We start from the raw sequence: 57,671 nt of genomic DNA, 5'->3' as shown, positions 1-57,671 counted from the left end.
TTGCTCCTAAAAAAAATTATTCTCTTAAATTATTAAAAAAATGGAATTGGGAAAATTTTGATTCTCCAGATGTATTATTAGAGGAAATTAGCAACAAGCCACACTACGCATAACAGCGGCTAATCGCTTCGCTTCGGCACTTGCGGCCTCGCTCGGTCTGCGACACATAGGCTTCTGGCACTCCTCTTGCTCGCGCAAGCGTCGTTCCAGTCCCTAACGTCCCGTTACCGGGACTCAGGGCCAGCCTACGTCGATTAGCCTAGTTCGTTATACGAAATGCCCTAAAATCTTATTTTAAACCCACACATAAAGTAGGAAAACGAATGCCCTGGATTCCAATCTATTTAGATAAAGAAGATTTAAAGTTTATAATTAATTTATTAAACGATGATTCTGAAATTGCATTTATTGTTAATAACGGATTTAATAAACGGAATAAATGGATTGCGAAAGATAAAATTGATGATTATGGATTGAATAGTTATTGTTTATGGCATATACCAAGTGGACCTCTCCCATTATTGACTGAAGAATCAGATAATATAGAATTCATACTTAACCCTTTTGATGGATGGGAAGAAAAACGAACTGGCGATGATTCAACTAGTCCATATTTTGGCCCAGGACATGTTGGAATAATTCAATTCAATAATAAAACTAACATTGATAATAATAAAATTGGACTTTCCTCATTTGAATGGATTGGTAATCATTATAGAATTATTGGTTTTCCTGCTAATATCTCAACGGAAATTTGGTGGAAAAAATTTAGGAAACAAGTCAGCAAATTCTCTACCAAAATTGGACGAAAAGATGAATTTAAACCAGAAATATTCTGCTTTAGTGGCGCTTTAAGAAAAATAAAAGATGGTATGCATAGATCAGAAAATCCTTAAAACTCAGGGCACTTCGTATAACAGCGGGGAAACGCTTCACTTCGGCACTAACGGCCTCGTTCGGGCTACGCCACATTCCCTTTCTGTCACTCGTTTGCATTCGCAAACTACGTGCCAGTCCCTAACGTCCCTTTCGGGACTCAGGGTCAGGGAACGTCGTCTCCCCTAGTTCGTTAATTGCAATTAGTTGATCTTCAGAAGAAAACGCGCAAATTTTTTAAGAGGGTGTTGTCGATTAACGCTTTGGAAGAGAACAATTAAAGATTTCCTCTCCATTAAAGTGCAGTTAAAGATTTTTGCTTTTTAACATTTAAGAGAAATTTGCGCTGGATTGTAGGACCCTTTCGACTTTTATCTTATTCTATAATAACTAACTGCAATTAACAGCGCCTTAACGCTCGCTCAGGCTCTTTTCCACTTCGCCTCAGATTTCTGAAAAAATCTGGATCTCGTGGGGCCCTCGCTCGGCCTAAAGGCACATTCCGTGTAACGCTAACGCCTCCTAGGAGGCTCAGCTACACGGAACGTCGTTAAGGCTGATTCGTTATACGACATGCCATAAAATCATATTAAAAAAGGAACAAAGTATGGAAATAGAAAATTTATCTCTAATAATAGATCGCGTTCAACTATTCTATGAATCTGCATGGCTTAAACTAATCGTATCATTTTCAGCGCTACTTGGTTTTCTTGGAATAATAGTACCAATTGCCGTAAATTGGTTTCAAAAGAAATCATTCAAATTAGATGAAATAAATTTCGAAATTCGGCTAGAAAAAAAAATTGAAACATTAAAACAAACATTAATTAGCGAAATACAAGAAGAAATAAAAACATTAGAAAAAACGATCGAAACAACTATCACAGCTAAGTTAGAAATTTATGAAAAAAAAATTAATAGTGCTACTGGCGGTTTATACCACTTAGAAGGAAATGTTAATAACACATTTCCTCAATTAGCTCTTGAAAGTTATCTTTCAGCTATAAAATGTTATCTAGAATCAGATTACGAAGCAAATCTTTATACCGTTTTAGAGTTAGCAGAAGGTAAACTTGATCTACTTTTCAAAGAAGATTTTGAAAACAATACAGATCTTGAGCCATTTTGTTTAGAAATTCTAGAATCATTGAAAAAGCAAAATGATTCAGGTAAATTTACTCGTAGAATCAATTTTTTTAAAGATAAATTTACAAAGGCTAAAAATAGACCTAAAAATCAATAATGCTCTAAATATGGCACGTCGTATAACAGCGGGGAAACGCTGCGCTTCGGCACTGCCGGCCTCGCTTGGCCTGTGGCACATTCCCTTTCTGTCACTCGCTCGCATGCGCAAGCTACGTGCCAGTCCCTAACGTCCCGTTCGGGACTCAGGGTCAGGGAACGTCGTCTCCCCTAGTTCGTTATACGACATCACCAAAAATTTTACCCAAAGAATAAAATAACTATTGACAATAGTGACGCAATACGTTAGTATTTGATTGTGATCATAGGTTTTGCCGACAAGAAAACTGAAAAAGTTTGGAAAGGTGAGTTTTCTAAAGATTTACCAACTGAAGTTCAGAACCAAGGCAGAAAAAAACTTAGGATGATTAATAATGCTCATAATATTGAAGACTTAAAAATTCCTCCAGGAAATAAGTTAGAGATTCTAAAAGGTGACAGAAAAGGCCAGCATAGTATACGAATTAATGATCAATGGCGTATCTGTTTTATTTGGGACGGAAATAACGCTTCTTTAGTAGAAATTGTTGATTACCATTAATAAGGAGATTATATGAAACGTTTAGCAAACATACATCCTGGACAAATTCTATCGGAAGAGTTTCTTACTCCATTGAATATTACTGCCTATCGCCTTGCGAAGGAAACTGGTATTCCACAAACAAGAATCAGTCAAATTCTACTTTACAAGAGATCGATTTCTGCTGATACCGCAATACGATTATCTAAATTTTTTGGAACTACTCCACAATTCTGGCTTGGTTTACAAAATGATTATGATCTGGAAGAAGAAATGTTAAAAAAACAAAAAGAATTTAACGGTATTCACAATTACAAAGATCTAGCAAAAGCTTCTTAATTCTTTTTATTACCTCGGTGACGTCGTATAACAGCGCCTTCACGCTACGCTTCGGCACAAGGCCTCGCTCGGCCTGCGGCAAATTGCCCTCCTGTCACTCGCTTGCAAACGCAAGCTACGTGCCAGTCCCTAACGTCCCGTTCCGGGACTCAGGGTCGGACAACTTCGGGAAGGCTAGTTCGTTAATTGCAATTAGTTGATCTTCAGAAGAAAACGCGCAAATTTTTTAAGAGGGTGTTGTCGATTAACGCTTTGGAAGAGAACAATTAAAGATTTCCTCTCCATTAAAGTGCAGTTAAAGATTTTTGCTTTTTAAGATTTAAGAGAAATTTGCGCTGGATTGTAGGACCCTTTCGACTTTTATCTTATTCTATACTAACTAACTGCAATTAACAGCGCCTTAACGCTCACTCGGGCTCTTTTCCACTTCGCCTCAGATTTCTGATGAAATCTAGGCTTTGTGGGGCCCTCGCTCGGCCTAAAGGCACATTCCGTGTAACGCTAACGCCTCCTAGGAGGCTCAGCTACACGGAACGTCGTTAAGGCTGATTCGTTAATTGCAATTAGTTGATCTACAGAAGAAAACGCGCAAATTTTTTTAAGAGGGTGTTGTCGATTTACGCTTTGGAAGAGAACAATTAAAGCTCTTCTCTCCATTAATGTGCAGTTGAAGATTTTCGCTTTTTAAGATTTAAGAGAAATTTGCGCTGGCTTGTAGGACCCTTTCGACTTATATCTTATTCTATACTAACTAACTGCAATTAACAGCGCCTTAACGCTCACTCGGGCTCTTTTCCACTTCGCCTCAGATTTCTGAAAAAATCTGGATCTCGTGGGGCCCTCGCTCGGCCTAAAGGCACATTCCGTGTTACGCTAACGCCTCCTAGGAGGCTCAGCTACACGGAACGTCGTTAAGGCTGATTCGTTATCTGCAATGCCTCACTAATGCGATTTATTACACAATTAATGAAATATTTTAATATTTCTAAGTAATTAATAGTTAGAGGTAAAAGAATGAGTAAATGGGCAGATTATTTAATTTCAAAGGTTTGTTATACATCAGATAAATCATCTATTAAAGAAGTGGAAGTACGTCAGGATTTAGGAGATAAAGTAAGTAGTACGATTGAAAAGTTTACCAGGATTCAAGTAATTAATAAAATCGAAAGTAATTATAGCTTTATTACGATAATCGCCAAAGATGGGAACTGGAGTAAGGGGGCAAATGTAGAAATAGTAAAAATAGAAGGAGAAAAATATATTCGCACCGATAAAAATAATACTAAAAAAGATAATCTCGATAATCTCCCTACATATATCTGCTAACATAAATAAGTATCTTATTACAATTTTAAATTAGTTATATCAAGGATAAATAATCAATGTCAATAGAAGTAATGTCAGTTGCTGCTCAATGCTATTTTGTCGTAAAAATGCAAGATCCAGAGAACTCTGAATCAGAACAAACATTAAATGCAATTCTCAAACATTTAAACCCAACTGGGAAAATTGAAGAACAAATAGAAGCTGAATTGATATCCAACAAATATATTGCAGACGGTAAATTTACAGAAAAAGCCTATAGTGATTTTAATTCATTAAAGAAAAGATATACGACATGGAAACCAAGCTTTTCTGCTCAAACACTCTATGAAGCTATCAGCAACAAAGGTTCAACAGATATTCAGAACTTATTCAAAAGCTTCAATTTTAATAATCCAGACATTCAAGCAGATCTCTTATTTAGCATTAGAAATTATATACTAACAAACAAACTCGGACTAAACATTCAAGGTGTTTTCAAAATCAACTCGTGACTATGAGGCACTGCAGATAACAGCGCGGAAACGCTGCGCTTCGGCACTTACGGCCTCGCTTGGGCTGTGCCACATTCCCCTTCTGGCACTCGCTTGCATGCGCAAGCTACGTGACCAGTCCCTAACGTCCCGTTCGGGACTCAGGGTCGGGGAACGTCGTCTCCGCTAATTCGTTATGCGAAATGGTCAAACTTTGTTCTCATAAAATATAAATTATAAAATTAGGAAATAACGTGGAAGAAAACGGACAAAAAACGAAATTAACTAATGAAAATATAGATAAGAATTCACAACATCCAATAGTTAATTCGATAAATCATGCACTTCATAGTTATCGAGATATTGAAGCTATTTCTCGTTTATTATATCGAGCTTTAATTGTAATGCAGCAGAATATGTGGGATGCCTCTCTTATTGAATTAAAAAAAGCATCAACGATAAAAGATCCCGATGGAATAGAATATTTTTCCAATGAAATGCCTGCTAGTTCAGATGAGGCACTTCTATTAATAGAGAGGCTAAAAGAATCTAATCTTCCATCTACTCTACTAACAAGTCTATTTCTTGGTTTGTTCTCTTCATTCGATGCATTTACTGGAAATCTACTAAAATCAATTTATCAAAAAAAACCTGAGCTATTGGATACCTTAAATATTGAAGTTCCACTATCTGAAATTTTGAAATATGAATCATTTGAAGATTTAAAAGAGAGTGTCCTCAATCAAGAAATTGAAAAATTTCGAAGAAAAAGCTATGTCGAACAATTTGAACATTTAGAAAGGCAATTCGGTATTAACCTAAAAAAATTTCAGAATTGGAGCCATTTTGTTGAAATGGGTCAAAGGAGAAATTTAATAACTCATTGCGAAGGTATTGTATCCAAACAATACATAAAAATATGTAATGAAAATAAATTCGAACTAGATTCCGAAATTATAGAAGGTAAAAAATTAAATATTGATTACGAATATTTTACCATAGCCTGTTCTTTAATTTACGAAGTTTCTTTAAAACTAGGGCAAACACTTTGGCGAAAAATATTCCCAGATGAAAACGATGAAGCAAACGAACATTTATCTCAGCCTATCTATGAGTCATTACGATTTGAAAGATATGACAGGGCAATACTCCTTTCCGAATTTGCAATTTCAGTTGAAAATAAAATAAAGGATTTAGATCGAAGAATAAGAGTAATAAATTATGGGATAGCATTAAAATTCTCAGGAAATACAGAAAAATGTTTAGAAATTTTAGACAAAGAAGACTGGTCTGCTTGCGCATTGGACTTTCGATTAGCAGTATCCGTTTTAAAAAATAATTTTGAAGAAGCCTGCAAAATTATGCTTCAAATAGGTGAAACAGGCGAATTAATTAAGAAACAATCATATCATGTCTGGCCTTTATTTAGAGAATTTAGAAAATCAAATATGTTTTTTGAATCTTATAAAACTGTCTATGGCAACTCATTTAGTGAAGACGTTTCAGAAGAAGTCAACAAAACAGAGAAACCAAAATCATTCGAAGAACCAGAAAATCAACTTGATACAGGTGCAGGTGAGAATTTACCCCCGTTCGAACTAATAAAACATTTTATCGGTTAACAAATGACCACATCGCATAACAGCGCGGAAACGCTGCGCTTCGGCACTTGCGGCCTCGCTTGGCCTGTGGCACATTCCCCTTCTGGCACTCGCTTGCATACGCAAGCGAGTGACCAGTCCCTAACGTCCCGCTGGGACTCAGGGTCGGGGAACGTCGTCTCCGCTAATTCGTTAATTGCAATTAGTTGATCTACAGAAGAAAACGCGCAAATTTTTTTAAGAGGGTATTGTCGATGAACGCTTTGGAAGAGAACAATTAAAGCTTTCCTCTCCATTAATGTGCAGTTACAGAATATTGCTTTGTAAGATTTAAGAGAAAATTTGCGCTGGAATGTAGGACCCTTTCGACTTATATATTATTCTATACTAACTAACTGCAATTAACAGCGCCTTAACGCTCGCTCAGGCTCTTTTCCACTTCGCCTCAGATTTCTGAAAAAATCTGGATCTCGTGGGGCCCTCGCTCGGCCTAAAGGCACATTCCGTGTTACGCTAACGCCTCCTCTAGAGGCTCAGCTACACGGAACGTCGTTAAGGCTGATTCGTTATGCGAAATGATTTAAAATTCACCCTAATAAGAAAAATCCAATTAATTGAAATTAATTAGAGCTAATCAAATACCAAAAAAAAATATAAAGTAATTAATAACAAAGCTATGGAAAATAATCTGGATGAAGAATTGAAATCCCTTATAAAATCAATATCCGATCTACCTAAAAAATTTGACGAAAATATAATTAATGCCATTAAAAATTCGATAAATTCAGAACTAAGTTATAGCGATAAAAAAAAAATTGCACAGGGAGTGATTGAAATTTCATATAAAATATATCAAACAAAGCGATATATTTCAAAACCATTGAAAGATATCTTTTACATTGAATTTCAAAAATTAAAGACAGTAGATGTATCAAATGATGAAATCCTTCGATCTTACTTCGAGTCGATTGTAATTATACTTTTAAATTTAGTTCCGAAAAAAGTAGATTCCGGCCTATACAAACTTATAAAAGAAACTGATCATAAAAATAATAAAATTATAATTATTAAATCAGTTTGGAAATCTTTCAATGAAAATGCCCGAGGCTCTCTCTCAGATCAATTAGACCTTGGATATAATATTTATAGCTTTCGCCAATAAATCACTTCGCATAACAGCGACTTACCGCTACGCTTCGGGACAAGCCCTCGCTCGGCCTACGGCAAATTCCCCTTCTGGCATTCGCCTTGCTTACGCAAGCTACATGCCAGTCCCTAACGTCCCGTTGGGACTCAGGGTCGGGAAACTTCGATAAGTCTATTCGTTAATTGCAATTAGTTGATCTACAGAAGAAAACGCGCAAATTTTTTTAAGAGGGTGTTGTCGATTAACGCTTTGGAAGAGAACAATTTAAGCTTTCCTCTCCATTAAAGTGCAATTAAAGATTTTTACTTTTTAAGATTTAAGAGAAATTTGCGCTGGATTGTAGGACCCTTTCGACTTTTATCTTATTCTATACTAACTAACTGCAATTAACAGCGCCTTAACGCTCACTCGGGCGCTTTTCCACTGCGCCTGCGATTCCTGATGAAATCTAGGCTTTGTGGGGCCCTCGCTCGGCCTAAAGGCACATTCCGTGTTACGCTAACGCCTCCTAAGAGGCTCAGCTACACGGAACGTCGTTAAGGCTAGTTCGTTATACGCCATATCAAAAATCTGAAATTAAATATTAAGAATTAATCAAATCAATATTAACCATGCAAAATGAGAAAGAAAATTATCCTATTCATAATGCTTATCGTCTTAATTCTAAAAATAAGCAATTTATCATTAAAAAGCATCTTATTTTACTGATCTATATTCTTCTCTTAACAATTTTCACATTCAATTTATTTTCATGCTATCAGTATAAATTCAATTCTATTGTCAAAGTTAAAATTGATAAGAGATTTGAAGAAAATTCAAATATTAACGTAATCTTCGGTGATGGCTTTTTAATAAGAAACGGTTACAACCAAGGAATGAAAGGAATTTATTCTGAATTAAAAAATTGTAACTTATCTTCCATTACAATAAAATACCAGTTTTTAAAATATAAATTTCTAAATTACAAATCTGAAGATAAATTCCCTCTAAACGAAAGAAAAATTGATTTGAATTTGATGATTGATAATTTTGAAGATAATTATGAAGAAAATTCAGAAGCAGAATTAATTGCGTATTCTGAACATAGAAATGATTTACTATTTCGAATTCAATTTAACATGATTAGATCAATTGCTCCTCTATACAAAACTTTTTACTACCATGATCCTGGTATCGAAACCGGTTCGAATCTTGGAAAAGAAATATGTAAATTGATTCAGGAAAATGATAAAAAAATTAAAAAATGAATGTAATTTATTCCATTTAGAATAAAACTACAAAAATTTTATATTTAATAGTTTAATCGTAATTTTCATAAAGTATAACATAAGGATTTTTCAATAAATTTTGATACGTCGCATAACAGTATGTTACCGCTACGCTTCGGCACAAGGCCTCGCTCGGGCTACGCCAAATTCCCCTTCTGGCATTCGCCTTGCTTACGCAAGCTGCATGCCAGTCCCTAACGTCCCGTCGGGACTCAGGGTCGGGGAACTTCGGTAACACTAGTTCGTTAATTGCAATTAGTTAATCTACAGAAGAAAACGCGCAAATTTTTTATGAGGGTGTTGTCGATTAACGCTTTGGAAGAGAACAATTAATGCTCTTCTCTCCATTAAAGTGCAGTTAAAGATTTTTGCTTTTTAAGATTTAAGAGAAATTTGCGCTGGATTGTAGGACCCTTTCGATTTATATCTTATTCTATACTAACTAACTGCAATTAACAGCGCCTTAACGCTCACTCGGGCTCTTTTCCACTGCGCCTGCGATTCCTGATGAAATCTAGGCTTTGTGGGGCCCTCGCTCGGCCTAAAGGCACATTCCGTGTTACGCTAACGCCTCCTCTAGAGGCTCAGCTACACGGAACGTCGTTAAGGCTGATTCGTTATGCGACATGAAATAAAACAATGAATGAACTAAATGAAATTTTAGACTTTTTAAGAAAAGTTACGAGAACTAAGTTAAATGTCCCAAAATCTTTTCTAAACGGAGAAGAATTTGAAAATTTTACAAGAGAAGTATTATTTCCAAAGGATGTTTATGAACTATTACATAAAACTCATAATTATGAACAAAATTCAGAAGACTTTGTCGAAGATTCATTACTACCTGACTTTAAATTTCGAAATCGTGACCTAAATATCGAATTCTACTTAGAATGTAAGTATCGTAATATTACAAAAATACAAAACAAAATAGATGAAATAGTAAAAATACACGAATCGAAAAAAAGAGCGAATGAGGAAGACAATATATTAGAAAAAAATATTAAAAAAATTGGTACAATCGAAATATTGTCTTCAAATCAGTTTAACAGATTACTAGAATTAAACACAAAACAAAGAGTATTAATCTGTATAGGAATATATTACGAAAAACACAAAAAATATTTATCCATACATTTTACCAATTGAACATATGTTAACAAATTATATTCACATATATGACCTAGAAAATTATATTGTTCCAAACAATTTCACAGTAATACCAGACAGGATATTTGATTTCTATATTGATAAAAGTTCAATCTGTATATCTTGCAAAAAACAAATGGAAAAAAGACCTTTTCAACCTTTATGCAGGAACTGTCATATTAATTGGCAAAAAAATAGAATATTCAAAGCTGAAATGAATTACTGTCATAGCTGTGGGAAAAACCATAAAAGTTCAGTAGCAAGACCAGATTGTTTGGATTGCTACAAAAAGAATGTTAGTATAACATTTGACATCTAAATTTCACGTCGCATAACAGCGACTAACCGCTTCACTTCGGGACTTACGCCCTCGTTCGGTCTACGACACATAGGCTTTTGTCACTTCTCTTGCTTGCGCAAGCGTCGTGCCAATCCCTAACGTCCCATTCGGGACTCAGGGCCAGCCTACGTCGGTTAGTCTAGTTCGTTATGCGCAAAAGCTTAAATATATTTTAAAACAAAATGAAAAATCTAATTAAATTAATATTTCTTTTTCTAATCTTTTCTTATCCAGTATTACCCGAAAGCTTCGTTCAGAAACAACAGAGATTTAGAACTGAATCAAAATATTCTACGTTTATTGGAACTAATTATCTCTCTAATCCATCATTGGGCGCATTTCTTAGTTTAACTTACACCCTGAATAGTTCCTTTGAAATCGGTGGATCTATACAATTTTCAAAATCAAATGATTTTGATGAAATTGGTGTATTACCAATAGCAGGTTACAAATCTTATACAAAAAATAATGAAAATTCGGGACAATTATTTTTTAATTATTTTTTTCTTGATTCACCTTTCTTTTTAAATTTATCTATTGGATACTTACCAAACGTTACTTCAGGACTTAAATTCATGTTCTATGAAAGTAAACCAAACTTAGAACCTGTTATTAATTTTAATAAATTAGAATTTTCACTAGAACCAGCTTTCTATATTTCTCCTGGATTAGGTTATAAATTAATCTTTGATGCCGACTATTTCTTTTACTTCTCCATAGGTTCTATGTATTTTAAAAAAAGAGAAGTTTCAAGAAACTATAGTGCGTTAGGATCTAGTTATCAGAACGTGAATCAAGAAATTCTAATTTATTCACAAACTGATCATTTCAGAGATCAAATAATGAATTCAGTCTTTAAAAATTTTGATACTAGAATCGAAACATTTAGTGAATTTGGTTTTGGCTTTATTTTCAAGTAAGCTTCAGCGCATAACAGCACCTTAACGCTTCGCTTCGGGACTTACGCCCTCGCTCGGTCTGCGACACATAGGCTTCTGGCACTCCCCTTGCCTGCGCAAGTGTCGTGGCCAGTCCCTAACGTCCCATTCGGGACTCAGGGTCAGCCTACGTCGTTAAGGCTAGTTCGTTAATTGCAATTAGTTGATCTACAGAAAAAAACGCGCAAATTTTTTAAGAAGGTGTTGTCGATTAACGCTTTGAAAGAGAACAATAAATGCTTTCCTCTCAATTAACGTGCTGTTAAAGATTTTTGCTTTTTAAGATTTAAGAGAAATTTGTGCTGTATTGTAGGACCCTTTCGACTTATATCTTATTCCATACTAACTAACTGCAATTAACAGCGCCTTAACGCTCACTCGGGCACTTTTCCACTGCGCCTTTGATTTCTGATGAAATCAAGGCTTTGTGGGGCCCTCCCTCGGCCTGAAGGCACATTCCGTGTTACGCTAACGCCTCTATGAGGCTCAGCGACACGGAACGTCGTTAAGGCTGATTCGTTATGCGCCATAAGTTAAATGATAATACTTGATACAAATATACTATTAAACATAGGTAAACCTGAAGGATCTAATCTCATCAACTCAATCCAATTCTCCTCAGATTCCTTAGAAAAAAAAACCTTAGCTACAAACTTAGTTTGTTTTAATGAATTAGCAGTTCAATTAGGCACGATACCTGCTCGAAATTTAATTTCAAAATTTAATATATCTATTATTGATTCAGTACCTAACAAAATTCAATTTCCTACTACGGAAATAATCAAATCAATATTTGAATCTGATGATAAAACGGAAAAAATACAAAACGTTTTTCGGAGTAAAAATGAATCACTGATATCAAAAGCTTTCTCTATATTGATACAGATACTGTATTTTACACTAGCATATTCGGCTGGTATTACAGAAATCGATGAGAAAAATGAAACAGAACTCGACTTCAAAAATTTCCATTATCTAATGGACATCATTCAAAATTTGATTCCTAAATTCTCAGATGAAATAACTTCAGCTTATTTTTACCCAAATAATACCGGAAGAATAAAATTCGTTAACGAATCTTTTGAAAACCTAACCCAAGCTTATTATAAAATTATTGATTATTTCGCTAAATGTGTATCAGAACAATTAGATCTCTCCGAATATTTAAAGAAATTTCAAAACGACGATCAAATAGATGAAAAATTTCACTATCCTAAAAAAGCAATTAATTTTATTAAACAAAATCGCGCAGATATTACCAATTTTTTAATGACTAGAATGGAAGATACGAGTTATCTATTATCATACAGATATAAAGTTGAACTCGCACTGGATTATTATACATCTGGAAGGAAAATCAAAATAAATGATATAGCAGACTCACTATTACTTATTTATCTACCTGAACATTACATTTTAACCTTCGACAAAAAACTTCTTAAATTCATAAAGCAATTCAATGAAGAAAATTTCAATTTTTGCATGAATGTTAAAGAATCAACTTACGGCGCATAACAGCAACTAACCGCTTCGCTTCGGGACTTGCGCCCTCGCTCGGTCTGCGACACATAGGCTTCTGGCACTCCTCTTGCTTACGCAAGCGTCGTTCCAGTCCCTAACGTCCCGTTCCGGGACTCAGGGCCAGCCTACGTCGGTTAGTCTAGTTCGTTATATGCAATTGTTTAAAAATTAATAAGGAACCATATGAGATATAGTTTAAATAATAAAGATTTAGAAATATTCAATTACCCAAAAATATTAGATGTAATCGAATCATTCGAAAAAGATATCGAAAGGCTCCAAGAATTTCTATTAAAAAAGGAATTCACTGAAACTTCGGATATTTTTTTAAATGATTATTTTTTAGGGAAAACAAAAATCACAAAAATTGCTTACTTTATAAAATCCGAAGTTGCCAACCAATTAAGTAGTATATTTTCCTCAACAAATCATGAAAACTTGATTTTAAAAATCAGTGATCACAAAATTCGGTATGGTCGAATTAGGATGGAAGTAGTTGGATCTAAAATTTTTAAAAATATTACCAATATTTTAAATTCAATTTTCTTCCCAAATTTTGAAGAAATAAATAAAAATAGATTAACTTATGATGAGTATGATCTATTACTACTTGATTTACGAAAATTAATACAATATATAACAATTTTAAAGACAGAAATTTTTGACTTTTATATAAATAATACTGACCAAATACTAAGTTCTTCAAATAATATAGACTTTGAAGCTGAAAAATATATTCTCAATGGTCTAGATTTTGTTAAGAAAATATTAGAACAAAAAAATATATCTGAAAAATATTCTAAATTTTTAAATCAGAAATTACTAGAAATTGAACAAGAACTTTCTATACCAAAACAACAGCGGTCAACTTCAAAAATAAGAAATTATATAGTTGAAATAATGCTAGTTATTGCCTCATTAACATCTTTTGTCGCAGATGCCAAACCAGCTTTTGAAAATTTAAAAGAAGCACTATCGATAATTAATCAAGAGACTGTTAAAAATATCCAAAACGATGTAAAGAATGAAGAGAAGGAAAAGAAAGAAAATACCAATATTGAGATTCAAAATTTTCCGATTATTTAAACAACTGCATATAACAGCGACTTACCGCTTCGATTCGGCACAAGGCCTCGCTCGGCCTGCGGCAAATCCTCCTCCTGGCATTCGCCTTGCTTACGCAAGCTGCATGCCAGTCCCTAACGTCCCGGCGGGACTCAGGGTCGGAGGACTTCGGTAAGTCTAGTTCGTTAATTGCAATTAGTTGATCTACAGAAGAAAACGCGCAAATTTTTTAAGAGGGTGTTGTCGATTAACGCTTTGTAAGAGAACAATTTAAGCTTTCCTCTCCATTAAAGTGCAATTAAAGATTTTTGCTTTTTAAGATTTATGAGAAATTTGCGCTGGATTGTAGGATCCTTTCGACTTTTATCTTATTCTATACTAACTAACTGCAATTAACAGCGCCTTAACGCTCACTCGGGCGCTTTTCCACTTCGCCTCAGATTTCTGAAAAAATCTGGATCTCGTGGGGCCCTCGCTCGGCCTAAAGGCACATTCCGTGTTACGCTAACGCCTCCTAGGAGGCTCAGCTACACGGAACGTCGTTAAGGCTGATTCGTTATGCGACATTATAAACAAAAACAATTCAAAGAATTAAAATGAACATACTTGATGAAATAAAAAATTCAATTAATTCGGTTATAGCAGAAAGAAGCGTAAGTCCACTTTTTGGAACTTTTCTTATTTCTTGGCTAAGCTGGAACTGGAAGATAATATATGCTCTATTTGGTACAGGAAAATATCTTGATTTTGAAGATCGCTTAGAATTTATTGAAACATATTATTCTGATAATTCATATTTATTTGTTTATCCTATCATTTCAACAATACTTCTTTTAATCCTTTATCCATTACTTTCAATTACTGCATATTGGATATGGCTACATTTTGATATATTAAAAAAGAAAATTCGGAATAATGCTGAAAGAAGTGAATTATTAACTTTAGATGAATCAATAAAAATTCGAATTGAATTACAAAAATCAAAAGAATTAACAGCTAATCTTGTAATTGAAAAAGATAGAGAAATCGATCAATTAAAGAAACAATTAGAAATTCAAATTTCAGAAAATATCAAAATTTCCCAAATCAAAGAAGAAAAAGAAAAAAAAGCCAATTCAAAAGAAAAAGCATCAATTAGCGAAAAAATTAAATCAAACAAGAAATTGACAGATGCACTAAATGGAATTTTTGAATGTTATAAGAAAGGTATACCATACAAGGAATTAAAATCGAACATTAGCGACAATTCTTTAGCTTTCTTTACAGCAAATCGAGTAATATCAGAATTAAACGGAGATATTCATCTGCTGTATCTAGGAGAAGAATTGTATAAAGATTATCTAAACAATTTATTCGAATAAAATAACGTCGCATAACAGCGACTTACCGCTTCGCTTCGGGACTAGCCCTCGCTCGGCCTGCGGCAAATTCCCTTTCTGGCATTCGCCTTGCGTTCGCAAGCTACATGCCAGTCCCTAACGTCCCGTTCCGGGACTCAGGGTCAGGGAACTTCGGTAAGTCTAGTTCGTTATGCGACATTTGAATTTTTTTTTTAAAAAAACAATAGACTCAAAATATAAAAAAACAGGAAATAAGTCATGAAATTTCTATTACTTTTACCAATAGTATTCTTTTTCAATTGTAGCAAATTACAAGATTGCAGATCTAACAATTCTTGCCCAATTTTTTATCCAGAAAACAGTGAATTCAAATATGATCTTAATGGAAATAAGATTAATGATTATGGAATAGATCGAAACGAAAAAATTACCGTATTAACTTCAAAAGATGGAATTCAGGAAAAAATAATAAAAAATGATCTTGAATTAGTAAAAATTCTTTATGAAGACAAGGAGTTCCTTTATCCTTCAAAAAAAATACCCATTGGAAAACTTATACGAATTGCAAATGAAAAAGGTATACAAATTAAAGAAAACCCTGATTTAAAGTCTAAAACCATAGGAGAAATGTCTTTTAACTCAACCGTTGAAATTCTGAGTGAACAAGCTAGAGAAAATAACAAAATCGGTGAATTCTATAAAATAAAATCTCCAAAGAATAATAAAAATATTGGCTGGGTATTAATCTCTGATTTAACAGATGGTGATTACGAAGCTAGCTTATATAAGAAAACTATCTCAGAAATATTAGGTCATCTGACTATTGAATTAACTGATTCCTCTGATAGCAATAGCTTCATCATAACCTCCAATCCGAATGAACTAGAAAAACCAAATTGTATAATTAAAGGAAATGAATGTTTTGCTACAACGTATATAAACGAAGAATACAACGATAATAAACCTGCAAATTTATCTTATCTAATTAATCTTACGCAAAATAAACCCTATGGTTCTCCTCCAGATTACATTTGTAGTATGGATCATTCACAACTTGTAAGATATTTTCCTTTACCTAAGAAAGACTTATTTAAAGGAGAAATTGGTTGCGATGAATCTAATTTTTAGCTCTCCAAACGTCGCATAACAGCACCTTAACGCTTCGCTTCGGGACTTACGCCCTCGCTCGGTCTGCGACACATAGGCTTTTGGCACTCCCCTTGCATCCGCAAGTGTCGTTCCAGTCCCTAACGTCCCGTTCGGGACTCAGGGTCAGCCTACGTCGTTAAGGCTAGTTCGTTATGCGACATGGTATAAAATTTTAGAAGAAATGAATAAAAAATATATATCGATAATAATATTATTTCTAATCTTAAACTGTAAAAATCATGAACGATTAAAATCCGAAAAAGAAGAATTTGCAATTGTTACTGCGTCAATTCTAAATTCTAGAAAAAATCCTGATCTTAAATCGGATATAGTTGGAAAATACCCTTTTGGTTCTCCAATCTTAATTAATTATAAGGATTCTTTTGAAGATACTGTTGATGGTGAAAAAGGAAAATGGATTAAAGAGAAAGTAACTAATGGATATATATTTAGTAAATATTTCGAAATAGCTTCTGGAAGTCTTCACAAACTTAGAGGTGTTGTCGATATTTGCAATTTTCCTTGTGGTGGTAGCTGCTTTATTCCACCTGGAGATCTGTATTTAGTCGGTGATTTTTATATTGAAATAGATGATCACATGGATTATCAACCAGAAGATAGAACTCCATGCTCAACTATAAGAATTGGTAAGTGGAAGCAAGACAAGAATGAATTTCAATTTTCCTCGGCAATCAAATATGCCGGCTATAATGGAAAAAATAACCATTGTAGGATTACATTCTTAAGCAATTTAGAAAGAATCGGTGATAAAATCGTTTTGGATCACCTGAAAAAACCTTTCAACTTAAAAAGAATGTCCGATTCAAAAGGAACTTATTACATTATAAATAATAAAACGATATATGATCGTTCCAAATATCATGAATATTGTTCCGAACAATCTTCACATGACAAAGTAATTGAAGTTTTCGATTCATATTATATTGATGAAAAAATCGACAAAAATAACATTTTCTCCAATTATTCAAATAAGTTTAATGAAAAAATAAGTGAATAATTTGAATTATACCACGTCGCATAACAGCGACTTACCGCTTCGCTTCGGGACAAGCCCTCGCTCGGCCTGCGGCAAATCCTCCTCCTGGCATTCGCCTTGCTTACGCAAGCTACATGCCAGTCCCTAACGTCCCGCTGGGACTCAGGGTCGGAGGACTTCGGTAAGTCTAGTTCGTTAGCCGAAATAGCGATCACAATAGAATTGTTTAAATTGAAAACTCGTTCTTTCCGATATTTTTCATGGTTTAAAGAACACTTATGAAATTGTGTAAGTTTGTATTGTCTATTTTGATAATTTGTACATCTCAGTTATATGGAGAAACAAATTCTGATTATAATATTAGAAAAAATAGAGACTATACTTCTATTACTGTACCCGCTGAAAATAAAAATATTATACTTTATATAAATATTTATAAATCAGGGGACTATGCGTTCGGTCTTCAAGAAAATATGAATAAAAAAGTAGAAGTAAAATATGTAATAGATTCTAATAATCGAAGCTTTTCTCCTGTTGCCCAGTATTTCAATAAAGACGGCACTTCAAAGGTCATTGATTTTGGAGATTTATTAGAATCGAGATGTATTTGGGGAAATTGTAAGAATGGGTCGGGGCTAGTTTCGAATATGGCAATTTTTAGTCTTGGAAATTTTGTAAATCAATCTCTTGATGGCTTGGGAATCCAAGAAAACTTAGATTCAACGCTTACAATTGGAAACTGGAAAGGTGGTGCTTTAAATAAATTTTGTATGCTTATTGATGTTCGAAACAAATTCATTATTATTATAAAATCGGATGCTCAGGGATTGATTAAAATCTCAGAGAAAGTAAATTTATAAACAATTTTTCCTTAAAGGATTCGCTACTTCGGCTAACATACGCTAACCACTTCGCTTCGGGTCTTCGCCCTCGCTCGGCCTTCGGCACATAGGCTTTTGGCACTCCTCTTGCTTACGCAAGCGTCTTGCCAATCCCTAACGCCTCCTCCAGAGGCTCAGGGCCAGCCTACGTCGGTTAGCTAGTTCGTTATACGCAAGCACGTTTAAAATTTAAATAAATAAATAAATTAAAAAGATTTGATTGATTATGAATAAGAAACAAAGAAGAACAGTCGGATCAATTATTAAAGTTCCTGTAGATAACTTTTACATATATGGCCTTATTCTTCATGAAACAGATATTGTATTTTTTGACTCAAAATCATTCGGTGATTTAAGTGTTAATGAAATTGTCGAGTTACCAATTTTATTTCGAGTAGCTGCTAATAATGATGCCGTGCTAGACGGTAGATGGACAAAAATCGGAAAGATTACTTTACCAGTAAAGTTCTCCGAGCCTGTCCCAAGATTCATTCAAAATGAACTAAATCCGGATAAATTTGAAATATATCTTGGTGGTCATATTCGTCCTGCAAAAAAAGAAGAATGTAAGAAGTTAGATAGATGTGCAGTATGGAGTGTAAAACATATTGAAGATAGAATTCGCGATCACTACAACAATATTCCTAATGTTTGGGTTGAACAAATGAAATTAAAATAATTTTTAGTTTTTATTCAGAAGAAAGGTTTTTAAAAAATAAAAATATTATTATTTGTAAAGAAAACCCTATTTATATACAAACGTGCCAGCGTATAACAGCGACTAACCGCTTCGCTTCGGGACTTGCGCCCTCGCTCGGTCTGCGACACATAGGCTTCTGGCACTCCCCTTGCCTGCGCAAGTGTCGTGGCCAGTCCCTAACGTCCCGTTCGGGACTCAGGGTCAGCCTACGTCGGTTAGTCTAGTTCGTTATGCGAAATGCACTAAAATAAATTTTAGGAGAAATTTAATGAATGTTGAAAATTCACCAAAGGTCAATATTTTGATTAGAAGATGGGCATCCAATTGGATTGATTTTCTATTTATATTTGGCATAATGTATTTTACACAGTTGTTGATTGGAAAAAAACTTTATGAAATAATATCTCCAATATTATTACTCATAATTATATTATATTTTCCAGTTTTAGAAGGATTACTTGGTTATACACCAGGAAAATTTCTTTTTAAATTAAGAATTGTAGATTCAAATCTTAAACCTCCAGGAGTTATTCCTGCAAGTATCAGAACTCTCTTACGAATTTTTGAAAATAATCCTGTCTTCCTTGGTGGGATACCCGCAGGTATTGTATATTTATTCTCTCGAAATAGACGTAGAATCGGCGATATACTTGCGAGAACTTTTGTTTTAACCACGGATGAAATTACTGAGATAAAGAGTAAACATGACGAGAATGAAAATGCAGAATTAACTTCAAAAGAACAACTTTTAATATGGGTTGGATTTGCATTGTCTTTTTCTGCCGTTACCTTATCCTCTCTACTTCTATATCTGGAAGGTAATTCTCTAATAATCTATACGATAGTTCCATTTATTCAACTTTATCCAATAGGAATTATAACTGGTCTATTTTTTATTATTACTAAATTCGTATTTAAAAAAGAAAATCTAATTTACTCCTTTTTATTTAGTACAATAATAATTTTAATCTATGGAATCTTAAATTTATTAAAAAAATACTTGTATACATAGTGCACTTCGCATAACAGCGGGGAAACGCTGCGCTTCGGCACTACGGCCTCGCTTGGTCTACGACACATTCCCTTTCTGTCACTCGTTTGCATCCGCAAACTCCGTGCCAGTCCCTAACGTCCCGTTCCGGGACTCAGGGTCAGGGAACGTCGTCTCCCCTAGTTCGTTAGCCGACATTATCAAAATTTAAACTAAAAAAAGGAAAAACATGAGTTTAAGCAAAATTTACCAGGACCTAATTATTTCAAAGAATGACTTAGATAAGATAACGTTTGAAGAACATAAACCGCAACAAAATCAAATGCGAATTTCAAATATATCGAACCTAAGAAGCGCATTTAATCGTCTACGAGAATTTGAAAATGGATTACATAAAATAATTACAAATATCGAAAGTCAATACTCGCATATTGTTATGTATTCCGAAAAATCATTTGTTAGCACAATAAATCTAGGAACTGAATTTCGTAATGCAGTCATTAATTTAAAAAATCACTTACAGACCTCGATAAGTCTACTCTCAAATTATGTAGAAACTTACGAAGAACCAGATAGTCTATTTGTAATAAGTTATCCAGATAAAATCACTATAGATGAATATATAGATCTACTCAATAGATCAAAAAGAGCCTTTCTAGAACTTCAAAAGGCAACTGAGGAAAATGCTGAATTAACAGTAGACTCTGCTCAAAAAGGATCTCTTCTACTAATAATATTTACAACAGCTAGTCTTTCTGTAGTTATAGGAAGAGTTATGCAACTTGTTATCAGGTGGAGAAAAGAAAAGAGAGAACAAGAAAAGCATCTAAAACAAATGGAAAGATATCAACTTGAAACTGATAATGTAAAAAAATTAAGTGAAATTTATATTGGTGCTCAGGAAAAGATTCTTACGAAACTATGTGAAGAATTTTTAACCGATTATAAAACATTGAAACCCGAGAATCTAATAGCAATTAAACAATCAGTAAAAGATTTTGACGAGTTAATAGAAAGAAAAGTACGAATCCTACCACTTCCTCAGCCTTCAAAAATTTCTAATGAATTCCCAAGTGTCGAAGTTTATGATAATCCAGACTTAATTGACTCAGTAAAACAAATCATTGATACAAATACCGAATCTGAATAAGTGATAACGTCGGCTAACAGCGACTAACCGCTTCACTTCGGGACTTACGCCCTCGTTCGGTCTACGACACATAGGCTTTTGTCACTTCTCTTGCTTACGCAAGCGTCGTGCCAATCCCTAACGTCCCCTCCAGGGACTCAGGGCCAGCCTACGTCGGCTAGTCTAGTTCGTTATACGCTATTATGAAAAAATATATGAAGAAAATAAAAAACAATGGATATTTGATAACTGCATTAATAGTAATGGCACTACCAGCAATTCTTTATTATCAAAAATTTTCCAATAAATTTGAATTTATAAGAGATGAAGAAATCTGGGGACAATTTGGCGATTTTTACGGAGGTCTATTAAATCCGTTACTAACTTTCATAACTTTCTTATTTGTTATCAAATCCTTCAACTTTCAAAGGAATGAAGCTCAAGAACTCAAAGAATCAAGAGAAAAAGATCGAAACGAGACACTCAAAATCAATTTCGATAATACTTTTTTCAATTACTTAAATCAGCTTAATAATCTGATTTCTGCTTTTGAACGAAATGTTATAGATAGAAGTAAAGGCAGTGAGGTTGATATAATTAGGTCTCCTGGAAGAGAAATTTTATTTTCCGCAATACAGATATCAATTTCCGAATTCGAAAAATCACCATCAAACCCAGAAAAATCATTATTTACTGAAGGAATTTTAAAAATATATTCAAAATCAATTTATAATTTATTAAAATTAATTTTAAATTCAACTTTCTTAAACAATGAAGAAAAGGAAAAATATTTAGATATTTTAAAAGCTCAACTTGTTTCTTCTGAAATAAATTACTTAAGACATGTAGTTCAATATCTTGATAAAGAATTATATGAAAAATTGAATGCAATTACTTTTTTTGAAGATTCCCTAAACTTCAAGAAAAAACTAGAAAATTCATAACAGCGTATAACAGCGACTTACCGCTTCGCTTCGGGACAAGCCCTCGCTCGGCCTGCGGCAAATTCCCTTTCTGGCATTCGCCTTGCTTACGCAAGCTGCATGCCAGTCCCTAACGTCCCGTTTCCGGGACTCAGGGTCAGGGAACTTCGGTAAGTCTAGTTCGTTATGCGCAACGAGTTAAATTATTCCATCATTATCAAAAAAATTTGATTCTTCCTATAATTTTTCGAAATTTATAAAAATCCTTAGAATAAAAAATGTTCTTTCAAAACTCAATAAGTTAGTTAGTAACTTAATCACAACAATAGAATGTTAATTATCTAGTCCAGCAAATCGAAATTGAAAAATTATATTTATTTTCTCGCAGCAATTACTTTTTTTGTTTTATACAAATATGAATTAATTGAAACAAATTTTAAAGTTTATTATTTCTATTTCGCTCTTTCGATATTTGCAATATACTCTCTTATCATTGAAATCAACTCAGATTTCATTCCTAATTCAAAAAAGAAATCAAAATACAAGAATATCAATGATGTAGATCTAATCAAAAACTTATGCGAATCAAATTTTGAAAATATTATTAAAAATAGAATTCTAAATCAAAATTTTTTAATAAATAAAGAAATAAAGATATTATTTCCAATAACGAATACTTCCAAGAGTGTAATATCTAATTTGCCACAATATATAACTCTCGAATCATTTAAAGTTTTTAAAATCGACGCATCGAAGAACAATCTTATTAATAGAGTTTTTGCAGAGGTGTATTTTTCCTTTTTTACTGAATATAATCCGCAGATAACTATCCCTGATGATAAAATTTGGAAATTGGAACATTGGGTCTTTGAAATTAATTCAGAAAATATCTGGCAAATTGTTAATACTGATCTTGAAGCTTCACTTAAATTCAATTTAAAAAGTATAATTCAAAAAATAACTCGCAGCGCATAACATTGTGGAAACGCTGCGCTTCGGCACTCACGGCCTCGCTTGGGCTGCGCCACATTCCCTTTCTGTCACTCGTTTGCATCCGCAAACTCCGTGCCAGTCCCTAACGTCCCGTTCCGGGACTCAGGGTCAGGGAACGTCGTCTCCACTAGTTCTTAATTGCAATGTCCAAAAAATGATTTAGAATATTCCGTTCAAATTTTCGCTGATTCTGGGATTTCAGGTTCTTTGTCATGCTTTGAGAAAGCCGTGTTTGATTTTGTAGGCTTCTTGGAAGAGATTTTATTAATGTTTCTATTTTGTTCTCGTCTTTCTCATTATTCTTTTGCTTTGTTTACTTTTATCACAGTTCTGTTTTACTTTGCTCTGTTTGGGATATTTCAGCGAAAATTAATCTAAGAGAATGAGTCGATTTTAATTATTTCTCACAAAATTTTTGGCTTTAATTCTTTCTTAATTTAATCTTTTCTATACCTTGGACACTGCAATTAACATACGCTAACCGCTGCGCTTCGGGCATTACGCCCTCGCTTGGCCTACGGCACATAGGCTTTCTGTCACTCGTTTGCTTTCGCAAACTACGTGCCAGTCCCTAACGCCTCTAAGAGGCTGAGGGTCAGCCTACGTCGGTTAGCTAGTTCGTTAATTGCAATTAGTTGATCTTCAGAAGAAAACGCGCAAATTTTTTAAGAGGGTGTTGTCGATTAACGCTTTGGAAGAGAACAATTAATGCTCTTCTCTCCATTAAAGTAGAGTTAAAGATTTTTGCTTTGTAAGATTTAAGAGAAAATTTGCGCTGGAATGTAGGACCCTTTCGACTGAACTCTATTTCTATATTAACTAACTGCAATTAACAGCGCCTTAACGCTCACTCGGGCGCTTTTCCACTTCGCCTCAGATTTCTGATGAAATCTAGGCTTTGTGGAGCCCTCCCTCGGCCTAAAGGCACATTCCGTGTTACGCTAACGCCTCTATGAGGCTCAGCTACACGGAACGTCGTTAAGGCTGATTCGTTATACGCCATTATAAAAAATCTTCAGGAAAATATGAAAAATAAAAAAGTACTAATTATAACCGCGTTCCTAATTTTAAATCTCTGCATCTATGCAGAAGAAGAAACAGAGAATAAGCAAAAAGAAAGAAAATCGAACCAAATTTATTTAAGAAGAAATAATGGATATGTAGCACCAAATGAACTAAACATTTATAATAGCATTTTTCCGTTTGCTTTGGCTTCTGAATTACCTTCCATTCAGTATAATACTTTTGGATTCAATAAATTCTTAGGTGATTCAAAGTTTAGTATTGAAGGTAATTTCTACGAATTTAAAAAAACTAATACTACATTCGATAGAATTAATCCTACTACTGGATTTTATAGCAAGGGTAATCTTGGAACTTTTTACAGATCTGAACAAAATCTTTTTCTAAACTATCATTTAATAGAAAATAGAATAATACTCAATGTTGGTCTCCAGAGATTGCAAAGCAATCTTAGCGATGGAACTTATGGTTTCAATAATTATAATTTCTCTCAAAACTTCAAGGGAATTGCAGCTGGATTCTTACTTGAATCTCCGAGATTTTATGGATTCTATATTGCTTCTGGATATAGATATTCTGTTTTAAATGGTATTTCTAATATAAATTATTCAATTGTAACTTCTGCAAGAAGAGCGGAAACTTTAGATATTCAAGATAATCCTGCTACCAAATATTTACTTCGCGAAATTAAACTCGTTCTTGGTTATGAATTAAATGATTCTATTCTTTTATCACTTGGATACATTGATCAATTTGCTAATATAAAACTTAATAGAAGCAATATCATTGCCACTGACCTATATTTCAACTTACTTGTTAGATCCGCTATTGAAGTCAACGCAAGAAGTGAATATTCAGGCACAACTTTTGCCTCAATTACTTATAAATTTTAAAACGGCGTATAACAGCGACTTACCGCTTCGCTTCGGCACTAGGCCTCGCTCGGCCTGCGGCAAATTGTCCTCCTGGCATTCGCCTTGCTTACGCAAGCTACATGCCAGTCCCTAACGTCCCGTTTCCGGGACTCAGGGTCGGACAACTTCGGTAAGTCTAGTTCGTTAATTGCAATTAGTTGATCTACAGAAGAAAACGCGCAAATTTTTTAAGAGGGTGTTGTCGATTAACGCTTTGGAAGAGAACAATTAAAGCTCTTCTCTCCATTAAAGTGCAGTTAAAGATTTTTGCTTTTTAAGATTTATGAGAAATTTGCGCTGGATTGTAGAACCCTTTCGACTTTTATCTTATTCTATACTAACTAACTGCAATTAACAGCGCCTTAACGCTCACTCGGGCTCTTTTCCACTTCGCCTCAGATTTCTGAAAAAATCTGGATCTCGTGGGGCCCTCGCTCGGCCTAAAGGCACATTCCGTGTTACGCTAACGCCTCCTAGGAGGCTCAGCTACACGGAACGTCGTTAAGGCTGATTCGTTATGCGTAATGACATGAAAAATATATTTACTTTATTAAGGATTTCTTTAGTCTCAATTTCGGCAATAAATTGTGAAGGTCTTTTTATGAAAAAAACATTGCTAGAAACAAAACTTTCCTTTTGGGAACAAATAAATAAATCCTCTAGAAAAATCGAAAAATTATTTCATTCAGAACAATCATCTCAAGCATATGAGGAGATTTCAAAAATTATATCAAAACATTTTCCTGATATTTTCTTTAACATAAGCTATATTTCCAAATCAAAAGAAATTACAATCGCATTTTCTCCAGAAGGAGAAAAAACAAAACAAATCATTATAGAATATATATTGGAAGAGGCTGATATTCCTAAGGATTGGAAATTCTATGGTTTTAAACAACCTTCGAATTTAGAGGGAAATGCCATAAGAATGTTCGATATATCTTTTGATTCCGAATCCTTTATGATTAACTACCAGTTAAATGATTCAAAGAGTAAATTAAATATTTTAGTATTTCATCCAGAATTTATGAAAATCTCTACAGAGAAACAAAGACATTTATCAATTATTTTAATAGAAGAAATATTAGGAGAGGCTTTATCAGAATTGTTCATTGAAACAATAGAATCATCTGAGAAAAATTTAAATAATTCGAAAAAATATGGTCAATTTTTAAAGGAATTTCAATTGCTTGCTCAAAAAAACAATTGGGATTTAAATCGAAATCCTAATGATGAATGGTCAGGATATTCAATTAAAGAAGAAAAAGTCAATAAAAAGCAAAATTATGAGTCAAGAGAAGATATCTATGTTGGAATTACTCGAAATTTTAATTTAGTAGATGAAGAGATAGAATTCTATCCTGGAACTAAATATATTTATATAAAAATGGAAATAGGTAAGTTACCCTTAGAGAGTTTAGTAAATACTCGGGAAAAAATCGAGGATACCTTACTATCTGAATTAAAGAAAAAAAAAGCAGGTGATTTGGTTGGAGGAGCTACAGGAAAGTTCTTCTTCTATTCTGATTTTTTAATTTTTGATGAATCTAATGCGATAAAAATAATAAATAACATATTAAAAACTAAATTTCCGGAAATAAAGTATGAAATTCATGAATTTAGGCAATCAAAATAATATTCATGTCACTACGCATAACAGCGACTAACCGCTTCGCTTCGGGACTTGCGCCCTCGCTCGGTCTGCGACACATAGGCTTCTGGCACTCCTCTTGCTTACGCAAGCGTCGTTCCAGTCCCTAACGTCCCGTTCCGGGACTCAGGGTCAGCCTACGTCGGTTAGTCTAGTTCGTTATACGCAATTTAAAAAAATGGAAATAATATTTTGGAATATAAATAATAAACAAGAACCAATATCACTGATAAACTCTTTGGACTTTTCGTCAAAGAACAGAATTGTCGCAATCGCAGAATTTTGGGATCAGGAGCAGTATATCAAAGTCTGTTCAAAAAGCTCACTATTTAAATATGATTTCGCATCAAAACGGACTGGAGCATATTGTAGTGATAATATAAATTTTCAATTTTTGAAATCCGAAACATACTACTCAAAATATTCATTTCTATATTCTGGGACTACAACCTATCTCTACATTGTTCATCTAAAAAGTTTATCAAATTCAGAATCAAGTAGTAAATCTTTGAACGAAAATATCACTAGATTGATAGCTCAAGAAATAAACCAAAATAGCTACGAATATTCTATTATCCTCGGAGATTTTAATTTACATTACCATGATAATATTTTCAAAGATCATTTTATATTAAATTCCACAGATTATTTTAATGCAAATTCTAGGGTATACAGAACATATTCCAAAGAAAAGCGCTTAAAATTTTACTCACCAATAAACTCTTTTAATGGTGACAATTCAAACGGACCACCTGGAACATATTTTTTTAGAATAGACCATCAAGCACAAGAATGGCATATACTAGATAATATTTTAATTTCGTACCCATTATCAAAATATATAGAAAAATCCCAAAGTGAAATCTTAACTAATTTCAATAATAGAAATTTGCTAAATTCAAAGAACTTGCCTGATTCCAGTATAAGTGATCATCTCCCAATCAAAATCAAACTGAGGTAAACTATGGAAAATGTATGGAAAGATATAAATAAAACAGGCAAAATAAAAAATCCTATAGAAATAGTAGATGAAATATTTTTACCATTGCCAAAAGAAACAAATGATATCGTAATCTACGAAATTCAAAAGGTAAACTTTTTTCCAGAAGAAGTAAGATTTACTGATTCATTTAATTCCCAATTGGGTATGGCAACCGCAGCTTTTTTACCAAAAAAAGAACCACACCCCGAGTTCGGATATGATCCAACAGATGTTTCTTCAAGTGGAAATATAAGATTTCGACTATTGCTTCGAACTAGCAAAGCAGAAAATATTTCGGTTGAGTTATTTAAGGTGCGATTTCCAATCCTGTTTTATCCACTCCGAATTTTCTGTGATCGACACACTTTTCCTATGATGGAAAAATACTTCGATAAAGATGTTCTACTTGCTCGAAGTGAATCCGAATACATCGAAAGAATCAAAGAAATAGTTACTTCAGAAACGACTAAGAATATTGTTCAAGCATTACTTTCGTTTTAAAGTTTTAAACTGCGTATAACAGCATGGAAACGCTGCGCTTCGGGACTTACGCCCTCGCTTGGGCTGCGCCACATTCCCTTTCTGTCACTCGCTCGCATACGCAAGCTACGTGCCAGTCCCTAACGTCCCATTCGGGACTCAGGGTCAGGGAACGTCGTCTCCACTAGTTCGTTATGCGACAGTTCTAAAATATTGACAAAATAAATGCAAAAGTAGGAATAAAAATCATGAGAAATAACATAGTCAAAATTCTTGTAGTCTTGATCATTATCGTTAATTGTTCAAAACCTAAACCAACAACAAATAACAAGATTCTTCTAAATGCATTAGAAGATCCAGATAATGTGACTGCATTAGATTTAAGTGACCAAAATCTTAATGAATTTCCGAGGGAAATATTAGAATTCAAAAATTTGCAAAAATTAAACTTATCTTGGAATCCAGAAATCAAAAAAATTCCAAATGAAATAACAGAACTCGAAAATCTACAAGAATTAAATCTCCAGTTAACTCGGCAAAATACACTTCCAGAAAATTTCAGCAAATTAAAAAAGTTAAGAATAATCGACTTATCTTCTAATACATTTGAAGATATTCCACCACAGCTTTTTGAAATGCCTTGGCTCGAAAGTATAGATCTAGAAGGTAATAATATTAAAGCTATTAATCCTAAAATAACTAAAATAACGAACCTACGTCTAATAAACTTCGAGCATAACAAAATAACTGAAATACCTAACGAAGTTGGACAGCTAAAAGATCTTGAAGTTTTAAAAATTCATAGCATGGCAGAAAGTAATACAATTAGAGAACTACCTTTAAATTTACAAAATTTGAAAAAACTAAAACTAATTGAAATTAAGGTTGCTGCTAAAACGTTCGAGAAGTCGCCATTAACTTCATTGATGACAGAAGGCCTAACAATCCGGAGTGATGATTATTTAACGCCAGGTGATTTAGATGTAATAACAAGTACAAAAAATTTAAAAAAACTTACGTTAAATATGAAACTCTATCCTGAGGATATAAACGACTCTTTTTTAAAATTATCTACAATAGAATCAATTTCATTTAAAGGCTCGAGTTTTGATAAAATTCCATTAAACTTATTTAAATTAACCACATTAAAAAGAATTTCGATCCAAGAGAATAGAGATGATCTCAAGATTGCAGAAGGATTTAACTCATTGATTAATCTAGAAGAATTATTCATTGAAAAATCGAATTCTGTCTATTTTAATAATACCGACCTATTTATGCTTCCAAAACTACGTATACTACGTATTGAAATTTCCAATCTAAATGAAATTCCACCTAATATTGAGAGTTTAAAAAATCTGCAATTACTTTCGTTGTCACAGAATAAATTAGAAAATTTACCGAAAGAGATTTTTAATCTTACCAATCTTAAAGTTTTAGATTTGAGTTCAAACAAACTTGGAAACTTACCAGATGAAATTAGAAATTTGAATAATTTAGAAATTTTGAGTTATGCAAGTAACAATGCTACGATAATACCAGATTCACTCTTTCAACTAACAAAACTGAAAAATTTGAATCTTTCATACGATCCTTATCGCAAAATTCCAGAAAAAATCGGAAAATTGATTAATCTTGATTACCTTGATTTTTCTAACACAGAATTAAAAGAAATTTCAGAATCAGTCGGACTATTAATTCACTTAAAAATTTTGCGCTTAGGCGGGAACAAAATAGAAAAAATACCTAGCAATATATCTAGATTAGCTTCACTTGAAAAGTTTTATTTAAATAATAATAACTTAAAAAGCATACCCGAATTCATAAGGAAGCTTAATGCTATAAAAAGAATATATCTAATTAACAACCCAGTTCTTGAAAATAAAAAAAATGAAATAATCTCCAATTTCGAAAAGGGAAAAATAGATTTCACTATTGCTGATTTTATGCTTTATGAAGATGGTGTAAGATATTATGATAAACTATATGAAAAATACTAGAACCGTCGCATAACAGCACCTTAACGCTTCGCTTCGGCACTTGCGGCCTCGCTCGGTCTGCGACACATAGGCTTTCTGTCACTCGTTTGCATCCGCAAACTACGTGCCAGTCCCTAACGTCCCGTTCGGGACTCAGGGTCAGTCTACGTCGTTAAGGCTAGTTCGTTATACGAAATCGCAAGAAATCTTTTCTAAAATAATAAAAAAGAATTTGACTTATCTCATTTTGAGATATTTCTGGATGAAGTGCATATTATCAGCTGGAAGAAACTTGATGATTTTATAAATAAACATCCAAATGCGAAATCTTCACTCAAAAGTTGGTTTAAAATTGTTAAAAACACATCTTTTAAAGATTTTAATGAATTAAGAAAAGTTTTTAACTCTGTTGATCAAGTTGGTAATCTTACAGTTTTTAATATCAGCGGTAATCATTTCAGACTGATTGTAGCTATTCATTACAATCGACAAAAAGTCTTTGTTCGGAATATTTTAACTCATAACGAATATGACAAAGGTAAATGGAAAAAGGAGAATTTATGATTCAAGATATTGAAAAAGTTAAGAATGTTTGGCATGATGTTAAAGATATTCTCTCTGTTCCACACACTGATAAACAATACAAAAAACTTGTGAAAGTTTTGGATGAACTTATTGATGAAGTTGGTAATAATGAGAAACATCAACTTGCTCCTCTTCTCGAAACCGTTGGTAATCTGATTGAAGAATATGAAAATGATCACTTTATTCAGCCTAATGCTGAACCAATCGAAGTATTAAAATTTCTGATGGAAGAAAATAACCTTACTCAGAAGGATTTAAGCATTTTGGGTAGCCAAGGCGTTGTTTCTGAAATCTTGAATGGAAAAAGAGATTTGAATGTTCGGCAAATAAAAGCTTTGGCTGAACAGTTTAATATTTCACCCGCAGTTTTTATCTAATTGCTTAGCTTGCGACTTCGTATAACAGCATGTTACCGCTACGCTTCGGGACAAGCCCTCGCTCGGCCTACGGCAAATTCCCCTTCTGGCATTCGCCTTGCTTACGCAAGCTACATGCCAGTCCCTAACGTCCCGTTGGGACTCAGGGTCGGGAAACGTCGAGTAGCCTAGTTCGTTATGCGACATTACCGAAAAATCCAGGAAACTTAAAAATGAAAATAGCCAGTATCACTTCAGTAATCATTATACTAATTTACACTACATTTGCATTTATTGATTTATATAAAAGAAACAAAAACAGTAAACTTGAAAAATCTACGATAGTTTTTGGATTGTTTTATTATATATTTGATTCAATATTAATTTCAGTTTCAATATTTTTAATTATAATACCAGTTTATCTAATCCTAAAAGAATTATTTAACACACAAAAAATTACTGATTTTATTGCTAATTTCCCTCTCTATTTTTCTTCTTTTTTAGTCGGAATATTCTATTTATATAGAGCTATTTGGTTTATTCCTCTTCTTAAAGGACGCTTTTCTGCTTACAAATATTTCGATATTGATTATATGAAAGAAATTAAAAATCCAGGATGGAAAATTCCGTGGCCTGATTTTTTAAGTTTAATAAGATTCCAATATTCATTCTACTTAATATCATTATGCTTTGGGTGGATCGGATTCTTTTACAAAATTCAATCAATTACTTTAAGTCTGTTATACTTTGCCTTATTTTTTATCGTCGATGATTGGAATATTATAGCATCATATTCTTCTGCTAACCAAGGAAGAATACTAAAATGGCACAAAAAACTTATACTAGGTATGAATTGGATTATCTTTTTTCTTACCATAATAACATATTATTCCTTTATTTACGCTTATCTTTTACTAACAATTATGTTAGTAATTCTACTAATCATCACAGTAAAAAATTTATCCGAATACAGAGAGATCAACCCTGAAAACGGAAACGTCGCATAACAGCGACTAACCGCTTCACTTCGGGACTTACGCCCTCGTTCGGTCTACGACACATAGGCTTTTGTCACTCCTCTTGCTTACGCAAGCCTCGTGCCAATCCCTAACGTCCCGTTCGGGACTCAGGGTCAGCCTACGTCGTTAAGGCTAGTTCGTTAATTGCAATTAGTTGATCTACAGAAGAAAACGCGCAAATTTTTTTAAGAGGGTGTTGTCGATTTACGCTTTGGAAGAGAACAATTAAAGCTCTTCTCTCCATTAAAGTGCAGTTGAAGATTTTCGCTTTTTAAGATTTAAGAGAAATTTGCGCTGGATTGTAGGACCCTTTCGACTTTTATCTTATTCTATACTAACTAACTGCAATTAACAGCGCCTTAACGCTCACTCGGGCTCTTTTCCACTTCGCCTCAGATTTCTGAAAAAATCTGGATCTCGTGGGGCCCTCGCTCGGCCTAAAGGCACATTCCGTGTTTCGCTAACGCCTCTATGAGGCTCAGCTACACGGAACGTCGTTAAGGCTAGTTCGTTAATTGCAATTAGTTGATCTACAGAAGAAAACGCGCAAATTTTTTTAAGAGGGTGTTGTCGATTAACGCTTTGGAAGAGAACAATTTAAGCTTTTCTCTCCATTAAAGTACAGTCAATGATTTTTGCTTTTTAAGATTTAAGAGAAATTTGCGCTGGATTGTAGAACCCTTTCGACTAAACTCTTTTTCTATACTAACTAACTGCAATTAACAGCGCCTTAACGCTCACTCGGGCACTTTTCCACTTCGCCTCAGATTTCTGAAAAAATCTGGATCTCGTGGGGCCCTCGCTCGGCCTAAAGGCACATTCCGTGTTACGCTAACGCCTCCAAGAAGGCTCAGCTACACGGAACGTCGTTAAGGCTGATTCGTTATTCGAAATGCCTAAAAATAAATTTTAAGAATAACTGGAGTAAATTAAGGAAAATGAATAAGATTATACAATTTTCAACGGAAGACAATAAATTAGATTACATCGACTTAAATATACGTATGGTCAAGAACATGGATTTCTATAAAAATAGAATTTCAAAAAGTAAATATCTAATTGCTCTTTATGTAATTCTAATCTTTGGATTCCTTTATTTAATATTTTTCAATGAAACTTCAATTTTGCGTTTAACTGCTTTATTTGCTCTATTATTTCTTTTATACTCTGAAATTATGATTAAACCAAATTTGATTAAAAGAGCGAAGAAAATTTATTCAAATGAGTTTGATTTTATAAGCAAAACAACTAACTATACAATCACGAATGATTTTATTGAATCTACATGTGATTTTCAAACATTAAAATTTCATTGGGCAGACTTAACAAATTATTCAGAAAATTCTGAAGAAATTGAACTCGATTTTTTCAAAAAAGGTATGTTAGTTTTACGTAAGAAATCAATTAGGGAACCAAATAATTTTATCGATATTTTGAATGATATAAAATTCATCTTAAGAGATAATCCCCTAGTTATAAAAAATAGGCACTTCGCATAACAGCACCTTACCGCTGCGCTTCGGCACTAGGCCTCGCTTGGCCTACGGCAAATTCCCTTTCTGGCATTCGCCTTGCTTACGCAAGCTACATGCCAGTCCCTAACGTCCCGTTCCGGGACTCAGGGTCAGGGAACGTCGGTAAGGCTAGTTCGTTATACGCTATCGCATAAATTTATGAATATAAACAATTTAGAAAAAACAATAGAAATAGTAGAAAAGCGATTAGTTCAAACATCCGTACTTCAAGCAATAATTTCACTTACAGTTTTATATTTTTTATTCGATTCAATATTAGCGTTATACCGCACATCAGTATTTGAAAAAAATATTATTAGTAGTACTAATCTATATGGAAAGATTCAGCATAATGAAAAATTACGATCTATTCATTTAGACTATCTGGATAATCTATATAAAAGTTTGGAGGCATACAAAAGAGACTCGGCAGAAACAATCTGGTATAATGAATATAGTAAAATTCTAAAAAAAAGGAAAGATTTATTATCGTTGTTAAAAGGAAGATTAAACATATTTGAATTTTCAAACCGCGAAAATGGAAAGCTAGAATACAATGATGGTATAGGCGTAAACGAATTTTGGTCAGGAATAGACAATTCAAAAATTCCGGTGAAAGCTAATGAACTTCTTGAGAATGTTTGGAAAATAAACTTTAAAAGTTTTTTTAAAGAATCCAACTCATTTAAGATCGGGCCTTTTTCTGTAAAAAATGATTCAGATGATTTAGAATTCGAAACTGCATTAAAAATGCAAAATTTTCTCCTTAGCTTACAGGAAATAGATAATGCACTTGAAGAAATTAGAAAAATAGATAAATCTAATTTCTATAATAAAGAAACGGATGATCCATACATCCAAGAAAGAATAAATGGTATAGAATCCAATATTTCCGAAACCAATGAAAAAATAGAAGAAATAAATAGCAGTATTGCAGAAAGCAAAAAAAAACTATCAGAACGTATAAATTTCAAAGAAAAAAAAGAAGAACTGCGAGGAAAAAATTTCCAAACAATTACATTTTCGAATGTTTCAATTTCATTTCTTACTCTTCTATACCTTTATCCTATAATTGTTTTTTCTTCACTAGTCTGGTTAGATATAAATGTTCGTCGTTTACTATACCTCTCATCAAATATAAACATTAATGACAAATATTATTCAACATGGTTTTTAACGTATCCTGATACATACTCAAAAACCTTCGCTTTGTTAATCTTCCTAGGACCAATGATAATGGGATTCCTAATTATACTTTACCTTGGAATATTCTATGATAAAGTTTCAGAACAACTAAACATTCCAATCAACATTATAGAATCTTTCATTTTAACAATAATTCAATTTTTGGGAATTTTATTTTCTTTTTTAAAAATCAACAAAATTACAGACAAAATTTTATTAATTCTCAAGCAAAAGAAGATAAATTAGTCGCTAAAAATGCGACAGCGTATAACAGCAACTTAACGCTTCACTTCGGCACAAGGCCTCGCTCGGTCTCCGACACATAGGCTTCTGGCACTCCCCTTGCATCCGCAAGTGTCGTGGCCAGTCCCTAACGTCCCGTTACCGGGACTCAGGGCCAGCCTACGTCGTTAAGTCTAGTTCGTTATGCGAAATATTTTTTAAAATAATAGTGGAAACAAATATGAAAAAAATAAGAAAAATACTAATTATTTCATCAATAACTTTAATGTGCAAATCAATAACCTTAAGTGAGAAAGACAAAGCTTTCTATAAATCTTATTATATGAATTGCATTGAATACCATGAATTGGATATAAAAAATTTCAATGATAGCAAATACAATTCTTGCCTTGCCGACGCTATCTTAAATAACAAAAAAAAACTTATAGATCATATACTATCTCAAAAACCAAACGTAAATTATCCAGATCGCAATGGATTTACACCATTGTATTACGCAGCCTTCTTTGGTGAAATAGAACTAATGGATAAATTGATTAACATGGGTGCTAATAAAAATCTCGCCTTCAACGGAAGTAATATTCAAGATATTTATAATAAAATATATCTTGAAAAAGATAATGAACCTTACTTAGAAGAAAACACTTTAGGGTTAGTAAAACCTTCCCCGAAAGTACATTTGCAACTCGGGAATACATATCCTCAAAAATACAAAGATTCAAAATTAAAGAGAAAAGTATTATTAAAATTGAAAATATTCAAAAATGGCAGAATTGATTCAATTCAGGTCTTAAATACAGCCATTGAGCAAGATTTCATTGATTCAGCTTTAACAATAGTCTCAAGAACTACATTTTCTCCTGGAGTTTATAAAAACAAAAACGTAAACTGTTATCACACAATTCCAATTAACTTCAGCATGAATGAAGATGAAGATTAAATAGATCTAATTAAAAAAAATACTTCGCATAACAGCAGGGAAACGCTGCGCTGCGGCACTCACGGCCTTGCTTGGGCTGCGCCACATTCCCTTTCTGTCACTCGCTCGCATACGCAAGCTACGTGCCAGTCCCTAACGTCCCCTCCAGGGACTCAGGGGCAGGGAACGTCGTCTCCCCTAGTTCGTTATGCGAAAGTAGCTAAAATCAAACGAATTCAAAAAAAATGGGAAAAGATTGAAGAAATTAGAAGAATATTTGGGATAAAAATTAGCTTGAAAACTTACTTTTATTGGTAAAAACTAAATATCATGTCAGTAGCTGTGAAGAATATCTCGGAATTCCAGATTTTCCTCAAAAATTCTAAATTACTTTCAAAGTATAATTTAGATAGGCTAGGCGTTTTCGGATCATTTGCTAGGAAAGATTCGAATTTCCACGACATTGACATTTTAGTTGAAAATGATATAGATTTTCAATCGGCATTATCTTTAAAAGAAGAACTTGAAAAAAACCTAAATCTTAAAGTAGACTTAGTTTTAAAGAAATATGCAAACCCAATAATTCTACATAGGGCAAATAAAGAAATGATCTATGTTAAAGAATAGAAAAAATGATCTTCTTTACCTTCTCAATATAATCGAATACATCGAAAAAATTAGTCTCTATTCAAATAGTTTTGAAAATCCTGAAACTCTTTATGAGACTAATGATCAAATGAATTATAATGCTATTCTGAGTCTCCTAACTCAAATTGGTGAAAATAGCACTAAACTCAGTGACGAAACAAAAAATGAATACCCATATCCTTGGAAAGATGTAGTTGGTCTAAGGAATCGAATAGCACATGATTACACTGGTATTAACATTTTCATAGTATTTCAAACGATAAAATATTCCTTACCTAGCTTAAAAGAAAAAGCTTACCAAATTATCAAAGATGGAATTTCTGAAAACATTTTCGATAAATCCGAATTACTTTCAACTAAAGAAAGTAATTACTATTCACATATTGATTTCAAAAAAATATAATTTTAACAATAGCTACCTTCGCATAACAGCGACTAACCGCTTCACTTCGGGACTTACGCCCTCGTTCGGTCTACGACACATAGACTTTTGTCACTCCTCTTGCTTAAGCAAGCGTCGTGCCAATCCCTAACGTCCCATTCGGGACTCAGGGCCAGCCTACGTCGGTTAGTCTAGTTCGTTAATTGCAATTAGTTGATCTACAGAAGAAAACGCGCAAATTTTTTAAGAGGGTGTTGTCGATTAACGCTTTGGAAGAGAACAATTAATGCTCTTCTCTCCATTAAAGTAGAGTTAAAGATTTTTGCTTTGTAAGATTTAAGAGAAAATTTGCGCTGGAATGTAGGACCCTTTCGACTAAACTCTTTTTCTATACTAACTAACTGCAATTAACAGCGCCTTAACGCTCACTCGGGCTCTTTTCCACTTCGCCTCAGATTTCTGATGAAATCTAGGCTTTGTGGGGCCCTCGCTCGGCCTAAAGGCACATTCCGTGTTACGCTAACGCCTCCAAGAAGGCTCAGCTACACGGAACGTCGTTAAGGCTGATTCGTTAATTGCAATTAGTTGATCTTCAGAAGAAAACGCGTAAATTTTTTAAGAGGGTGTTGTCGATTAACGCTTTGGAAGAGAACAATTAAAGATTTCCTCTCCATTAAAGTGCAGTTAAAGATTTTTGCTTTTTAAGATTTAAGAGAAATTTGCGCTGGTTTGTAGGACCCTTTCGACTTTTATCTTATTCTATACTAACTAACTGCAATTAACAGCGCCTTAACGCTCGCTCAGGCTCTTTTCCACTTCGCCTCAGATTTCTGAAAAAATCTGGATCTCGTGGGGCCCTCGCTCGGCCTAAAGGCACATTCCGTGTTACGCTAACGCCTCCTAGGAGGCTCAGCTACACGGAACGTCGTTAAGGCTGATTCGTTATACGCCATAGCAATAATAAAATTATGAGAAAATGTATATATTGTAGAGAAACTAAAGAAGAAAGTGAATTTTCACTAGAACATATTATACCTCAGTTTTTAGGGGGTGCCTATGTAGATAATCAATTTAAGACTCGCGAGGTATGTCGAACATGCAATAATAATCTTGGGCTTTTTGTCGATGGACTTTTCGCTAAAAATTCTATAGTCTATAATAATCTAACTAACATAGCAAGGTATTTCAACGATGATAATAATCCAAAATCATTGCCACTAACTTGTATAGGGATTTCTGATTTAAGCGTACCTGGGATGTCAGGTGATGAAATTTGTGAAATGTGGCTCGGTCCATTTGGAGAGCAAATTTATTGGATTCGTTTAAATGATGATAAATTCTATTCTTATGTAGGAGGAAATCCAATAAATTCTAAAAGAATAGAATCCGTTGCTTATTTTCTTTTTTCAGAAAACTCAAATCAGAATCAATTGTTAACTTGGCTGACTTTCAAAGACGCATTCCAATACACTAAAGTTAAAAAGATTATGTGCACAATAGTTGATGGAGCTGACCCGAAAGACATTGGTTTTTCAGATCCAGACAATCTAGATAAAGAAAGAATATCCTATTTTCATAAATTACCTATAGATGATTATAAGAAGTGCCAAATTCCAGTTTATATTGATTTTGATATTAGATTCCTTTCAAAACTTGCTATTGGAATTTCATATTGTCTTTTTGGGTCGAAAATTTTTGCACATCCCTATTCAAATGAACTTCATCTTGGATTGTGGCACCGAATAGGAGGTGAATACCCAAAACTTCTTTTAACAAAATTATTCAGCGTTCAAGAACAGGAGGATTTATTCAAAAAAATTACTGGTCTAAAAAATCTTGTTGTAATTATAATTTTGAAAGTCGATACAAAAATCTGCATCAGTTTAAACATTAATAGTACACTTAATTGGATAATTGCAGCTACTGATATCTCAATTTTAGAAACTGAAGATTTGAATATAATCGGAGATGGAATAGTATTAATTCTAGCTAAAGACTTCGAAAAGAGCGTCCAATGCTCGCTACCTGAATTTATAAATCACATACTAAAAAATAAAATCAATGCTGACATCGCTTTATTAGAAAATTAAACTTAAAATTTGCTACGGCGTATAACAGCATGTAAACGCTTCGCTTCGGCACTTACGGCCTCGCTTGGTCTGCGACACATTCCCCTCCTGGCACTCGCTTGCATGCGCAAGCTACGTGACCAGTCCCTAACGTCCCGATGGGACTCAGGGTCGGGAAACGTCGTTTACACTAGTTCGTTAATTGCAATTAGTTGATCTACAGAAGAAAACGCGCAAATTTTTTAAGAAGGTGCTGTCGATTAACGCTTTGGAAGAGAACTATTAAAGCTTTCCTCTCCATTAATGTGCAGTTAAAGATTTCTGCTTTGTAAGATTTAAGAGAAAATTTGCGCTGGATTGTAGGACCCTTTCGACTTTTATCTTATTCTATACTAACTAACTGCAATTAACAGCGCCTTAACGCTCACTCGGGCTCTTTTCCACTGCGCCTCAGATTTCTGATGAAATCTAGGCTTTGTGGGGCCCTCCCTCGGCCTGAAGGCACATTCCGTGTTACGCTAACGCCTCTATGAGGCTCAGCTACACGGAACGTCGTTAAGGCTGATTCGTTATGCGAAAGCCAACAAAATGAAAGAAGAAGATATACCAAAAATTCTAGAAGCAATTTATAAAACAGGCTTTGTTACCGAATATGAAGTATCCAATATACTATCTAAACATGGTTGGTTCACTTTAAATAACAGATATTATCTTGATGATCATACAGGAATTTCAAGAGAAATTGATATTATAGCCTATAAAACAACAAAAATTCATAACTTACTTGTATATACAGCCTTAATTATCAGTTGTAAAAAATCAAATGAGGATTCTTGGGTTTTCTACACAAAGAAACTAAACAAAACTGATCCAAATCTAATATTTGAAAATCTAGATAACTGGACTAATGAAAAGCTTCTAACAAATTTTGAAAGCAAATCCAAATTAGAAGAAGTAATTAAAAATCAGATTAATACTAATGCAAATCTTAAAACTTTTTTCGATATCGAAAATAATGTTTTTGCAATGCAAGAGATAAGTAGAAAAAACTTCACTCCAAAAAATGACCAAACTATTTATAACTCAATTATCTCAGTTTTAAAAGCAAAAGAATTTGAACAGAATTCATTGAGTAACAGGAAAAAAAATAAAAATATATATAATTTTTTCAATATTTCAATACAAGACTTGGAAATGTTGGAATTTCATCCAGAAAATAGCGAAATCCCTCTTAGAGAAATTTCACATATTAAATATATTAATAGGTTTATTATAAACAAAAAAGACAAATTTCATCTCATACATTTTGTTCAATTTAATTATTTTGAAGAATTTCTAAAAGGATTGAATTCACTTCACGATTTTCTAACTAATGAGTATTTAAAGCAACTGGAGGAGATTAAACGCACTTTCTATTCAAATTACTCCCTTTGTTTAACATATCTGAAAGAAATACAAAAAGAAATTTCAAATGATATATATTTTGAACTTAAATATGATGCAAAAATTATTAACGAAAAAAGTCTAAACATTACGTTTGGAACAGATCCCAAAACTAGCAAATTAATATTCTTTTTAGGAATCGAGAACGAGGAAGCAGTATATTATTGTAATAATAGTGAAAAACTAAAGAAAGAAATAATGGATAAATTAGGAAAATATCATTTTTTCTTAATAAATTTTGAATTTCAAGGGATAGATGCTGATCTTCCTTTCTAATGTTGGCCTTCGCATATCAGCAACTAACCGCTTCGCTTCGGGACTTGCGCCCTCGCTCGGTCTGCGACACATAGGCTTCTGGCACTCCTCTTGCTTGCGCAAGCGTCGTTCCAGTCCCAAACGTCCCGCAGGGACTCAGGGCCAGCATACGTCGGTTAGTCTAGTTCGTTATGCGAAATTGTGAAAATAAATAATTAAAGGAAAATTATGAACTCAAAAAATGCTTACGAAATTGGACTATCAATAATAGATTTGCTAGATAATAACAGCGAAATACTCAAATATCTAAACAATATTGGGCTAAAACATGAAGAATTTGGTATTCTACCAAACCAAATTTTAACTATTCCTTTAGATCAAAATGCTTTACCAAGAATTAGAGATCTACAAACTAAAATAAACAACTTAACCTCAACAACACTTTCAATTATCAGAAGCTTCCCTCCTTTTGATTTTATTCCAAAGGCAAATACTTTAATTGAAAACATTAGGAGAATAAACTCAATTTCAGAAAATGAAACATTGAATGAATTATTAAACAATGAAATTAGTATAATCACAATTGAACATACACATGCATACTCAGAAAGAAACTTTCCAACAGTATATAAATTCACTTCAATTTGTAACGGAATATACAAAAAACTTTCCTTATTAGAATACTTAGCTAAAACATTGACAAAATTGGGAGAAGGTAAAGAATATAATTTCAATCAAAATGAAGTATTCGAATTGTATATTGATCAGAATGAACATTCAGTAGCAGGTATTGGTATATTGTTACTAAGTTTGCATAAACTTTACAACCTACTATTGAAAATAACTAAAGAGGAAAAGGAAAACTTAAAATACTATAAAATTGAAACTGGAAGTAAATGGTTAAAATTTTTTGGTAAAAAAGAGGCTTTTTTTCTATTAACTTTATTAATAACAAACTCAAGTGCTGTTCTTCAAGAGATAATAAAAAACCGAATTCCTCCAGAAAAAGTTAGTGAAAGAATCAGTAATTCATCAGCCATACTAGACCTCATAGAAAAATCTAAAGCAGCAGGGTTATCAGAACAAGAATTAGAAATACTCAAAAAAACTTACATCGCTTCCATACTACAAATATCTGCAGGTACCAGTGAAATTAAAATTGGAACAGAAACCATTCTAAAAGTCGAATCGAATGACGCAGATTCAAAAAAACTTAGCGACGAAGCTCTAAAAATACTTGAAATTGAATAAATTTCACAACTTCGCATAACAGCGGCAAATCGCTGCACTTCGGCACTTGCGGCCTCGCTTGGTCTGCGACACATTCCTCTCCGTCACGCTTCTCGCTCTGCAAGAAGACGCGCCGACGCTAACGCCTGCTTCGCAGGCTCAGCTACGAGGAACGTCGATTAGCCTAGTTCGTTATGCGTAATCGTATAAACTTTAAAAGAAAGTCACAAACTAAATGAAATATTTAAAATACCTATTAATTCTATTTCTTTTCACTAATTGTGCAGGCTTCTATACTCATAAATACTCCTACTACAGAAACGCGTCAAAAGATAATAATGTAAAGATAAATGGAAAACTTAAAATTGCTTTATATTTAAATGAAAGGGAAAATAATGAATCTACATTCAATAATCTGAATTCTTTAAGACAAAATTTTGAAAAAGCAAATCTAAATATTTATACGATTAACAGTTCGGATAAATTTAAATCCTATGATCTTATCATAATGAAATATTCTATTGAAGATCCAAGCGGGTTATTGGAAACGCTTATAGATACTACATTTTTCTTATCATATTTCAATATGATTATCTCGCTAGGATTCATACAAGGAATGAACATCCAACTAAAAATTCACACAATTGAATTGTTCAATCCATCTATAAATAAATCCATTAAAATTAAATTTGCTGAATATTTTCAGAAAAATGATGGTTGGATTGCAAATTATCTAGGTAAAAAACATGGGAAATTTTCAGATGAATACAATCGATATTACATTCATGATGAATCGATTGACGAGCATGAAAAAACCCTTTTAAAAATTATGGAAATTGATGGTATACTAATTCAATAAATATACGACTACGCATAACAGCACCTTAACGCTTCGCTTCGGCACTTTCGGCCTCGCTCGGTCTGCGACACATAGGCTTTCTGGCATTCGCCTTGCTTACGCAAGCTACATGCCAGTCCCTAACGTCCCGTTCCGGGACTCAGGGTCAGCCTACGTCGTTAAGGCTAGTTCGTTATGCGACATCGGAACAAAATAAATTACCAAAACCTAAAACTATGGAAAAGATTCTTAAAAACATAATATTCATAATAATTCCAATATTCGCATCAGTTATCCTTGCCTTAGCGACAATTGTTTTCATTTATTGGTTTGCATATAAATTAAACAAGCCAGTATCAAACTTACTAGAAGATTGGGCCCATTTCGGAGATTTCTTTGGTGGAATTATCGGTTCGATTCTAACATTTCTTACTTTATTGACAGTAATTTTAACACTATATTATCAAAGGGAAGAACTAATCACCACTCGGCAAGAACTTAAAGAATCAATGCGCATCGCCTCTTTGCAAGAAGAATCTTTGAGATCCCAAGCAAACGCTCAGAATAAAAGTTTATTTGAATCTGGCTTTATGCAAATGATTGAAATTCACTTTAGATTAATTGATTCTTATAAAATTGGCACTAGGGATGGTGGACAGCATTTTATTCAAGAAATAATAAACTTGACAGAAATATTGAGAGAAAATAATCAATATGATTTCAGAAATTCAATGGACTATCGAATGCATAGGCATTTATTTCATCTTTCATCAATAATTGATTTAATTTTCAAAAATTCCATACTAACAAATGAGGAGCAACTACACTATTTAAGAATAGTGCAAAATGTAATCGGAGATAAAGTAATTGAATTTATTAGACTTACATATCACATACATTATCTCAAAAGTATTAGAGAGCAATTATTAAAGCTCTGTTCCGACGTCGCATAACAGCGACTAACCGCTTCACTTCGGGACTTACGCCCTCGTTCGATCTGCGACACATAGGCTTTTGTCACTCCTCTTGCTTGCGCAAGCGTCGTGCCAATCCCTAACGTCCCGTGCGGGACTCAGGGCCAGCCTACGTCGGTTAGTCTAGTTCGTTAATTGCAATTAGTTGATCTACAGAAGAAAACGCGCAAATTTTTTTAAGAGGGTGTTGTCGATTAACGCTTTGGAAGAGAACAATTAAAACTGTCCTCTCCATTAAAGTGCAGTTAAAGATTTTTGCTTTTTAAGATTTATGAGAAATTTGCGCTGGATTGTAGGACCCTTTCGACTAAACTCTTTTTCTATACTAACTAACTGCAATTAACAGCGCCTTAACGCTCACTCGGGCACTTTTCCACTGCGCCTTTGATTTCTCATGAAATCAAAGCTTTGTGGGGCCCTCCCTCGGCCTAAAGGCACATTCCGTGTTACACTAACGCCTCCTAGGAGGCTCAGCTACACGGAACGTCGTTAAGGCTGATTCGTTAATTGCAATTAGTTGATCTTCAGAAGAAAACGAGCAAATTTTTTAAGAAGGTCTTGTCGATTAACGCTTTGGAAGAGAACAATTAAAGATTTCCTCTCCATTAAAGTGCAGTTAAAGATTTTTGCTTTTTAAGATTTAAGAGAAATTTGCGCTGGATTGTAGGACCCTTTCGACTTTTATCTTATTCTATACTAACTAACTGCAATTAACAGCGCCTTAACGCTCACTCGGGCTCTTTTCCACTGCGCCTCAGATTTCTGATGAAATCTAGGCTTTGTGGGGCCCTCGCTCGGCCTAAAGGCACATTCCGTGTTACGCTAACGCCTCCTAAGAGGCTCAGCTACACGGAACGTCGTTAAGGCTAGTTCGTTATACGCTATAAACAAAACAACTTTGACTTTCAAAAATTAAGAATTCAGAAAAGACTTGATTTTATTTTTTAATTATAAACAAATTCCAACGAATAAAAGGACATTTCGATTATGAAAAAATATTTTCTATTACTAATATTAGTCACAGTTCACATTTATGCTGACTCTATGAAGTCTAGGGAAATTTACAATAGTGAGTGTTTAAAGCGAAATATGATTAGCTGTTATAATCTTGGACATATGTACCTATATGGAATTGATGGAGAAAAAGATCTAATAAATGCACAAAAATATTTCACATTAGCTTGTAATTCAAATATTGAAGATGCATGTTTTGGACTTTCTCAAATGGCAAAGGATGGCTTAGGACCGGAAACTGATCTATATAAGTATACCGATTATTTAGCTAAAATTTGTAATAAAGGTGATTCTAACAATTGCGGAAAATTAGGTAACATTTTCTACTATGGCACAATGATTCCTAAAGATTTAAACAAGGCACAAGAATATTATAAAAAATCCTGCACCGGTGGAAATGATCTTGGATGTGCTAAAGCTAAAGCAATTCAAATAGAAATAAACAAGCAAGAATAGAAATTTTCTCTAATATAATTGAAAAAATGAAAAACAAACACGAAGTTCTAATAGAAGAATATAAAATTATCTCAAACCAGATAATACATTGGGATAAACAATATTGGATTAAAAATAATTTCTTCTTAGCGATTGAATCTTTATTCCTTACTGGGTTTTCAGTAATTCTCTTAAAAGGGAAAATCAATATCGATCTTTCTCTATTCTCATTACTAATATTTCAGATCATATTTAACATTCTAATTTGTTTGATCTGGAGATCAAGTTGCTTAAGAACAAAGGATTTTATTAAAATTCGATTTGAAAGAGCAAAAAAAATCGAAAAGAAATTGGGTAAAATCCGTTTATATAGAAATCATGATGATGAAATATATTTACCTAAATATAATGCTAGCGGACAGAAAGAATCATTGCTTCCTCTTCTATTCATTTCACTTTGGGTCATTTTTTCAGTTATTTCATTGTTCACATACCTCTTTCCAAATTTTTGCGAATATTGTATGAGGACCAACCTACCTTAAAACTTCGAGGGAATTGTTTACAGCGTATAACAGCGACTTACCGCTTCGCTTCGGCACTTTCGGCCTCGCTCGGCCTGCGGCAAATCCTCCTCCTGGCATTCGCCTTGCTTACGCAAGCTACATGCCAGTCCCTAACGTCCCGTTGGGACTCAGGGTCGGAGGACTTCGGTAAGTCTATTTCGTTATGCGAAATCATAAAAAATGAATCATTATATATTTTTTGACAAACTTTTAGATTTAATTTCGAAAACATTCAGTAAATATTTATACGATATTGAAAAGGAAATTGTTCATTATACAAACTTATCAGGTTTATACGGTATTATTGGAACTAAAAAAATATGGGCTACTAATGCATACTTTCTGAATGATACTAGTGAATATATATATTCTATAAACAAGTTCAAAGAAACCTTACAAAAACAAAACTTAAAAATAAAGCATAAACGATTCAAGTATTTTAGCGAATCAATTCTGACATATCTTGAAATTAATAATCACTTTCCACCTATATACACAATAAGTTTTTCTGAAAACCCTGACTCTCTCGGACAATGGAGAGGATATGGGGAATTAAATAGGGCTTTTAATCTAAAATTTTCATCGAGCAAACTATGGGCTCTTTCAGGAGGAGATGTATATATGTTAAAAGTAGTCTATGATGAATTAGTTCAAAATCAATTAATAATTGAAATAATCAAAAATTCCTTCAATTATTATACAGCAATAAAATCATCCGATTCAAAAAAAATAGGTCTATTTATGAATCACTTATCATTTATCTTAAATCTCTTTCTTCCAATAATAAAGAATCCGCATTTTAAAGAAGAAGCAGAAGTAAGACTGATAATAAATTTAGGTTATCAGGGAGAAAACCCAAGATTCAATGTCCAGCATAGAATAGGGAAACATTCTCTAATTCCATATGTCGAATATTCATTGATGCCTAATCCATCATTTAATATTAGCTATACAGATATTCCTGCCTTAACAGGTATAACAATTGGACCGAATGCTTATCCAGAATTAGCAATTGGATCAATTGTTAGTTACTTACAAAATCATAAAGAATATAATCTAAATGCAATTAAAATCACACAGTCAAAAATTCCATTTAGACTATAATTTATGACTTCGCATAACAGCAACTAACCGCTTCGCTTCGGGACTTACGCCCTCGCTCGGTCTGCGACACATAGGCTTCTGGCACTCCCCTTGCATCCGCAAGTGTCGTGGCCAGTCCCTAACGTCCCGTTGGGACTCAGGGTCAGCCTACGTCGGTTAGTCTAGTTCGTTATGCGACATTGCGGGGAAGAATCGCCACATCCGTGTGGCGTTTGTAGAAATCTTAGAAAATTATCGATTTGACAAATATACAAATTTTGTATATTCTGGAAAATTATGAATCAGACTGTTAATATCTCTTTCGAAAAGGCCCTTTTAAAGGAAATCGATAAAATTGCAAAAAGAGAACATAGATCCAGATCTGAACTGATTCGTGAAGCCGCAAGGGCTTACATTGAGAAAAAATCTAAGTGGCAAGCCATCTTCGATTTCGGCACTAAATCCGTTGAAAAATCAAATCTTACAGAGACTGACATTTTCGGGGAAATTAAAGCTGTTAGAAGAAATAGAAAAGCTTCTTAATGTTCAAAATTCTCTTAGATACAAACATTTACATTTCTGCGATTCTATTTAATGGTAAACCTAAGCTAGTTTTACAAGATTTAATTGACGAAGCTTTTATTGGTTATATTTCAAATGAAATTTTAGACGAAATTGAAGAGACTTTAGCGAAACCTAAGTTCAAACTTCCCAATGATTTTATTCAGTTTACTATTGAAGAAATCAGAAGAGTTACAACTATTATTAAAAATAAACCACTAAAAGATTATTTAAATTTAAGAGATAGAGATGATTTCCACATTCTTGAATCTGCTTTTACTGCAAATGTGGATTTCATAATTACTGGTGATAAAGACCTACTTACTCTTGAAAAAATCAAAGGTTTAAAAATAATTACGCCTGATGAATATTTAAGAATTAAAGAGGAACTTAGCTAAGAGTGCGACATCCGTGTCGCTCCCCGCAACGTCGCATAACAGCATGTTACCGCTACGCTTCGGCACAAGGCCTCGCTCGGGCTACGCCAAATTCCCCTTCTGGCATTCGCCTTGCTTACGCAAGCTGCATGCCAGTCCCTAACGTCCCGTCGGGACTCAGGGTCGGGGAACTTCGGTAACACTAGTTCGTTAAGCGCAATTACTTTAAATGCTTCTTGAAAATCATAAAAAAATAACAGAGGAAGAGTTAAAATTAGCAAATTCAATATGGCATTTTCTTTCAATTCGAGAAACTATACAGAAATCTGATTTAATTTTTGTTTTATGTAGCCATGATTTGAGAGTTGCAAAATATGCTGTTGATCTCTACAAAAAAGGTTTTGCTAATCATATTCTTTTTTCAGGAGGATTAAATTTCTTCACCAAACATATTTTTCCTAAATCAGAAGCTGAATCCTTTGCAGAACTTGCATTCAATGAAAATATTCCAAACGATACTATAATTATTGAAAATAAATCTACCAACACTGGTGAAAACATTCAATTCTCCAAAGAAATTCTCAAATCTTTGAATCATAAATTTAGTAATATCATAGCTATTCAAAAACCTTCCATGACTTTAAGAATAAAATTAGCATTAGATAAACAATGGAATGATGGAAACTTTTTCATTTCTTCACCAAATTATAGTATTTTTGATGCTCCGCATTCTCATATTAATCATTTTATGATTATAAATGAAATTGTCGGCGACCTACAAAGAATTATTGAATATCCAAAATTTGGTTTCCAATCAGAAACAGACATTTCAGATCATATATTCTTAGCTTATAATTCATTAATCAATCAGGGATACAATTTACATTTAATCAAATGAAGATTTCTATTTTTCCTATTCTTATTCTAATTTTTACAAGTTGTTCTTTATTGGATGAACAAAATAATAGTTCAAAAAATCTAAAAAAAGCATGCTCAGCTTCGCAAATACTATATTATAGCAATTGCAATTCTAATAGTAGCAAACAATCAGATTACTGTAAAAATGCTTATATGCAATGTACTTATATTTGTGGTTTTGCCGCTACTTTCGGTTGTGGTTTATAATAAATAAGTAACTGCGCTTAACAGCACCTTAACGCTTCGCTTCGGCACAAGGCCTCGCTCGGTCTCCGACACATAGGCTTTCTGTCACTCGTTTGCATTCGCAAACTACGTGCCAGTCCCTAACGTCCCCTTCAGGGACTCAGGGTCAGCCTACGTCGTTAAGGCTAGTTCGTTATGCGAAAGCGATTTAATATTTATGAAAAATAAAATCCTAAATTTTTTAGCTATTTTCTCCTTCTTTCTTGGAATAGTTTTAGTAATAATTCTTTTAATTCAAATATACCTTTCAGGTTATAGAATCAATATTCAGTATATTAATTTAGATAATTCAAATAAAATAGCCACAATATTTCAAGGTATTGTAGGAACGGCTTGGCTAGTAACCACAATTACACTTCTTTTTTTAACTATTGAAATTCAAAAAAAAGAATTACGAGAAACAAGTAATTCCCTTAGACAACAAAATGAAGACTCTCATTTCTTTAGCTTGCTAAATACTTTCAATGCAATTAGAAATCAAATCGAATTATCTATAACTTACTATCAAAGTATAAATTCGCTAAATTCTGGTGAGTATAAAGAAAGTAAATATCGAGGAAATCGTTATTTTGAGAATATTTTCAGCTGGTTCATAATGTTTTCAGAAGTGGTGAATCCTAAAATTAAAGACCAACTCAAAATTTCTAATAATTTAAATCAACTAAACCTAGTATTCGGTCTTAATAACGAACAGATCAACCTATTTAAAGAACTTATAATCTTTGATAATAGTTGGGGTTTCTATGGATCAGTATTCTCCGCATATTTCGGATTATTATCATCAGATCTTGGAAATTATTATAATCTCCTTACTCAAATCATAAAATTCACTGAACGTAGCCTATCGAAAGAAATTTATATAAACTACATAAAATCAGTTCTATCTCGTGATGAAATAAGCCTTTTCTATTATTATGGAATAACCAACTTTGAGTTAAGAAAATTTCTAGAAAAAACTAAATTTTTTGATCAAGTAGATAATATTGATCTAATAGAAAAAGAACATCAAAATTTTTATAAAACTGCGTAACAAAATCGCCTTCGCATAACAGCGGGGAAACGCTGCGCTTCGGCACTTACGGCCTCGCTTGGGCTACGCCACATTCCCTTTCTGTCACTCGTTTGCATCCGCAAACTCCGTGCCAGTCCCTAACGTCCCGTTAACGGGACTCAGGGTCAGGGAACGTCGTCTCCCCTAGTTCGTTATACGCCATAAAAAAATGAATAAAAATATTTTTAACGAAGAAGAACTAAATTCCTTAATTGATTCATTTAATTTAGAAATAGATAAACTACTTAAACATGATTATGGTAAATCGGAAGAGATTGAATTTTTAGCCACCCATCTGTATATTGAACAAATTACTTATTATGCAATCGGTGCAATTGATAACAAATTAGAAAAACTAAACACATTGAAACTTAGCTTTAGCAAAATAATTCAATTGCTGGAACTGATTTCCGAAGATATCCCATTCATTAAACACTATATTCCTTTGATAAAGGAGTTAAATAATATTAGAAATGAAATAGCTCACAAGATTGGCTATTCTAAAGATAAAACTTCAAATTTTATCGAGAAACTCTCAAAATTCAGATATTCTTCATTTAAAAACCCTAAAAAACTTATCAAAAAACAAACTGATTACTTAAAAATATTTAAAATCGACTATGCTTATAACGTCGTTGTGTTCACTGTAACATCCGAAAAACTACATAAAAAAATTGAAGATATCGACAAAATTTTAAAAAATCCATTCAAAGATGTTGAAATATTATAAATCTAAACATTCTTTACAAAAAGATAGCCCTCTTCAAAATTTTTTGATTAATAGTTCACATACTTTAAAGAAAATTTTCTATTATTTATTTTCTGACTCAAAATTCACCTTCCATAAATAAACTTCTAAAAGATGATGGGATAAAGATTCTTCATAACAATTTTTTACGGCGTATAACAGCGGGGAAACGCTTCGCTTCGGCACAAGGCCTCGCTTGGGCTGCGCCACATTCCTCTCCGTCACGCTTTCTTGCAATCGCAAGAAGCGCGCCGACGCTAACGCCTGCATCCGCAGGCTCAGCTACGAGGAACGTCGTCTCCCCTATTTCGTTAATTGCAATTAGTTGATCTACAGAAGATAACGCGCAAATTTTTTAAGAGGGTGTTGTCGATTAACGCTTTGGAAGAGAACAATTAATGCTCTTCTCTCCATTAAAGTAGAGTTAAAGATTTTTGCTTTGTAAGATTTAAGAGAAAATTTGCGCTGGATTGTAGGACCCTTTCGACTAAACTCTTTTTCTATACTAACTAACTGCAATTAACAGCGCCTTAACGCTCACTCGGGCTCTTTTCCACTGCGCCTCAGATTTCTGATGAAATCTAGGCTTTGTGGGACCCTCGCTCGGCCTAAAGGCACATTCCGTGTTACGCTAACGCCTCCTCCAGAGGCTCAGCTACACGGAACGTCGTTAAGGCTGATTCGTTATACGAAATAAACCAAAATATATCTAAAATGAAAAACATAATAACATTGATAATTTTAAGTTTTCTTTCGTTTAATTGTCTATCAAGAACAGCAATTAAATTAGAAGAAAAACCTATAAAAGGACTCGAAACCAATTTTGCCAACCTTTCTATAGTAATTAACAATAGAAAAGATTCAAGAATATCCATTGAATTTTACATACAAGAACTTGAGTCTTTTGAAAAAAATAATAATAAGTTTTTACCAAACTTCTATTTTAGTGAATCATTTAAATCTGATCGGATAAATTTTTCGGTTCCATATGGAAGATATGTAGGATTCTTAAGCATTAGATCTTTAGACAATGCTTATTTTAACCGAACAATTTCAGGTTTTCATCAAGTACACTTTGGTATTAATAATAATTTTGAAAAAAGAAAAAACATTCCCGAAGGATGCTATCAATTAAAAAATTATTCTTACGAAATTGATCGTATTATCAATAGTTCACACTGCAACAATTTTCAAATTGATAAAAATGATATAAATTTTGAATTTTCAATCAGTGACAATGATCAAATAAACACTATGCGAACTGTCTTGTTAACCTGGCCAAGTATTTCATATGCTGCTTTTCATGGTCCGCAGCAATATCCTTATGCAGTTTTCTTAATTATGCAAGGAGTCTTTGGATTTACTGCACGCGATACTCTAATCAATTTTGATAATATAAACAACTTTGCAAAATAAAAATTCAAATATGGTTTTACTTTAGAGTAAATCGATTCTCCAAATGGTTTACTTCGTATAACAGCGACTTACCGCTTCGCTTCGGGACGAGCCCTCGCTCGGCCTGCGACAAATTCCCTTTCTGGCATTCGCCTTGCGTTCGCAAGCTACAACCCAGTCCCTAACGTCCCGTTCCGGGACTCAGGGTCAGGGAACTTCGGTAAGTCTAGTTCGTTATGCGACATCTGAAATAATTTTACGGATTTAAATATGAAAAAAAGAATGATTAAATTTTTAATTATATTTTTGCTTATTCAAACAAACGACATGACTTCTGAACCTATTTATAAAGATAAAAACTTATCAATTTTCCCATTAAATGATATGGAAACTCAACAATTGAATGATTTGCGTGCCATCGCATTAAAATTCTGCAAAGAAGAATTACAGAAGGAGATAAAATTTCCAATTTCAGTAGAAGACCTCCAGTTAGCCACAAATCATTTAAACAAAAAAACAGATCCTAATATCACTTATGGAATCGGAGTTATTATCGGTGACATTCTAGTTCAGAAACATAATATGAAATGGCTAGCTGTTGAAGATAAATTCGGAAGAGATCCTGTTATTTTTGTAGATAGGACACTATACTACATAGGAACTCTAACTTTAATTTCAAAAAGAATTGAAGATGGCGAAAAAATTGATATAAAGCATTTAATTTCACAAATTGAAGACCATATGAAAGAAAATCTTAAGCAATATAAGTCTTATTAAATAGTATAAATAAAAACAACCTTTATCTTTAATCATTTAAGAATAAATCTGTAAAAATTTTAAATTCGTAAATTTATCGAAACAATTATTAAATAGAATTTAAATTAAAATGGAAAATTTTCAGACGTCGCATAACAGCACCTTACCGCTACGCTTCGGGACAAGCCCTCGCTCGGCCTGCGGCAAATCCTCCTCCTGGCATTCGCCTTGCTTACGCAAGCTACATGCCAGTCCCTAACGTCCCGCTGGGACTCAGGGTCGGAGGACTTCGGTAAGGCTAGTTCGTTACGCGCAATCAATAATCAATGCTAAACTATTTAGACAAACTTCCTTATCAATTCAAAGAACAAATTACTAATTATGTTCAATCAGTAAAAACTTCTACCGAATATATTTTCAAAGATGCACACATAAAATATAATAAAAATCTTGAAGAAAAATTATTAAGGTTCGCGGCTATTAAGAAAACATTTGCTATCGTTTCTTCTACTTATTGGTCAATTTACAATAATCTGGAATTACTTAAAAAGGAAGGTTTAAATTCGTTTTCAATAGGCTCTAAATACTATTCACAATATTCAAAAGACTATTTAGAAATTAGCGAAATTTATACTAAAATTGAAAGTATATTGGAAGAATCTGGACTAAAAGAGTATATATATTTACCTTATAACGAAGTATTAATAATAATTAATGAACAAAGCAGAAATAAACCTTGATTCTGCCGAAAAATTTATTGAAAGATTAGCTGGGTCGAACTTTAAAGAATTCAAAACTATTGCAACACAACAGTCAAAATTATTAGAATTCTCTGCTTACTTAGGAGTTAAGGCACATTATGAAAACTATGGTTATGAGGCAATGGTTATGAGGCAATGGTTATTCATAATACTAAAACTAAAAATTTTAAAATTAAAACAAATACCAAGGGATACTCTATTAATTTTTCTAGATATCAGTTGAGCAAAGGAGATTATATTATTGAAATCCATATGAACCTTTCAGTCAGAAGTGCTCATGATGAAGGAATTTATTGTGTCGATGTCGCAGTCATAAACCGTAAAGGAATTCAAGAAGTTATAGACAAAAAAGAATGTGTAAGCAACAAAAATCTTATTACTTTTGTAGAAGTAAAAAAACTCATAATATATCCAATGCTATTAGCTCAATTTTATGGTATCGTACATGAAATAAAACCCAGCTTCTGTTCTGGGAAATTACCGCATAACTATATAAAATTCTATCATTTTAATCCTTCATTAATCGCACTAGGTTATCTAACCAGTAATTCAAGTCAAATTGTCAAAGCATATAAAAGCAGAAGTATAAAAATTAATATAGTAGATAATTTCGATATAGTCATTATGAATTACAGAAAAAATAGAAATATATCACCTATTCAAAATATCAAAAATTGACTGCGCGTAACATCGCCTAACCGCTTCACTTCGGCACTTACGGCCTCGCTCGGTCTGCGACACATAGGCTTCTGGCACTCCCCTTGCCTGCGCAAGTGTCGTTCCAGTCCCTAACGTCCCGTTCCGGGACTCAGGGTCAGCCTACGTCGGTTAGGCTAGTTCGTTAATTGCAATTAGTTAATCTGCAGAAGAAAACGCGCAAATTTTTTTAAGAGGGTGTTGTCGATTTACGCTTTGGAAGAGAACAATTAAAGCTATCCACTCCATTAAAATGCAGTTCAAGATTTTTGCTTTTTAAGATTTAAGAGAAATTTGCGCTGGATTGTAGAACCCTTTCGACTTTTATCTTATTCTATACTAACTAACTGCAATTAACAGCGCCTTAACGCTCACTCGGGCGCTTTTCCACTTCGCCTCAGATTTCTGATGAAATCTAGGCTTTGTGGGGCCCTCCCTCGGCCTAAAGGCACATTCCGTGTTTCGCTAACGCCTCCTCTAGAGGCTCAGCTACACGGAACGTCGTTAAGGCTGATTCGTTATACGCCATTTATTAAAATTAATGAAAAATCAAAAAATATTTTTTGAAAATAGGTCGGAAGATTTATATGAAAACGAAATAATTATATCATTTATATTTCACTTGCTCCAAACTATTGGTAAAGATTTTCCTGTTTCTATATCAAAAATTAAAGAAACTACATATCCTACTCCTGATTTTCTTTGTAGTGAACTAAATGCATTAGTTGAAATAAAAAGAATAACTGAATCAAATGAAGAAATGAAGATTACTTCTTCAACTAAAAATGATCTTTTAAGTAAAATTGAAATAGACCTAGAAAATTTGATTAATCATTCAAACGAGCATATCTTTATTAATATACTAGATTCAACGTCAATTCCAAATAGAGGAAAAAGATATAAATCTTTGTTAAAAGAAATATCAATAATTACTAATGAAGGAAAAAATTATGGTAAATTTGAAAGCTTGTATTTTAAAATCGAAAAATCGCAATCAAGTAAAAAAATAATTCAAGTTGGATTTGGCGGACTTCCAAAATATCCTACTTCTGAGAGCTACATAAAAACTATAAAAGAGTCATTAAACAAAGCAAAAGAGCAATTCGAATCTTACGAAAGCACAGAATCCAGAAAATACACAAAATATATTTTGTTTGATAATTTTTACACTTACTCGAGAAAAATTTACACATTCATCGATGCTATCAAATTAGCATTAAATCAATCATATATAAAAGATATGAACGACTTAAACATCTATTTAAGAATGAATAATGGTTTTTCTATAATTAATCTTACAGATGGTAACTAATAAATATTAAAATGAAAAACCATTATCTTTACGCAGCCACGTTTTTACTATTTTCACTTAATTTCAATCAGAATATCTATTCCAATCCAAAACAGATCGATTTTTCAAAAGAGCAACCAATTCATCCATATTACGAAACACTTAATGAATCAAATAGTTTGGATTGCAAGGAAAGACAAATTTGCATGTCAAACTGTTCTGATAGTACGATTGCAATAATATCCAACAAAAATATAAATAGACAAAATGCCAGATTAGCATGCAGTTCAGAATGCAGCAAAATAATTTGTACCAAAAAAAGTAATTAACATTTATATTAAATAATAAACGGCGTATAACAGCGGGGAAACGCTGCGCTTCGGCACGAGGCCTCGCTTGGGCTGCGCCACATTCCCTTTCTGTCACTCGTTTGCATCCGCAAACTACGTGCCAGTCCCTAACGTCCCATTCGGGACTCAGGGTCAGGGAACGTCGTCTCCCCTAGTTCGTTATGCGAAATAATTTAAATTTATAAGAATATGAAGAAAAAAATAATAATAACGCTCTTTCTATCTACTTCAATCTGGAATGGAATTTCATCAGAAACCTTAGAAAGGAAGCGAATAAACCTTCTTGTTTCTCCAGTTGGATTTTTACAGACAAACACTAAATACTTTACAAACGAAACGGAAAGCTCCCCAAATCTTCATTTTTTATTTGGAATTACAAACAATTTCTTTGTTGGCTTCAATTATGGAGTTGGATTAAGTTCAAAACAAAAAAATTATAGCTATCAAGGATATTTACCTGGATCTAGCGAAATTTTTAATGTTTCAAGATCTAGAAATTCCGAAACATTCTCTATTTCATCACAATATTTTTTTTGGGGAGATTTCTACGGAAGTTTTAACTTAGGATTTGAAAAAGGGTATACTTCGGAAATCCAAAATTATTCCACAATTAGAGGCGGATCACTAGAGATTGAACCTTATAAGGAAAGTAATGTTTTTTCTGATAAATATTTCGGAAATGTCGGCATTGGATTTAGAAAGGAATTCTTTGATTTTATTCCAATTGGTTTTGAATTTCAATACGGATATATGGAAGCAGGAAAAAAAAATACTCATATAACTTATAATCCAGAATATTATCCCGGTTCTATTCCTAACAAAATAAATGCTATTTACATAAACGAGAATCTTCTCCGAAATAAGGAAAAAAATTCGGATTATTATCAAATAAATATTTTTGCAGGCTTAGCATTTTAATTTTATCAATAAATTACTTCGCATAACAGCGACTTACCGCTTTGCTTCGGGACAAGCCCTCGCTCGGCCTACGGCAAATTCCCTTTCTGGCATTCGCCTTGCTTACGCAAGCTACATGCCAGTCCCTAACGTCCCGTTCCGGGACTCAGGGTCAGGGAACTTCGGTAAGTCTAGTTCGTTATACGCCATGAGTAAAAAGTAACTATTATTAAAAAATGAATAAAATATCTGATGAAATAATTAACTTTTTAGAAACAGAAACAACGAGAACGATGTTGCTGAATGCGAATCGCTTAATTGACTTATTGGAAAATCCAAATATACCTCTTTTAGAATTTTATCCGAAATTACATGAAGCCTTAATTTCTCTTTATTTATCTGGTCACTTATTTGATTCTATTCCTTTAGTATACTTTAATGATGAAAATAAAATAGATGATGATAAATATTTTGAAAATTTAAATTGTTCACTTATTTCAAACTTGAAGGAAGAATCTTTATATTGGGAAATCTTCGATCCAACTTATTCTGAAAAAAACGGAAAGCCTAGTCCTGGATGGGAAGAAGAAGACAAAATCCCAATTCAAGGATGGTTAGATGATGATATTTCAGATATCTATCATGATGTAAAAACTCAATTAACAAAAATTGAGTCTATGGAAAGTAACGAAATAGTAGAAGATGGTCTTTGGAATTTAAAATGGAGCTTTATTCATCATTGGGGAAAGCATTGTATTGATGCACTAAGATATTTGCCTTATCTTATTTATGATGGCAAAAAGCATCCTATTTAAAAAATTACTCACGGCGTATAACAGCACCTAACCGCTTCGCTTCGGCACTTACGGCCTCGCTCGGTCTGCGACACATAGGCTTCTGGCACTCCTCTTGCTTGTGCAAGCGTCGTTCCAGTCCCT

General features: G+C 33.5%; 55 protein-coding genes (1 of these 55 running past the window's edge). All 55 read left to right on the top strand.

The genetic code is table 11. The features are described 5' to 3' along the window. A protein-coding gene (locus ND855_RS05495) for a hypothetical protein (protein WP_265357530.1) crosses the window boundary here: on the top strand, window positions 1–113 show its end. Its footprint begins 829 nt before the window's first position; 113 of the gene's 942 nt are visible here — the last part of the coding sequence; the start codon falls outside the window, past its left edge; it ends in the stop codon at window positions 111–113. 210 nt (window positions 114–323) lie between these two features. Next, on the top strand, window positions 324–896 hold the full coding sequence (locus tag ND855_RS05490; RefSeq protein WP_265357529.1) for a hypothetical protein: 573 nt from the start codon (window positions 324–326) through the stop codon (window positions 894–896). 587 nt (window positions 897–1,483) lie between these two features. After that, a complete protein-coding gene (locus ND855_RS05485; protein WP_265357528.1) occupies window positions 1,484–2,119 on the top strand; it encodes a hypothetical protein in 636 nt (211 codons plus the stop codon). 258 nt (window positions 2,120–2,377) lie between these two features. Then, on the top strand, window positions 2,378–2,659 hold the full coding sequence (locus tag ND855_RS05480) for a type II toxin-antitoxin system RelE/ParE family toxin (RefSeq protein WP_265357527.1): 282 nt from the start codon (window positions 2,378–2,380) through the stop codon (window positions 2,657–2,659). A gap of 12 nt (window positions 2,660–2,671) precedes the next feature. Next, window positions 2,672–2,977, top strand: coding sequence for a HigA family addiction module antitoxin (locus tag ND855_RS05475; RefSeq protein ID WP_100721806.1), 306 nt, complete (start codon window positions 2,672–2,674; stop codon window positions 2,975–2,977). A 1,014-nt stretch (window positions 2,978–3,991) separates the two neighbouring features. Further along, entirely contained in the window at window positions 3,992–4,303 is a 312-nt protein-coding gene (locus ND855_RS05470; protein ID WP_265357526.1) for a DUF3892 domain-containing protein, read from the top strand. Window positions 4,304–4,359: 56 nt separating this feature from the next. Beyond that, window positions 4,360–4,794, top strand: coding sequence for a hypothetical protein (locus tag ND855_RS05465; RefSeq protein ID WP_265357525.1), 435 nt, complete (start codon window positions 4,360–4,362; stop codon window positions 4,792–4,794). 233 nt (window positions 4,795–5,027) lie between these two features. After that, window positions 5,028–6,395 (top strand): hypothetical protein, encoded by a 1,368-nt coding sequence (locus ND855_RS05460; RefSeq protein ID WP_265357524.1) that lies wholly within the window; start codon window positions 5,028–5,030, stop codon window positions 6,393–6,395. Window positions 6,396–7,050: 655 nt separating this feature from the next. Then, a complete protein-coding gene (locus ND855_RS05455; RefSeq protein ID WP_265357523.1) occupies window positions 7,051–7,536 on the top strand; it encodes a hypothetical protein in 486 nt (161 codons plus the stop codon). A gap of 596 nt (window positions 7,537–8,132) precedes the next feature. After that, window positions 8,133–8,768: a hypothetical protein gene (locus ND855_RS05450; protein WP_265357522.1), complete on the top strand. Its 636-nt coding sequence runs from the start codon at window positions 8,133–8,135 to the stop codon at window positions 8,766–8,768. A 660-nt stretch (window positions 8,769–9,428) separates the two neighbouring features. Further along, window positions 9,429–9,935: a hypothetical protein gene (locus ND855_RS05445; RefSeq protein ID WP_265357521.1), complete on the top strand. Its 507-nt coding sequence runs from the start codon at window positions 9,429–9,431 to the stop codon at window positions 9,933–9,935. A gap of 522 nt (window positions 9,936–10,457) precedes the next feature. After that, window positions 10,458–11,195, top strand: a complete 738-nt coding sequence (locus tag ND855_RS05440) for a hypothetical protein (protein ID WP_265357520.1) — start codon at window positions 10,458–10,460, stop codon at window positions 11,193–11,195. Between the two features lie 555 nt (window positions 11,196–11,750). Continuing rightward, complete coding sequence (locus ND855_RS05435) at window positions 11,751–12,728, top strand: hypothetical protein (RefSeq protein ID WP_265357519.1); 978 nt, start codon at window positions 11,751–11,753, stop codon at window positions 12,726–12,728. Between the two features lie 189 nt (window positions 12,729–12,917). After that, a complete protein-coding gene (locus ND855_RS05430) occupies window positions 12,918–13,820 on the top strand; it encodes a hypothetical protein (RefSeq protein ID WP_265357518.1) in 903 nt (300 codons plus the stop codon). Window positions 13,821–14,395: 575 nt separating this feature from the next. Continuing rightward, window positions 14,396–15,160, top strand: a complete 765-nt coding sequence (locus tag ND855_RS05425) for a hypothetical protein (RefSeq protein ID WP_265357517.1) — start codon at window positions 14,396–14,398, stop codon at window positions 15,158–15,160. A 237-nt stretch (window positions 15,161–15,397) separates the two neighbouring features. Further along, window positions 15,398–16,267 carry an SH3 domain-containing protein gene (locus tag ND855_RS05420; protein ID WP_265357516.1) on the top strand — a complete coding sequence of 290 codons (870 nt, stop codon included), beginning with the start codon at window positions 15,398–15,400 and terminating at the stop codon, window positions 16,265–16,267. A 202-nt stretch (window positions 16,268–16,469) separates the two neighbouring features. After that, window positions 16,470–17,306: an SH3 domain-containing protein gene (locus ND855_RS05415; protein WP_265357515.1), complete on the top strand. Its 837-nt coding sequence runs from the start codon at window positions 16,470–16,472 to the stop codon at window positions 17,304–17,306. A gap of 257 nt (window positions 17,307–17,563) precedes the next feature. Next, on the top strand, window positions 17,564–18,145 hold the full coding sequence (locus tag ND855_RS05410) for a hypothetical protein (protein WP_265357514.1): 582 nt from the start codon (window positions 17,564–17,566) through the stop codon (window positions 18,143–18,145). A 247-nt stretch (window positions 18,146–18,392) separates the two neighbouring features. Next, window positions 18,393–18,845: an Imm26 family immunity protein gene (locus ND855_RS05405; protein ID WP_238839586.1), complete on the top strand. Its 453-nt coding sequence runs from the start codon at window positions 18,393–18,395 to the stop codon at window positions 18,843–18,845. Window positions 18,846–19,134: 289 nt separating this feature from the next. After that, the gene (locus ND855_RS05400) at window positions 19,135–19,878 is read left to right on the top strand and encodes an RDD family protein (RefSeq protein WP_265357513.1); all 744 of its coding nucleotides are present in this window, start codon (window positions 19,135–19,137) and stop codon (window positions 19,876–19,878) included. A 208-nt stretch (window positions 19,879–20,086) separates the two neighbouring features. After that, on the top strand, window positions 20,087–21,007 hold the full coding sequence (locus tag ND855_RS05395; RefSeq protein WP_265357512.1) for a hypothetical protein: 921 nt from the start codon (window positions 20,087–20,089) through the stop codon (window positions 21,005–21,007). A 194-nt stretch (window positions 21,008–21,201) separates the two neighbouring features. Continuing rightward, a complete protein-coding gene (locus tag ND855_RS05390) occupies window positions 21,202–21,930 on the top strand; it encodes a putative phage abortive infection protein (protein ID WP_265357511.1) in 729 nt (242 codons plus the stop codon). A 339-nt stretch (window positions 21,931–22,269) separates the two neighbouring features. After that, entirely contained in the window at window positions 22,270–22,884 is a 615-nt protein-coding gene (locus ND855_RS05385; protein ID WP_265357510.1) for a hypothetical protein, read from the top strand. A 1,043-nt stretch (window positions 22,885–23,927) separates the two neighbouring features. Next, window positions 23,928–24,818: an LA_2444/LA_4059 family outer membrane protein gene (locus ND855_RS05380; protein WP_265357509.1), complete on the top strand. Its 891-nt coding sequence runs from the start codon at window positions 23,928–23,930 to the stop codon at window positions 24,816–24,818. A gap of 622 nt (window positions 24,819–25,440) precedes the next feature. Further along, window positions 25,441–26,475 (top strand): hypothetical protein, encoded by a 1,035-nt coding sequence (locus tag ND855_RS05375; protein WP_265357508.1) that lies wholly within the window; start codon window positions 25,441–25,443, stop codon window positions 26,473–26,475. 979 nt (window positions 26,476–27,454) lie between these two features. Beyond that, window positions 27,455–27,973: a hypothetical protein gene (locus ND855_RS05370; protein ID WP_265357507.1), complete on the top strand. Its 519-nt coding sequence runs from the start codon at window positions 27,455–27,457 to the stop codon at window positions 27,971–27,973. 227 nt (window positions 27,974–28,200) lie between these two features. Next, the gene (locus tag ND855_RS05365; RefSeq protein ID WP_265357506.1) at window positions 28,201–29,952 is read left to right on the top strand and encodes a leucine-rich repeat domain-containing protein; all 1,752 of its coding nucleotides are present in this window, start codon (window positions 28,201–28,203) and stop codon (window positions 29,950–29,952) included. Between the two features lie 246 nt (window positions 29,953–30,198). After that, window positions 30,199–30,495: a type II toxin-antitoxin system HigB family toxin gene (locus ND855_RS05360; RefSeq protein ID WP_265357505.1), complete on the top strand. Its 297-nt coding sequence runs from the start codon at window positions 30,199–30,201 to the stop codon at window positions 30,493–30,495. Then, window positions 30,492–30,893: a helix-turn-helix domain-containing protein gene (locus ND855_RS05355; RefSeq protein ID WP_265357504.1), complete on the top strand. Its 402-nt coding sequence runs from the start codon at window positions 30,492–30,494 to the stop codon at window positions 30,891–30,893. Before ND855_RS05360 ends, ND855_RS05355 begins: the two co-directional genes overlap by 4 nt. 212 nt (window positions 30,894–31,105) lie before the next feature. Beyond that, window positions 31,106–31,879, top strand: coding sequence for a hypothetical protein (locus ND855_RS05350; RefSeq protein ID WP_265357503.1), 774 nt, complete (start codon window positions 31,106–31,108; stop codon window positions 31,877–31,879). A gap of 950 nt (window positions 31,880–32,829) precedes the next feature. Next, on the top strand, window positions 32,830–33,390 hold the full coding sequence (locus ND855_RS05345) for a hypothetical protein (RefSeq protein ID WP_265357502.1): 561 nt from the start codon (window positions 32,830–32,832) through the stop codon (window positions 33,388–33,390). Between the two features lie 174 nt (window positions 33,391–33,564). Continuing rightward, window positions 33,565–34,836, top strand: a complete 1,272-nt coding sequence (locus ND855_RS05340) for a hypothetical protein (RefSeq protein ID WP_265357501.1) — start codon at window positions 33,565–33,567, stop codon at window positions 34,834–34,836. Between the two features lie 217 nt (window positions 34,837–35,053). Continuing rightward, a complete protein-coding gene (locus ND855_RS05335) occupies window positions 35,054–35,773 on the top strand; it encodes a TonB family protein (RefSeq protein WP_265357500.1) in 720 nt (239 codons plus the stop codon). Between the two features lie 309 nt (window positions 35,774–36,082). Beyond that, window positions 36,083–36,379, top strand: coding sequence for a nucleotidyltransferase family protein (locus ND855_RS05330; RefSeq protein WP_261637506.1), 297 nt, complete (start codon window positions 36,083–36,085; stop codon window positions 36,377–36,379). Further along, on the top strand, window positions 36,366–36,803 hold the full coding sequence (locus ND855_RS05325) for a HepT-like ribonuclease domain-containing protein (protein WP_265357499.1): 438 nt from the start codon (window positions 36,366–36,368) through the stop codon (window positions 36,801–36,803). The genes ND855_RS05330 and ND855_RS05325 overlap by 14 nt, the downstream gene beginning before the upstream one ends. A 947-nt stretch (window positions 36,804–37,750) precedes the next feature. Then, window positions 37,751–38,872, top strand: a complete 1,122-nt coding sequence (locus ND855_RS05320) for an HNH endonuclease (RefSeq protein WP_265357498.1) — start codon at window positions 37,751–37,753, stop codon at window positions 38,870–38,872. Window positions 38,873–39,439: 567 nt separating this feature from the next. After that, window positions 39,440–40,570: a hypothetical protein gene (locus tag ND855_RS05315; protein ID WP_265357497.1), complete on the top strand. Its 1,131-nt coding sequence runs from the start codon at window positions 39,440–39,442 to the stop codon at window positions 40,568–40,570. Window positions 40,571–40,777: 207 nt separating this feature from the next. After that, window positions 40,778–41,800: a hypothetical protein gene (locus ND855_RS05310; protein ID WP_265357496.1), complete on the top strand. Its 1,023-nt coding sequence runs from the start codon at window positions 40,778–40,780 to the stop codon at window positions 41,798–41,800. A gap of 214 nt (window positions 41,801–42,014) precedes the next feature. Continuing rightward, window positions 42,015–42,638, top strand: a complete 624-nt coding sequence (locus ND855_RS05305) for a hypothetical protein (protein WP_265357495.1) — start codon at window positions 42,015–42,017, stop codon at window positions 42,636–42,638. Between the two features lie 215 nt (window positions 42,639–42,853). Beyond that, window positions 42,854–43,570, top strand: coding sequence for a hypothetical protein (locus ND855_RS05300; RefSeq protein WP_265357494.1), 717 nt, complete (start codon window positions 42,854–42,856; stop codon window positions 43,568–43,570). A 1,008-nt stretch (window positions 43,571–44,578) separates the two neighbouring features. Next, a complete protein-coding gene (locus ND855_RS05295; RefSeq protein WP_265357493.1) occupies window positions 44,579–45,061 on the top strand; it encodes a tetratricopeptide repeat protein in 483 nt (160 codons plus the stop codon). 26 nt (window positions 45,062–45,087) lie between these two features. After that, window positions 45,088–45,582 carry a RipA family octameric membrane protein gene (locus ND855_RS18870; protein WP_456152067.1) on the top strand — a complete coding sequence of 165 codons (495 nt, stop codon included), beginning with the start codon at window positions 45,088–45,090 and terminating at the stop codon, window positions 45,580–45,582. A 201-nt stretch (window positions 45,583–45,783) separates the two neighbouring features. Further along, a complete protein-coding gene (locus ND855_RS05290; RefSeq protein WP_265357492.1) occupies window positions 45,784–46,707 on the top strand; it encodes a DUF2971 domain-containing protein in 924 nt (307 codons plus the stop codon). 276 nt (window positions 46,708–46,983) lie between these two features. After that, window positions 46,984–47,229 carry a CopG family ribbon-helix-helix protein gene (locus ND855_RS05285; RefSeq protein ID WP_265357491.1) on the top strand — a complete coding sequence of 82 codons (246 nt, stop codon included), beginning with the start codon at window positions 46,984–46,986 and terminating at the stop codon, window positions 47,227–47,229. After that, entirely contained in the window at window positions 47,229–47,645 is a 417-nt protein-coding gene (locus ND855_RS05280; RefSeq protein WP_265357490.1) for a putative toxin-antitoxin system toxin component, PIN family, read from the top strand. The genes ND855_RS05285 and ND855_RS05280 overlap by 1 nt, the downstream gene beginning before the upstream one ends. Before the next feature lie 208 nt (window positions 47,646–47,853). Beyond that, window positions 47,854–48,522, top strand: coding sequence for a YdcF family protein (locus ND855_RS05275; RefSeq protein WP_265357489.1), 669 nt, complete (start codon window positions 47,854–47,856; stop codon window positions 48,520–48,522). Window positions 48,523–48,945: 423 nt separating this feature from the next. Further along, window positions 48,946–49,818, top strand: coding sequence for a putative phage abortive infection protein (locus tag ND855_RS05270; protein ID WP_265357488.1), 873 nt, complete (start codon window positions 48,946–48,948; stop codon window positions 49,816–49,818). Window positions 49,819–50,008: 190 nt separating this feature from the next. Beyond that, complete coding sequence (locus ND855_RS05265; protein WP_265357487.1) at window positions 50,009–50,569, top strand: hypothetical protein; 561 nt, start codon at window positions 50,009–50,011, stop codon at window positions 50,567–50,569. Between the two features lie 732 nt (window positions 50,570–51,301). After that, on the top strand, window positions 51,302–52,003 hold the full coding sequence (locus ND855_RS05260) for a hypothetical protein (protein ID WP_265357486.1): 702 nt from the start codon (window positions 51,302–51,304) through the stop codon (window positions 52,001–52,003). Between the two features lie 249 nt (window positions 52,004–52,252). After that, on the top strand, window positions 52,253–52,759 hold the full coding sequence (locus ND855_RS05255) for a DUF3806 domain-containing protein (protein WP_265357485.1): 507 nt from the start codon (window positions 52,253–52,255) through the stop codon (window positions 52,757–52,759). Between the two features lie 305 nt (window positions 52,760–53,064). Further along, on the top strand, window positions 53,065–53,478 hold the full coding sequence (locus ND855_RS05250) for a hypothetical protein (protein WP_238840215.1): 414 nt from the start codon (window positions 53,065–53,067) through the stop codon (window positions 53,476–53,478). Between the two features lie 156 nt (window positions 53,479–53,634). Continuing rightward, window positions 53,635–54,177: a hypothetical protein gene (locus ND855_RS05245; protein WP_265357484.1), complete on the top strand. Its 543-nt coding sequence runs from the start codon at window positions 53,635–53,637 to the stop codon at window positions 54,175–54,177. Window positions 54,178–54,736: 559 nt separating this feature from the next. Next, window positions 54,737–55,507, top strand: coding sequence for a hypothetical protein (locus ND855_RS05240; RefSeq protein ID WP_265357483.1), 771 nt, complete (start codon window positions 54,737–54,739; stop codon window positions 55,505–55,507). A 518-nt stretch (window positions 55,508–56,025) separates the two neighbouring features. Continuing rightward, window positions 56,026–56,754, top strand: coding sequence for a hypothetical protein (locus ND855_RS05235; protein WP_265357482.1), 729 nt, complete (start codon window positions 56,026–56,028; stop codon window positions 56,752–56,754). 215 nt (window positions 56,755–56,969) lie between these two features. Further along, on the top strand, window positions 56,970–57,548 hold the full coding sequence (locus ND855_RS05230) for a DUF5063 domain-containing protein (RefSeq protein ID WP_265357481.1): 579 nt from the start codon (window positions 56,970–56,972) through the stop codon (window positions 57,546–57,548). Window positions 57,549–57,671: the final 123 nt, after the last annotated feature.

It is taken from the genome of Leptospira paudalimensis, from assembly GCF_026151345.1.
Taxonomy (GTDB): domain Bacteria; phylum Spirochaetota; class Leptospiria; order Leptospirales; family Leptospiraceae; genus Leptospira_A; species Leptospira_A paudalimensis.
This window is presented reverse-complemented; position numbering and strand designations above follow the sequence as displayed.

Excerpts from the sequence above, each read along its gene's own strand:
- ND855_RS05430 (WP_265357518.1), top strand. The coding sequence starts at position 12,918 with ATGAGATATAGTTTAAATAATAAAGATTTAGAAATATTCAATTACCCA.
- ND855_RS05420 (WP_265357516.1), top strand. The coding sequence starts at position 15,398 with ATGAAATTTCTATTACTTTTACCAATAGTATTCTTTTTCAATTGTAGC.
- ND855_RS05490 (WP_265357529.1), top strand. The coding sequence starts at position 324 with ATGCCCTGGATTCCAATCTATTTAGATAAAGAAGATTTAAAGTTTATA.
- ND855_RS05355 (WP_265357504.1), top strand. The coding sequence starts at position 30,492 with ATGATTCAAGATATTGAAAAAGTTAAGAATGTTTGGCATGATGTTAAA.
- ND855_RS05240 (WP_265357483.1), top strand. The coding sequence starts at position 54,737 with ATGAAAAATCAAAAAATATTTTTTGAAAATAGGTCGGAAGATTTATAT.
- ND855_RS05405 (WP_238839586.1), top strand. The coding sequence starts at position 18,393 with ATGAATAAGAAACAAAGAAGAACAGTCGGATCAATTATTAAAGTTCCT.
- ND855_RS05295 (WP_265357493.1), top strand. The coding sequence starts at position 44,579 with ATGAAAAAATATTTTCTATTACTAATATTAGTCACAGTTCACATTTAT.
- ND855_RS05285 (WP_265357491.1), top strand. The coding sequence starts at position 46,984 with ATGAATCAGACTGTTAATATCTCTTTCGAAAAGGCCCTTTTAAAGGAA.
- ND855_RS05390 (WP_265357511.1), top strand. The coding sequence starts at position 21,202 with ATGAAGAAAATAAAAAACAATGGATATTTGATAACTGCATTAATAGTA.
- ND855_RS05265 (WP_265357487.1), top strand. The coding sequence starts at position 50,009 with ATGAATAAAAATATTTTTAACGAAGAAGAACTAAATTCCTTAATTGAT.
- ND855_RS05375 (WP_265357508.1), top strand. The coding sequence starts at position 25,441 with ATGAAAAAAACATTGCTAGAAACAAAACTTTCCTTTTGGGAACAAATA.
- ND855_RS05395 (WP_265357512.1), top strand. The coding sequence starts at position 20,087 with ATGAGTTTAAGCAAAATTTACCAGGACCTAATTATTTCAAAGAATGAC.
- ND855_RS05250 (WP_238840215.1), top strand. The coding sequence starts at position 53,065 with ATGCTAAACTATTTAGACAAACTTCCTTATCAATTCAAAGAACAAATT.
- ND855_RS05325 (WP_265357499.1), top strand. The coding sequence starts at position 36,366 with ATGTTAAAGAATAGAAAAAATGATCTTCTTTACCTTCTCAATATAATC.
- ND855_RS05235 (WP_265357482.1), top strand. The coding sequence starts at position 56,026 with ATGAAGAAAAAAATAATAATAACGCTCTTTCTATCTACTTCAATCTGG.
- ND855_RS05230 (WP_265357481.1), top strand. The coding sequence starts at position 56,970 with ATGAATAAAATATCTGATGAAATAATTAACTTTTTAGAAACAGAAACA.
- ND855_RS05335 (WP_265357500.1), top strand. The coding sequence starts at position 35,054 with ATGAAAAAAATAAGAAAAATACTAATTATTTCATCAATAACTTTAATG.
- ND855_RS05370 (WP_265357507.1), top strand. The coding sequence starts at position 27,455 with ATGGAAAATGTATGGAAAGATATAAATAAAACAGGCAAAATAAAAAAT.
- ND855_RS05275 (WP_265357489.1), top strand. The coding sequence starts at position 47,854 with ATGCTTCTTGAAAATCATAAAAAAATAACAGAGGAAGAGTTAAAATTA.
- ND855_RS05455 (WP_265357523.1), top strand. The coding sequence starts at position 7,051 with ATGGAAAATAATCTGGATGAAGAATTGAAATCCCTTATAAAATCAATA.
- ND855_RS05330 (WP_261637506.1), top strand. The coding sequence starts at position 36,083 with ATGTCAGTAGCTGTGAAGAATATCTCGGAATTCCAGATTTTCCTCAAA.
- ND855_RS05290 (WP_265357492.1), top strand. The coding sequence starts at position 45,784 with ATGAATCATTATATATTTTTTGACAAACTTTTAGATTTAATTTCGAAA.
- ND855_RS05400 (WP_265357513.1), top strand. The coding sequence starts at position 19,135 with ATGAATGTTGAAAATTCACCAAAGGTCAATATTTTGATTAGAAGATGG.
- ND855_RS05475 (WP_100721806.1), top strand. The coding sequence starts at position 2,672 with ATGAAACGTTTAGCAAACATACATCCTGGACAAATTCTATCGGAAGAG.
- ND855_RS05350 (WP_265357503.1), top strand. The coding sequence starts at position 31,106 with ATGAAAATAGCCAGTATCACTTCAGTAATCATTATACTAATTTACACT.
- ND855_RS05425 (WP_265357517.1), top strand. The coding sequence starts at position 14,396 with ATGAACATACTTGATGAAATAAAAAATTCAATTAATTCGGTTATAGCA.
- ND855_RS05415 (WP_265357515.1), top strand. The coding sequence starts at position 16,470 with ATGAATAAAAAATATATATCGATAATAATATTATTTCTAATCTTAAAC.
- ND855_RS05345 (WP_265357502.1), top strand. The coding sequence starts at position 32,830 with ATGAATAAGATTATACAATTTTCAACGGAAGACAATAAATTAGATTAC.
- ND855_RS05435 (WP_265357519.1), top strand. The coding sequence starts at position 11,751 with ATGATAATACTTGATACAAATATACTATTAAACATAGGTAAACCTGAA.
- ND855_RS05465 (WP_265357525.1), top strand. The coding sequence starts at position 4,360 with ATGTCAATAGAAGTAATGTCAGTTGCTGCTCAATGCTATTTTGTCGTA.
- ND855_RS05300 (WP_265357494.1), top strand. The coding sequence starts at position 42,854 with ATGGAAAAGATTCTTAAAAACATAATATTCATAATAATTCCAATATTC.
- ND855_RS05340 (WP_265357501.1), top strand. The coding sequence starts at position 33,565 with ATGAATATAAACAATTTAGAAAAAACAATAGAAATAGTAGAAAAGCGA.
- ND855_RS05450 (WP_265357522.1), top strand. The coding sequence starts at position 8,133 with ATGCAAAATGAGAAAGAAAATTATCCTATTCATAATGCTTATCGTCTT.
- ND855_RS05310 (WP_265357496.1), top strand. The coding sequence starts at position 40,778 with ATGAACTCAAAAAATGCTTACGAAATTGGACTATCAATAATAGATTTG.
- ND855_RS05260 (WP_265357486.1), top strand. The coding sequence starts at position 51,302 with ATGAAAAACATAATAACATTGATAATTTTAAGTTTTCTTTCGTTTAAT.
- ND855_RS05410 (WP_265357514.1), top strand. The coding sequence starts at position 17,564 with ATGAAATTGTGTAAGTTTGTATTGTCTATTTTGATAATTTGTACATCT.
- ND855_RS18870 (WP_456152067.1), top strand. The coding sequence starts at position 45,088 with ATGAAAAACAAACACGAAGTTCTAATAGAAGAATATAAAATTATCTCA.
- ND855_RS05320 (WP_265357498.1), top strand. The coding sequence starts at position 37,751 with ATGAGAAAATGTATATATTGTAGAGAAACTAAAGAAGAAAGTGAATTT.
- ND855_RS05245 (WP_265357484.1), top strand. The coding sequence starts at position 53,635 with ATGGTTATTCATAATACTAAAACTAAAAATTTTAAAATTAAAACAAAT.
- ND855_RS05485 (WP_265357528.1), top strand. The coding sequence starts at position 1,484 with ATGGAAATAGAAAATTTATCTCTAATAATAGATCGCGTTCAACTATTC.
- ND855_RS05280 (WP_265357490.1), top strand. The coding sequence starts at position 47,229 with ATGTTCAAAATTCTCTTAGATACAAACATTTACATTTCTGCGATTCTA.
- ND855_RS05270 (WP_265357488.1), top strand. The coding sequence starts at position 48,946 with ATGAAAAATAAAATCCTAAATTTTTTAGCTATTTTCTCCTTCTTTCTT.
- ND855_RS05470 (WP_265357526.1), top strand. The coding sequence starts at position 3,992 with ATGAGTAAATGGGCAGATTATTTAATTTCAAAGGTTTGTTATACATCA.
- ND855_RS05365 (WP_265357506.1), top strand. The coding sequence starts at position 28,201 with ATGAGAAATAACATAGTCAAAATTCTTGTAGTCTTGATCATTATCGTT.
- ND855_RS05305 (WP_265357495.1), top strand. The coding sequence starts at position 42,015 with ATGAAATATTTAAAATACCTATTAATTCTATTTCTTTTCACTAATTGT.
- ND855_RS05445 (WP_265357521.1), top strand. The coding sequence starts at position 9,429 with ATGAATGAACTAAATGAAATTTTAGACTTTTTAAGAAAAGTTACGAGA.
- ND855_RS05380 (WP_265357509.1), top strand. The coding sequence starts at position 23,928 with ATGAAAAATAAAAAAGTACTAATTATAACCGCGTTCCTAATTTTAAAT.
- ND855_RS05255 (WP_265357485.1), top strand. The coding sequence starts at position 52,253 with ATGAAAAAAAGAATGATTAAATTTTTAATTATATTTTTGCTTATTCAA.
- ND855_RS05440 (WP_265357520.1), top strand. The coding sequence starts at position 10,458 with ATGAAAAATCTAATTAAATTAATATTTCTTTTTCTAATCTTTTCTTAT.
- ND855_RS05315 (WP_265357497.1), top strand. The coding sequence starts at position 39,440 with ATGAAAGAAGAAGATATACCAAAAATTCTAGAAGCAATTTATAAAACA.